The 57,170-nt window shown below is 59.8% G+C and carries 50 protein-coding genes (1 of these 50 running past the window's edge); 29 read left to right on the top strand and 21 right to left on the bottom strand.

Translation table 11 applies throughout. The features are described 5' to 3' along the window. The first annotated feature begins 374 nt into the window (after nt 1-374). Nucleotides 375-677 carry a hypothetical protein gene (locus tag AB5Y94_RS23200; protein WP_368206694.1) on the top strand — a complete coding sequence of 101 codons (303 nt, stop codon included), beginning with the start codon at nt 375-377 and terminating at the stop codon, nt 675-677. 359 nt (nt 678-1,036) lie between these two features. On the opposite strand, the gene pfkA is transcribed toward AB5Y94_RS23200, so the two are convergent. The 3 genes from pfkA to elyC form a co-directional block, all read right to left on the bottom strand. Beyond that, nucleotides 1,037-2,008, bottom strand: coding sequence for a 6-phosphofructokinase (pfkA, locus tag AB5Y94_RS23195; RefSeq protein ID WP_005300508.1), 972 nt, complete (start codon nt 2,006-2,008; stop codon nt 1,037-1,039). A 147-nt stretch (nt 2,009-2,155) separates the two neighbouring features. Beyond that, entirely contained in the window at nt 2,156-2,911 is a 756-nt protein-coding gene (gene tpiA / locus AB5Y94_RS23190) for a triose-phosphate isomerase (protein ID WP_011706224.1), read from the bottom strand. Between the two features lie 135 nt (nt 2,912-3,046). Beyond that, the gene (gene elyC, locus AB5Y94_RS23185) at nt 3,047-3,817 is read right to left on the bottom strand and encodes an envelope biogenesis factor ElyC (protein WP_139397571.1); all 771 of its coding nucleotides are present in this window, start codon (nt 3,815-3,817) and stop codon (nt 3,047-3,049) included. A 101-nt stretch (nt 3,818-3,918) separates the two neighbouring features. Here elyC and cmoM point away from each other — a divergent pair, with 101 nt between their 5' ends. From cmoM to AB5Y94_RS23120, 13 genes are all read left to right on the top strand, one after another. Beyond that, nucleotides 3,919-4,695: a tRNA uridine 5-oxyacetic acid(34) methyltransferase CmoM gene (gene cmoM / locus AB5Y94_RS23180; RefSeq protein ID WP_010634083.1), complete on the top strand. Its 777-nt coding sequence runs from the start codon at nt 3,919-3,921 to the stop codon at nt 4,693-4,695. A 76-nt stretch (nt 4,696-4,771) separates the two neighbouring features. Continuing rightward, nucleotides 4,772-6,091: a chromosome partition protein MukF gene (mukF, locus tag AB5Y94_RS23175; RefSeq protein ID WP_005300519.1), complete on the top strand. Its 1,320-nt coding sequence runs from the start codon at nt 4,772-4,774 to the stop codon at nt 6,089-6,091. Further along, a complete protein-coding gene (mukE, locus tag AB5Y94_RS23170) occupies nt 6,072-6,791 on the top strand; it encodes a chromosome partition protein MukE (RefSeq protein ID WP_005300522.1) in 720 nt (239 codons plus the stop codon). Before mukF ends, mukE begins: the two co-directional genes overlap by 20 nt. 2 nt (nt 6,792-6,793) lie before the next feature. Next, nucleotides 6,794-11,221 carry a chromosome partition protein MukB gene (mukB, locus tag AB5Y94_RS23165; protein WP_368206693.1) on the top strand — a complete coding sequence of 1,476 codons (4,428 nt, stop codon included), beginning with the start codon at nt 6,794-6,796 and terminating at the stop codon, nt 11,219-11,221. A 169-nt stretch (nt 11,222-11,390) separates the two neighbouring features. Continuing rightward, the gene (locus AB5Y94_RS23160; RefSeq protein ID WP_368206692.1) at nt 11,391-11,789 is read left to right on the top strand and encodes a septal ring lytic transglycosylase RlpA family protein; all 399 of its coding nucleotides are present in this window, start codon (nt 11,391-11,393) and stop codon (nt 11,787-11,789) included. A gap of 419 nt (nt 11,790-12,208) precedes the next feature. Further along, nucleotides 12,209-12,682 (top strand): cupin domain-containing protein, encoded by a 474-nt coding sequence (locus tag AB5Y94_RS23155; RefSeq protein WP_017780162.1) that lies wholly within the window; start codon nt 12,209-12,211, stop codon nt 12,680-12,682. A 17-nt stretch (nt 12,683-12,699) separates the two neighbouring features. After that, a complete protein-coding gene (locus AB5Y94_RS23150) occupies nt 12,700-13,185 on the top strand; it encodes a GNAT family N-acetyltransferase (RefSeq protein ID WP_368206691.1) in 486 nt (161 codons plus the stop codon). A gap of 253 nt (nt 13,186-13,438) precedes the next feature. Beyond that, the gene (locus tag AB5Y94_RS23145) at nt 13,439-13,750 is read left to right on the top strand and encodes a putative quinol monooxygenase (RefSeq protein ID WP_368206690.1); all 312 of its coding nucleotides are present in this window, start codon (nt 13,439-13,441) and stop codon (nt 13,748-13,750) included. A 288-nt stretch (nt 13,751-14,038) separates the two neighbouring features. After that, complete coding sequence (locus AB5Y94_RS23140; protein WP_368206689.1) at nt 14,039-14,509, top strand: GNAT family N-acetyltransferase; 471 nt, start codon at nt 14,039-14,041, stop codon at nt 14,507-14,509. Between the two features lie 12 nt (nt 14,510-14,521). Further along, entirely contained in the window at nt 14,522-14,989 is a 468-nt protein-coding gene (gene def / locus AB5Y94_RS23135; RefSeq protein WP_368206688.1) for a peptide deformylase, read from the top strand. 96 nt (nt 14,990-15,085) lie between these two features. Beyond that, nucleotides 15,086-15,697: a DJ-1/PfpI family protein gene (locus AB5Y94_RS23130; RefSeq protein ID WP_123246088.1), complete on the top strand. Its 612-nt coding sequence runs from the start codon at nt 15,086-15,088 to the stop codon at nt 15,695-15,697. A gap of 65 nt (nt 15,698-15,762) precedes the next feature. Then, nucleotides 15,763-16,248, top strand: a complete 486-nt coding sequence (locus tag AB5Y94_RS23125; protein ID WP_368206687.1) for a GNAT family N-acetyltransferase — start codon at nt 15,763-15,765, stop codon at nt 16,246-16,248. A 97-nt stretch (nt 16,249-16,345) separates the two neighbouring features. Further along, on the top strand, nt 16,346-17,164 hold the full coding sequence (locus AB5Y94_RS23120; RefSeq protein ID WP_368206686.1) for a hypothetical protein: 819 nt from the start codon (nt 16,346-16,348) through the stop codon (nt 17,162-17,164). Nucleotides 17,165-17,228: 64 nt separating this feature from the next. Here the strand turns inward: AB5Y94_RS23120 and AB5Y94_RS23115 are convergent, their stop codons facing one another. Further along, on the bottom strand, nt 17,229-17,432 hold the full coding sequence (locus AB5Y94_RS23115) for a hypothetical protein (RefSeq protein ID WP_005300545.1): 204 nt from the start codon (nt 17,430-17,432) through the stop codon (nt 17,229-17,231). 199 nt (nt 17,433-17,631) lie between these two features. Between AB5Y94_RS23115 and AB5Y94_RS23110 the strand changes: the two genes are divergently transcribed. Next, on the top strand, nt 17,632-18,519 hold the full coding sequence (locus AB5Y94_RS23110; RefSeq protein WP_368206685.1) for a PhzF family phenazine biosynthesis protein: 888 nt from the start codon (nt 17,632-17,634) through the stop codon (nt 18,517-18,519). A gap of 69 nt (nt 18,520-18,588) precedes the next feature. On the opposite strand, the gene AB5Y94_RS23105 is transcribed toward AB5Y94_RS23110, so the two are convergent. Beyond that, complete coding sequence (locus tag AB5Y94_RS23105; protein WP_368206684.1) at nt 18,589-19,866, bottom strand: lipase family alpha/beta hydrolase; 1,278 nt, start codon at nt 19,864-19,866, stop codon at nt 18,589-18,591. A gap of 664 nt (nt 19,867-20,530) precedes the next feature. Continuing rightward, nucleotides 20,531-21,109 (bottom strand): PhnA domain-containing protein, encoded by a 579-nt coding sequence (locus tag AB5Y94_RS23100; RefSeq protein ID WP_368206683.1) that lies wholly within the window; start codon nt 21,107-21,109, stop codon nt 20,531-20,533. A gap of 237 nt (nt 21,110-21,346) precedes the next feature. On the opposite strand from AB5Y94_RS23100, the gene AB5Y94_RS23095 reads away from it, so the two are divergent. The 5 genes from AB5Y94_RS23095 to AB5Y94_RS23075 all read left to right on the top strand — a co-directional run bounded on the left by AB5Y94_RS23095 (nt 21,347) and on the right by AB5Y94_RS23075 (nt 26,133). Further along, the gene (locus tag AB5Y94_RS23095) at nt 21,347-22,576 is read left to right on the top strand and encodes a methyltransferase (RefSeq protein ID WP_368206682.1); all 1,230 of its coding nucleotides are present in this window, start codon (nt 21,347-21,349) and stop codon (nt 22,574-22,576) included. Between the two features lie 316 nt (nt 22,577-22,892). After that, the gene (locus AB5Y94_RS23090; RefSeq protein WP_042006862.1) at nt 22,893-24,341 is read left to right on the top strand and encodes a chitinase; all 1,449 of its coding nucleotides are present in this window, start codon (nt 22,893-22,895) and stop codon (nt 24,339-24,341) included. 383 nt (nt 24,342-24,724) lie between these two features. Then, nucleotides 24,725-24,919: a glyoxalase gene (locus tag AB5Y94_RS23085; protein WP_368206681.1), complete on the top strand. Its 195-nt coding sequence runs from the start codon at nt 24,725-24,727 to the stop codon at nt 24,917-24,919. Nucleotides 24,920-25,055: 136 nt separating this feature from the next. Further along, nucleotides 25,056-25,454, top strand: a complete 399-nt coding sequence (locus AB5Y94_RS23080; RefSeq protein ID WP_054544956.1) for a GFA family protein — start codon at nt 25,056-25,058, stop codon at nt 25,452-25,454. A gap of 49 nt (nt 25,455-25,503) precedes the next feature. After that, nucleotides 25,504-26,133 (top strand): histidine phosphatase family protein, encoded by a 630-nt coding sequence (locus AB5Y94_RS23075; protein WP_368206680.1) that lies wholly within the window; start codon nt 25,504-25,506, stop codon nt 26,131-26,133. Between the two features lie 47 nt (nt 26,134-26,180). Here the strand turns inward: AB5Y94_RS23075 and AB5Y94_RS23070 are convergent, their stop codons facing one another. Further along, nucleotides 26,181-27,476: a diguanylate cyclase gene (locus tag AB5Y94_RS23070; protein WP_005300576.1), complete on the bottom strand. Its 1,296-nt coding sequence runs from the start codon at nt 27,474-27,476 to the stop codon at nt 26,181-26,183. Between the two features lie 211 nt (nt 27,477-27,687). Here AB5Y94_RS23070 and AB5Y94_RS23065 point away from each other — a divergent pair, with 211 nt between their 5' ends. Then, on the top strand, nt 27,688-28,098 hold the full coding sequence (locus tag AB5Y94_RS23065) for an SRPBCC family protein (protein WP_368206679.1): 411 nt from the start codon (nt 27,688-27,690) through the stop codon (nt 28,096-28,098). Nucleotides 28,099-28,210: 112 nt separating this feature from the next. Here the strand turns inward: AB5Y94_RS23065 and smrB are convergent, their stop codons facing one another. Further along, nucleotides 28,211-28,735, bottom strand: a complete 525-nt coding sequence (smrB, locus tag AB5Y94_RS23060; protein WP_005300583.1) for an endonuclease SmrB — start codon at nt 28,733-28,735, stop codon at nt 28,211-28,213. Nucleotides 28,736-28,800: 65 nt separating this feature from the next. On the opposite strand from smrB, the gene prmB reads away from it, so the two are divergent. Beyond that, the gene (prmB, locus tag AB5Y94_RS23055; RefSeq protein ID WP_005300587.1) at nt 28,801-29,736 is read left to right on the top strand and encodes a 50S ribosomal protein L3 N(5)-glutamine methyltransferase; all 936 of its coding nucleotides are present in this window, start codon (nt 28,801-28,803) and stop codon (nt 29,734-29,736) included. 12 nt (nt 29,737-29,748) lie between these two features. Continuing rightward, complete coding sequence (gene aroC / locus AB5Y94_RS23050) at nt 29,749-30,837, top strand: chorismate synthase (RefSeq protein WP_010634057.1); 1,089 nt, start codon at nt 29,749-29,751, stop codon at nt 30,835-30,837. Nucleotides 30,838-30,923: 86 nt separating this feature from the next. On the opposite strand, the gene AB5Y94_RS23045 is transcribed toward aroC, so the two are convergent. Beyond that, nucleotides 30,924-31,745 (bottom strand): substrate-binding periplasmic protein, encoded by an 822-nt coding sequence (locus AB5Y94_RS23045; RefSeq protein WP_368206678.1) that lies wholly within the window; start codon nt 31,743-31,745, stop codon nt 30,924-30,926. Between the two features lie 324 nt (nt 31,746-32,069). On the opposite strand from AB5Y94_RS23045, the gene AB5Y94_RS23040 reads away from it, so the two are divergent. Then, nucleotides 32,070-33,476: a DEAD/DEAH box helicase gene (locus tag AB5Y94_RS23040; protein ID WP_368206677.1), complete on the top strand. Its 1,407-nt coding sequence runs from the start codon at nt 32,070-32,072 to the stop codon at nt 33,474-33,476. 220 nt (nt 33,477-33,696) lie between these two features. Here AB5Y94_RS23040 and AB5Y94_RS23035 read toward each other — a convergent pair whose 3' ends face one another. From AB5Y94_RS23035 to cra, 6 genes are all read right to left on the bottom strand, one after another. Continuing rightward, nucleotides 33,697-33,981 (bottom strand): MAPEG family protein, encoded by a 285-nt coding sequence (locus tag AB5Y94_RS23035; protein ID WP_368206676.1) that lies wholly within the window; start codon nt 33,979-33,981, stop codon nt 33,697-33,699. 193 nt (nt 33,982-34,174) lie between these two features. Continuing rightward, nucleotides 34,175-34,732 (bottom strand): hypothetical protein, encoded by a 558-nt coding sequence (locus AB5Y94_RS23030; protein ID WP_368206675.1) that lies wholly within the window; start codon nt 34,730-34,732, stop codon nt 34,175-34,177. 230 nt (nt 34,733-34,962) lie between these two features. Beyond that, nucleotides 34,963-37,491 (bottom strand): antiviral RADAR system adenosine deaminase RdrB, encoded by a 2,529-nt coding sequence (gene rdrB, locus AB5Y94_RS23025; RefSeq protein ID WP_368206674.1) that lies wholly within the window; start codon nt 37,489-37,491, stop codon nt 34,963-34,965. Then, the gene (locus tag AB5Y94_RS23020) at nt 37,484-39,991 is read right to left on the bottom strand and encodes a hypothetical protein (protein ID WP_368206673.1); all 2,508 of its coding nucleotides are present in this window, start codon (nt 39,989-39,991) and stop codon (nt 37,484-37,486) included. The genes rdrB and AB5Y94_RS23020 overlap by 8 nt, the downstream gene beginning before the upstream one ends. Nucleotides 39,992-40,221: 230 nt before the next feature. After that, complete coding sequence (locus AB5Y94_RS23015; RefSeq protein WP_368206672.1) at nt 40,222-41,415, bottom strand: aromatic amino acid transport family protein; 1,194 nt, start codon at nt 41,413-41,415, stop codon at nt 40,222-40,224. A 305-nt stretch (nt 41,416-41,720) separates the two neighbouring features. Further along, entirely contained in the window at nt 41,721-42,707 is a 987-nt protein-coding gene (cra, locus tag AB5Y94_RS23010; protein WP_368206671.1) for a catabolite repressor/activator, read from the bottom strand. Between the two features lie 305 nt (nt 42,708-43,012). On the opposite strand from cra, the gene fruB reads away from it, so the two are divergent. Genes fruB through fruA form a run of 3 tightly spaced genes read left to right on the top strand, consistent with a single transcriptional unit; the run spans nt 43,013 to nt 46,823 of the window. Next, nucleotides 43,013-44,113 (top strand): fused PTS fructose transporter subunit IIA/HPr protein, encoded by a 1,101-nt coding sequence (fruB, locus tag AB5Y94_RS23005; protein WP_368206670.1) that lies wholly within the window; start codon nt 43,013-43,015, stop codon nt 44,111-44,113. Then, nucleotides 44,113-45,102 carry a 1-phosphofructokinase gene (gene pfkB, locus AB5Y94_RS23000; RefSeq protein WP_368206669.1) on the top strand — a complete coding sequence of 330 codons (990 nt, stop codon included), beginning with the start codon at nt 44,113-44,115 and terminating at the stop codon, nt 45,100-45,102. Before fruB ends, pfkB begins: the two co-directional genes overlap by 1 nt. Continuing rightward, the gene (gene fruA / locus AB5Y94_RS22995) at nt 45,099-46,823 is read left to right on the top strand and encodes a PTS fructose transporter subunit IIBC (protein WP_368206668.1); all 1,725 of its coding nucleotides are present in this window, start codon (nt 45,099-45,101) and stop codon (nt 46,821-46,823) included. The genes pfkB and fruA overlap by 4 nt, the downstream gene beginning before the upstream one ends. A 95-nt stretch (nt 46,824-46,918) precedes the next feature. Here fruA and AB5Y94_RS22990 read toward each other — a convergent pair whose 3' ends face one another. After that, the gene (locus tag AB5Y94_RS22990; protein ID WP_017785307.1) at nt 46,919-47,170 is read right to left on the bottom strand and encodes a DUF1289 domain-containing protein; all 252 of its coding nucleotides are present in this window, start codon (nt 47,168-47,170) and stop codon (nt 46,919-46,921) included. Nucleotides 47,171-47,320: 150 nt separating this feature from the next. Here AB5Y94_RS22990 and mltA point away from each other — a divergent pair, with 150 nt between their 5' ends. After that, a complete protein-coding gene (mltA, locus tag AB5Y94_RS22985; RefSeq protein WP_005300625.1) occupies nt 47,321-48,472 on the top strand; it encodes a murein transglycosylase A in 1,152 nt (383 codons plus the stop codon). Nucleotides 48,473-48,605: 133 nt separating this feature from the next. On the opposite strand, the gene yfaE is transcribed toward mltA, so the two are convergent. The 5 genes from yfaE to ubiG form a co-directional block, all read right to left on the bottom strand. After that, entirely contained in the window at nt 48,606-48,926 is a 321-nt protein-coding gene (yfaE, locus tag AB5Y94_RS22980; RefSeq protein ID WP_206220006.1) for a class I ribonucleotide reductase maintenance protein YfaE, read from the bottom strand. Next, entirely contained in the window at nt 48,923-50,056 is a 1,134-nt protein-coding gene (gene nrdB, locus AB5Y94_RS22975) for a class Ia ribonucleoside-diphosphate reductase subunit beta (RefSeq protein ID WP_005300631.1), read from the bottom strand. The genes yfaE and nrdB overlap by 4 nt, the downstream gene beginning before the upstream one ends. 65 nt (nt 50,057-50,121) lie before the next feature. After that, a complete protein-coding gene (gene nrdA / locus AB5Y94_RS22970) occupies nt 50,122-52,389 on the bottom strand; it encodes a class 1a ribonucleoside-diphosphate reductase subunit alpha (RefSeq protein ID WP_026139081.1) in 2,268 nt (755 codons plus the stop codon). Nucleotides 52,390-53,036: 647 nt separating this feature from the next. Continuing rightward, nucleotides 53,037-53,723, bottom strand: a complete 687-nt coding sequence (locus AB5Y94_RS22965) for an HAD family hydrolase (protein ID WP_139430826.1) — start codon at nt 53,721-53,723, stop codon at nt 53,037-53,039. Beyond that, nucleotides 53,723-54,439 (bottom strand): bifunctional 2-polyprenyl-6-hydroxyphenol methylase/3-demethylubiquinol 3-O-methyltransferase UbiG, encoded by a 717-nt coding sequence (ubiG, locus tag AB5Y94_RS22960; protein ID WP_005300640.1) that lies wholly within the window; start codon nt 54,437-54,439, stop codon nt 53,723-53,725. The genes AB5Y94_RS22965 and ubiG overlap by 1 nt, the downstream gene beginning before the upstream one ends. A 201-nt stretch (nt 54,440-54,640) precedes the next feature. On the opposite strand from ubiG, the gene gyrA reads away from it, so the two are divergent. Then, on the top strand, nt 54,641-57,170 hold the 5' portion of the coding sequence (gene gyrA, locus AB5Y94_RS22955; protein WP_368206667.1) for a DNA topoisomerase (ATP-hydrolyzing) subunit A. The gene runs 218 nt beyond the window's last position; only the first 2,530 of its 2,748 coding nucleotides appear in the window; its start codon is at nt 54,641-54,643; its stop codon lies off the right edge, out of view.

The raw sequence follows: 57,170 nt of genomic DNA, 5'->3' as shown, positions 1-57,170 counted from the left end.
ATACACCGACTGGTGCTAACCACCTTGTCTGCACTCATTTTCGATGAAACGACCAAAAATGACTGAATGCGGTGAATTAACCAGCGCACTGGTGCCTGTCGTTGCCCATGCGGATCACGAAGTGGGCAACCAACCGGCTCAAAGCTGTGACAGCGACGGCAGAGAGACGGCAACCAGAGTGAAAAACACGGTGAAAACGGCAGTAACCACAAACTCTTTCATATTATTGTCTCCCTTGGCTGACTGATGATGGAACCAAGATACCACAATTGCGCAGTAAAACAATAGTAAAATGTATTTATATGGCCATAGTTGTCGCGTAGCGCTCGAAAGCGTCATTTTTATAAATCTAAGGCTGTTTTATCAGCTTCAAGATGGGTGTTGGGCATCCACTAGGATTTAATGGCGTTTTTATTCAATTAAATCAATTCGTTACCTTTATTTTTGTTGTGTTTCACACAGGGTCTTATATGAGGCTTTTTTGGTTTTTTAAAATTTTGTCGGCAAAAGCAGACAGTTTTGCTGGCGATGGAGTGAGTCTGGCATGGTTTGGACTGCTGTCAGCCCCATTTTCTCTACCCCCAGCATTTCTTGTCGTGCTCCGGGGATTTTTCCCTGTCGTGACGCCACCTTCTGGCGGCAGCGCTCTCGCAAATTTGCAGAAATCCTGCGGTTGATGACAGTCGCGCAACCATTGAACCGACCCTGTTCGACTCTTTTCACGGCATGTTGGCGGCTCGATGGGGGCTGCTGATGGCAGGTACATGGCCACTTGATGGCATGGAGGGTGAGCTGACTGCACAGCGCGATGGCCCTGGTTTCGCTGTGAGTCAATGGCAGGTTGGGAGGTTTGCTGGCTGCATCGCCCTGAACGTGCTGCCCGAAGAGGCAAGGGGAAGGCAGGGAGCCATGGGCGGGGATAACGGCAGACATGCCAGAGGGTGGAATGGGAGCGGGTTTGCCGGTAGGTAGCCCGCGCCAATAAAAAACCCTCCAGCGGAGGGTTTTTTGTCACAACAGCCTGAACAAGCGGGGCTTAGAACAGGGTGGTGGAGAGATCGTAGAGCTCCTGGTTGAACGGACGCTTCAGGTTCTCGATGCAGTCGATGATGTCGTGGTGCACCATCTCGTTGCCCTGAATACCGACGCAGCGACCACCCTGACCGGCCAGCAGCTGTTCGACGGCGAAGGCACCCATGCGGCTGGACATGATGCGATCGCGGGCGGTCGGGGAGCCACCGCGCTGGATGTGGCCCAGGATGGTGGCGCGGGTTTCGCGACCTGTCATGGCCTCGATGTCCTTGGCCAGGGCGTTCACGTCGGTGACATGCTCACAGATGGTGATGATGGCGTGGCGCTTGCCTTTGGCTTCCCCTTCCTTGATCTGTTGCAGCAGCTTCTCTTTGTCGAAGGCCACTTCCGGCACGATCACGTACTCGGCACCGCCGGCGACGGCGGCAGACATGGCCAGGTCGCCGCAGTGGCGGCCCATGATCTCGACCACGGAGATGCGGTGGTGGGAGCTGCAGGTGTCGCGCAGACGGTCGATGGCATCCACCACCACGTTGAGGGCGGTGTCAAAGCCGATGGTGAAGTCGGTACCGGCGATGTCGTTGTCGATGGTGCCCGGCAGGCCGATGCAGGGGAAACCCTCTTCGGTCAGCTTCTTGGCACCCATGTAGGAGCCGTCACCGCCGATCACCACCAGGGCGTCGATACCGTGCTTTTTCAGGTTCTCGATCGCTTCGGCGCGCACTTTCGGATCTTTGAAGGCCGGGAAACGGGCGGAGCCGAGGAAGGTACCGCCACGGTTGACCACGTCGGAGACACTGTGGCGCTCCAGCTTGACGATACGGTCCTGGTGCAGACCGAGGTAGCCATCATAGATGCCGTAGACTTCCAGGCCATGATGCAGGCCGGCGCGCACCACGGCGCGAATGGCTGCGTTCATACCCGGTGCGTCGCCACCACTGGTCAAAACACCAATACGTTTGATTTGTTTGGTCATGAGTGCCTCTGGATCTGAGTTGTCGAATACGAAAGGGTTAAATGAGACAAGCCACTTTTACTATATCGGCTTTCATATGGGATGCGCTGGCTGCCATAGGAAAAGCGATACGCAGGAGGGGGCAAGCGCCCCCTCCATGGCAGCCGATTACTTGGCCGCGCCAGCGATGATCTGGGAGAAGTCGTCCACTTTCAGGGACGCACCGCCCACCAGGCCGCCGTCGATGTCCGGCTGACCGAACAGGTCGGCAGCGGTGGCACCGGTCACGGAGCCGCCGTACAGGATCTGTACCTTGGCAGCCACGGCGGCATCAAACCCGGCCAGGTACTGGCGGATGTGAGCGTGCACGGCCTGTGCGATTTCCGGGGTAGCGGTCTTGCCGGTGCCGATGGCCCATACCGGCTCGTAAGCCACGACGGCGTTCTCGAAGGAGGCGATACCGCAACGGTCGATCACGGCTTTGAGCTGGGTTTCGACCACGGAGTTGGTGGTGCCGGCTTCGAATTGGGCCAGAGTCTCACCGATGCACAGCACGGGGATCAGGCCGCCTTTCTGGATGGCTTCGTACTTGGCAGCAACCACGTCGTCGGTCTCTGCGTGCAGGGTACGACGCTCGCTGTGGCCGACCAGGGAGTAGGTGCAACCGAAGGCTTTGAGCATGGACGGAGCGTTTTCGCCGGTGAAGGCGCCAGACTCATGAACGTCGGCGTTCTGGGCACCGTAGGCAATCTTGCTGCCGGCGGTCAGCTGCTCAACCAGACCCAAAAAGATAACCGGCGGGCAGACGGCGACTTGTACAGAAGGATGAGCGGCAGCAGCCGGGGTCAGTCCTTTGATCAGTGCTTCGACGGAAGCCTTGGTGCCGTTCAGTTTCCAGTTACCCATTACCAGGTGCTGTCTCATCTTCTATATCTCCTAGGCATTTGATTGCGCGACATTATATGAATTGAACCGAGCCCAAGATAGCTGACCCGGCGGCAAATGACGTAATTTTTTTTCGCTTTCCTGATCCAAATCAGGAATGAAAGGCTCGATCGCTCAATCGGTGACCTGACCCCGCAGACGGGCCCACCATACCCCAATCCATTCGTGAATGGCAGCCTCGGAATACATCAGATAGCGCCCCTTGGGCAGGTAGCTGTAGAGGGGTTGCACCACCTGACTCTGCTTGGCGGTGTAGTCGGTGGGAGCCGGCACGGCATTGAGCCCCTGACCCTGATAGAGCGCCATGGCCCGCGGCAGGTGGGTGGCCGAACTCACCAGCGCCACCCGCTTGCCCTGCAGGTGGCGGCTGATGCTGACCGCCTCGTCGTGGGTGTCTTTGTTGTTTTCAAACAACGTCATCCGTGAGCGAGGGATGCCGAGGCTTGCCGCCATGCGGGCGTTGACCTCGGCGTTCGAGAGGGGATCCCCCGACACATAGCCCGAGAAGATGAGCTCCGCTTGGGGATAAGCCTGGGCCAGCCGTACCCCCTCCAGGGTGCGGGCCAGGGCGATGTTGTTCTGCCAGCTGCGCTCAGGGACGGTCGGGTCGCTCACATGGCCGTTGCCGAGCACGACGATGGCCTGGATGTCCGGATGCTGGCTCACCTCGAAGGGGGGGAAGGTCTGCTCCAGCGGGCGGGCCAGCTGGTAGCTCACCGGCCGCATCCCCATCAGGGCGACGATGAGCAGGGCCAGGGTCGCCAGCAGCTTGCCGGTTTTCTGAAAACGGGTGAACCAGAGCAGCAGCAGCGCCAGCAACAGCAGGGTGACGGAGAAGGGGAGCGGCATCAGCAGCTGACCCAGCCACTTTTTAAGCACAAACACGGCAGAGAGTTCCTTGAGTTTTCAGCAAATTCGGGATGTGACAGAATACCTCTCTTTTTTGGGATGGCCACAACCCTGTGGCGCAATAGTTGAGTTTCTCCTTGAAGCACGATCAGAGTTTCGACGGGCGGGCCGACAAGTTCGCCCGCAACATTTATGACTCCACCAAGGGGCGCATCCGCACCACAGTGGTGTGGAGCGACATCGAAGCCTGCCTGGCCCGCCTTGGCAACCGGCCCCTGCGCATCCTGGATGCGGGCGGCGGGTTTGGCTACTTTGCCCAGAAGCTGGCGGCCATGGGCCATCAGGTGGAGCTGTGCGATCTCTCCGCCGAGATGCTGGCGCTGGCCCGCAGCCAGATCGCCGAGAAGGGGCTGGAAGACAGAATTCGTCTCATCCATTGTCCCATTCAGGATCTTAAAGCACACGTGACCGGCACCTTCGATCTGGTGCTCTGTCACGCGGTGCTGGAGTGGCTCGCCGAGCCGCGCCAGACCTTGCTCGGTCTGTTCCCTTTCGTCAATGCCGGGGGCATACTGTCGCTGCTTTTCTACAACCGCCACGGCCTGCTGTTCCAGAGCCTGGTGGTGGGCAATTTCGATTATGTGCGCCTGGGTCTTCGCAAGAAGCGGCAGACGGCGCTGACCCCCACCAATCCCCAGCTGCCGGAGCAGGTGTATGACTGGATTGGCCGGGGCGGGCTCAAGATAATCGGCAAGACCGGGGTGCGGGTGATCCACGATTACATGCGCCACAAGCAGGATCAGCTGGAGAAGTTCGACGATCTGCTGGCCATGGAGCAGCAATATTGCCGGCAGGAGCCGTTTATCTCCCTGGGGCGCTATATCCACGTGATGGCGCAGAAACCCGCTGGCTGAGCCCCTTTTTTCGATGCTACCGGATGTAGCCGCGCGCAAGGCTTTGCGCCCAATACAACAACGAGATGACAACGTCATGATGAGTACATCCCGTACCCTGCCAGAGATGGTGGGATGGGTCAGGCAGGAGGGGCTGGCGTTGAGCCTGCCCACCGACCGGCTGGCCTTTCTGATTGCAATCAAGACCCTGTCCGAAGATGAGTCGGACCTGTCGGAAGCGGCCCTGCACGATGCCTTCGGCTACGTCAGCAACGCCTTCGGCCAGATGGACGAGACCCTCACCGGTCGCGCCAACAACGCCATCAACGATCTTATTCGCCAGCAGCTGCTGTCGCGTTTCAACACCGACATGGTGGCGGGGGAGAGCCTCTATCGCCTGTCGCGTCTTGGCATGAGCATCGTCGACTTCTTTATGGATCAGCGCCAGGTCGACTCCATCAAGCTCTCCATCCTGCTCGAGCACCTGGCGGCCGAGCTCGACACCGCCCGCAAGGCGGCGCTCGAGACCAACACCCGCGAGCAGTGGGATGCGGAGGTGCTGCCACGGCTCACCTTCTCCCTGGAAGAGACGCTGGGGCGCATCGATCTTACCCAGCGGGCCATGGATGAGCAGCAAAATCAGGTCAAAAGCGAGATCGCGGCCCTGCTGACCCAGAACTGGGTCGATGCCATCCACAGCTGCGAAAAGCTGCTGCACGAGACCGGCCAGACCCTGCGCGAGCTGCAGGATACCCTGGACGCCGCCGGCCACCGCCTGCAGGCGGGCCTGCTCAACATTCAGGAAGCCGCCCAGGGGCGCGAGGATCTGTTCCATGTCGAGGAGCTGACTCACGCCCTGCAGGGGCGGCTGGACGTCATCACCAGCTGGGGCCAGCAGTGTATCGAGCTGTGGGCCCGCTACGATAGGCACGTCCACAAGTTCATCCGCAACGCCATCGACATGGACAAGAACCGTGCCTTCAGCCAGCGGCTGCGCGAATCCATCCGCAACTTCGATCAGCACAACTGGCAGCTGCGGGTGGCCGAAGAGCCCCGCCTGCTGGAGCTGCGCGACGAGACCATCGCCATCCACGACGAGGAGGTGACCGGCGAGGTGCCCCTCGAGATGGAGTACATGGAGATGGTGGACATCAACCAGGAGCTGGCCGAGCGCATCGAGCGCTACCTGGCCCGCTACCCCGAGCAGGGTCAGCAGCTGGATCTCGCCGACGTGCTGCGGGAATACCTGCTGGACTACCCGGCCCATGCCCACTTCGACGTGGCGCGTCTTCTGATCGACCAGGCCGTGCGCCTGGGCCATGCCAGCGGCGAGCACCAGCTGCATCGTCAGCCCGCATGGAAACCCATTAACCAAGCTGGATCCAAGGTTCAGGCCTATGTCATTGATCAATACTGAATTTCCCTTGCCGCTGCGGCTCGCAGAGGCCATTGCCAATCCCTTGTTTCCGCGTATCGACACCGCCCTGCGCTCCGGTCGCCACATCAGTGCCGACGAGTTCGAGCAGCACTCGGCGCTGGTGGAGTATCACCAGGAGCTGGAGATCTTCTACGGCCGCTATCAGGTGGAACTCATCAAGGCGCCGGAAGGCTTCTTCTACCTGCGCCCGCGCCCGAGCGCCGACATCGGCACCACAGTCCTCTCTGAGCTCGATATGCTGGTGGGCAAGGTACTCTGCTACCTCTACCTGAGCCCGGATCGGCTCGCCTCGGAAGGGGTGTTCGCCATGGGCGAGCTGCAGGAGGAGGTGCTGAGCCTGGCCGACGAGAAGCAGCTGCTGCGGATGGTCAACAGCCGCTCCGGTGGCACCGATCTGGACAAGAAGAAACTGCTGGAGAAGATCCGTACCTCCATGCGCCGCCTGCGTCGCCTTGGCATGATCACCGCCCTTGGCAACAGCGACAAATTCCGGGTCAACGAGTCAGTGTTCCGCTTCGCCGCGGACGTGCGCTCCGATGAGGATCCGCGCGCCGTGCAGCTGCGGATGATCCAGGAGGGGGAGGCCATCTTCCACGACGACGAAATGCCGAGCAGCGACTCGCTCTTTGATGACATCGAGGCGGACCTCGATGAAGAACAACTGGATCTGGAGGTATAAAGGTGCGAGGCAAGTTCAAATCCCTGACCATGGTCAACTGGAACGGCTTCTTCGCCCGGACCTTCGATCTCGACCAGCTGGTCACCACCCTCTCCGGCGGCAACGGTGCGGGCAAGTCCACCACCATGGCGGCCTTTATCGCGGCCCTCATCCCCGACCAGTCCCTGCTTCACTTCCGCAACACCACGGAAGCAGGCTCATCCAGCGCCTCTCGTGACAAGGGGCTCTACGGCAAGCTGCAGCGCGGCCACTGCTATTCGCTGCTGGAGGTGATGAACAGCCGTGAGCAGCGGATCTGGGTCGGCGTGCACCTGGAGCAGGTGGCCAACCGTGACAACAAGGTCAACATCACCCCGTTTGCACTGGTGGATGTGCCGGACAATCTGGCGCCCACCGATCTGCTGCTGGAGAAGCTCGACGACGGCAAGGGTCGGGTACGTGCCTTCGCCGATCTGAAAGGGGCGGCGGCCGAGCTTGGCGCCATCAAGGTCGCCAAGTTCAATACGGTGACCGACTATCACAACTTCATGTTCGAGTTCGGCATCACCCCGAAGAAGCTGCGTGATCAGAAGGATCGCGGCAAGTTCTACCGCCTGATCGAGGCCTCCCTCTACGGCGGCATCTCCTCGTCCATCAGCCGCTCCTTGCGCGAATACCTGCTGCCGGAAAACTCCGGCGTGCGCAAGGCGTTCCAGGACATGGAGGCGGCCATCTATGAAAACCGCCGCACCCTGGAAGCGATCAAGGAGACTCAGGGCCAGCGGGATCTGTTCAAGAACCTCATTACCGAGACCACCCACTATGTAGCGGCGGATTACGTGCGCAACGCCGCCGAGAAGAACCGCCTCTCCGAGCTGGCCCTTAAGGCCCGCCAGGAGCTTGCCGGCAAGCGCCGCCTGCTGGCCGAAGAGAAGCAGCGTGCCATCTATCTGGCCGACGAGGTGGAGCAGCTCACCAACCGCGAGAAGCTGCTGACCGACGAGCTGGAGTCCGCCGCCGAGCACCTGGCCAAGGTGCTGGCCGCCGTGGCACTGCAAAAAAAGATCGAGATGTATCGCGCCGATCTGGCGGATCTCTCTGACAAACTCGAACAGCAGCAGGCGGTGGTGGAAGAGATCCACGGCCAGTTGCTGGAGGTGGAAGAGCGCAAGGAGCTGGCCCAGGCAGAAGTAGACAGCCTCAAGACCCAGCTGGCCGACTATCAGCAGGCGCTGGATATCCAGCAGACCCGCGCCATCCAGTACCGTCAGGCGGTGCAGGCCCTGGAAAACGCCCGCGAGCAGTGCGAGCTGCCGGGGCTGACCGCCGAACAGGCGAGCGACACCCTGTACCAGTTCCGCGCCGCCGAGCAGAGCCTCACCAGCCGGGTGCTGGGGGCCGAGCAGCAGCTGGCGCTGGCCAAGGCGGCGGTGGCCGAGCACGAAGCTGCGCTGGCGCTGCTTTTGAGCATCGCCCCCGAGACTGCGCGCGAGGCAGCCTGGCCCACCGCACAGGCGCTGCTCAAGCGTCACATCGAAGACAAGGCTCGCATCGCCCAGGGGCAGGGGCTGCGCGCCGCGCTGGCTCGCCTCGAGAAAGAGAGCGAAAGCCAGAAGAGTCTCTTCAAGCTGCGTGACGAGCTGCAGCAGGCCTCTGGCCAGCTGATTGCCAGCAGCGATGAGCTGGAGATCTTCCTCGAAGCCCAGCGCACCCGTCAGGAGGAGCTGGCCGAGCAACAGGCCGAGGTCAATCAGCGCCGTGCCAGCCTCGAGCATCAGGGCACTCAGCTTGGCCGCGATATCGCGGAGCTCACCAAGCTGGCCCCGCGCTGGCTGAAATCCTTCGAAAAACTTGAGCAGCTGCGCGAGCAGAGTGGGCTGGCGCTCACCACCGCCGAAGAACTTTCTTCCGGCATGCAGAGCGTGCTCGACAAGGAGCGCGAGTTCGAGCAGGAGAGCAACCGCATCGCGGCGCAGAAACAGGCGCTGGAGCTGCAAATTCGCAACCTGCAGCTGGGGGCCGGTGAGGCGGATCCCCGTCTTGCCCGCATCGCCGAACAGGTGGGGGGCGTGCTGCTCTCCGATGTCTATGACGACATCTCCATCGACGATGCCCCTTACTACTCCGCCCTCTACGGCCCGGCTCGCAGCGCCCTGGTGGTGCTCGACCTGGAAGGCGCCATCGAGCGGCTGAAAAAGCTGGAAGATTGCCCGGAGGATATCTACCTCATTCAGGGCAACCCCGACTCCTTTGACGAGGATCTGGTGGAAGCGGACGAGCTGGGTGACGCCGTGTTGGTGCGCACCAGCAAGCGTCAGGTGCGCTTCTCCCGCTACCCCGAGCTGCCGCTGTTTGGCCGCGCCGCCCGGGAAAAACGGATCGAACAGCTCGACCTTGAGCGCGAAGAGCTTATCGAGGGTTACGCCAAGGCCGCCTTCGAGCAGCAGAAGTACCACCGCCTCTACGGTCACTTCCGCGACTTTATCGGCCAGCATCTGGATATCGCCTTCCGCCCCGACCCGGAAGCGGAAGTGCAGGCCAAACAGGCCGAGCAGCGCAAGCTGCAAGAGACCATCGCCGAGTGCAACAAGCAGCTGACCGAGGCCAAAGCGGCCGCCGCCCAGCTGACCCGCCATATCCAGCTGGTGCAGGGGATGCTGCCCTTTGCCCACCTGTTTGCCGAGACAGAGCTGGCTGCCCGCCTTGAGGCGGCTCACGCCGATGTGGAAGCGTTGAAACAGGCCGAAGCCTTTATCGCCAAGCACGGCAAGTCGCTCGAGAAGCTGGAAACCATGGTGCAGGTGCTGCGTCAGGATCCGCAGGATCTCTCTGCCCTACAGACGGCGTTTGACGAAGCCAACGAATTGCTGGCCGAGCAGAAGCGCCGTTGCTACGCCCTCGATCAGCTGGTGGCCCGCCTGCCGCACTTTGCCTATCAGGATGCGCAAGACCTGCTGGGCAAGGCCTCCGAAATGAGCGAGCGACTCAAAGAGAAGCTCAAGGCGGCCGAGCTGGCGGCCCGCACCGCTGGCGAGCAGCACAAGCAGATTGCCCAGCGCCACACCGAGGCGTTGCAGCTGCGCACCGCCCTCAACTCCAGCGTCGAGGCCAAGCGCCAGACCCTGACCGAGTTCGAGCAGGAGCTGGCGGCCATGGGGCTGACCCTCTCTGACGACATGGAAGAGAAGGCGCGCGCTCACAAGAAAGAGATCGAAGAGCTGCTGATCCGCACCCGTTCCCGTCGCACCAGCGCCGAGGCCCAGTTGCAGGTGACCAAGCGCGAGATCGAATCTCTCGGCGGTCGTCTCAAGCTGGAAGGCAAGGATTACTACGGCGCCCGTAAATCCCTGGTGGGTCACAAGGCGAGCTGGTCGCGGGTGGTGCGGCTGGCGCGGGAGACCGACGTCGAGAAGCGTTTAAATAAGCGCGAGCTGGCTTACTTAGACAGCGACGAGCTGCGCTCCATGTCGGACAAGGCCCTCGGCGCCCTGCGGGTGGCGGTGGCCCACGACGAGGCCCTGCGCGATGCGCTGCGACTGTCGGAGGGCAACCGCAGCACCGAGCAGAAGGTGGCCTTCTACGTGCAGGTCTACCGTTACCTGAAAGATCGCATCCGCAACGACATCATCCGCTCCGATGATCCGGTGGAGGCCATCGAGGAGATGGAGATCGAGCTGGCCCGTCTGGCCGACGAGCTCAAGCAGCGGGAAACCCATCTGTCGCTCTCCTCTCACGAGGTAGCGGCCAAGATCACCAACATCATCCGCCGCGAGCAGAACCGTATCCGGGTGCTCAACCAGGGCTTGCAGAACATTGCCTTCGGTCTGGTGCGCGGGGTGCGCCTCAACGTCAATATTCGCGAGGCTCACACCCGTCTGCTGACGGCGCTGGCTGACCAAACCGCCATGCACAACGATCTGTTCGCCGACAAGGAGCTCAGCTTCTCCGAGGCGATGGCCAAGCTGTTCCAGCGCCTCAACCCGCAGGTGGAGCAGGGGGATCGCAGCTATCAGGTGATGGGCGACGTGCTGCTCGATTATCGCAACTACCTGGAGCTGGAGATAGAGGTGCAGCGCGGTGCCGATGGCTGGCTGCGGGCCGAGAGCGGCGCGCTCTCCACCGGCGAGGCGATCGGTACCGGTCAGGCCATCCTCTTGATGGTGCTGATCAGCTGGGAGGAGGAGTCCCGCCGTCTGCGCGGCAAGGACATCGCCCCCTGCCGCCTGTTGTTCCTCGACGAAGCGGCGCGTCTGGATGGCAAATCCATCGCCACCCTGTTCGAGCTGTGCGAGCGGCAGGACATGCAACTGCTTATCGCCGCGCCCGAGAACATCAGCCCCGAGAAGGGCACCACTTACAAGCTCATCCGCAAGGTGCAGGGCAAGCACGAACACGTGCATGTGGTGGGGTTGCGTGGCTTTGGCTTCGCCGACGACAAGCTCATCGCCTGACAGAGGCTGACGGATGAGGTATGAAAACGGGAGGCTTGGCCTCCCGTTTTGTTTGGAAATTGTGGCAAAGTAGCGGCGCGGCCTTGGCAGGCCGGCACCATGCCGGTTTGCTTACAGCCGGCGCCGCTTTATTGGCATCGAACCCCGCAGGGGAGCAAGGACAAGGCACATGGTTGAAAAGGGGCAATTTTTTCGAAAGGGGCTGCTGCTGTCGCTCACCGTGCTGCTGGCCGCCTGCAGCAGTCGCTATGACGAGAGCCATGGCGGCAGCTGGCGAGGCTATAGCGAGACGGGGCTCGCCTCCTACTATGCCGACCGCTACCACAACAAGCGCACCGCCAGCGGTGAGCCTTACCAGCGCCACGCCAACACTGCCGCCCACATGGAGTTGCCCTTCGGCGCCATGGTGCGGGTCACCAACCTCGCCAACGGCAAGAGCGTGGTGGTCAGGGTCAACGACAGGGGCAATTTCCCGCGCGGGCGCATCATCGACCTCTCCAAGGCGGCCTTCAGCGCCATCGGCAATCCCCGATCCGGGCTTATCAAGGTCAGGATTGAGGTGCTCTAGTCACCGGGTCTGCATGTACTGGTACCACTCCATACCCGGGCCGCTGGAAGAGGGCGCTTCCCAGTGATCGCGGGCCATCTTCTTCATTCCATTGGTGATGTTGCCAACACGACTTCCCATTTTCCGGTGTGCCATTAAGATAGCCAAACGAAAATCAGGGAGTTTTTGCCATCTGGCGGCAATCGGTCAGGCGGGTATCGGGCAGGAGCAGGGGAGGTTGAATGCATATGGAACACCCCTTGCCGTGGGTGGAGGCGATCATGTCTCCCTTCAAAGGGGTGACAGGGGAGGATTTCACCGGCGTTTGCTGCAACCGGGCATGGCATGGTGTGTGAGACCCCCCTTCAACCCCCTGCCCATGTTTCTCCGCTAAGGAGCAGGCTATAAAGAGAGACGTCATTCACAGGGAGGATCAGAACATGACTGACAAGCGCGCCATTCAGGCAGCGGCCATCCCCGAGCACAAGGCAAAGTCCCTTTATCCGGAGCCCTTTGCCTCCTTGGTCAAGCACCGCACCCGGCGCAGGCTGGGGGATCATTTCGGCCTCGCCAATTTCGGGGTCAATCTGACGACCCTGGCACCGGGGGCCATCTCGGCGCTCAAGCACCATCACGGCCTGCAGGACGAGTTCGTCTATGTGCTTTCGGGCAATCCCACCCTGCGCCACGGGGAGGAGGAGTACCGGATGTCGCCGGGGGAGTGCATCGGCTTCAAGGGCGGCAGCGGCCTGGCCCACCAGTTGCTCAACCACGGTGAAGTGGACGCCGTCTATCTCGAGGTGGGGGACAGGCTGCCAGGGGACACAGTCGACTATCCCGATGACGATCTGGCCCTGGTACAGGGTGCCGATGGCGCTTGGTCAGCCAGACACAAGGATGGCCGCCCCTACTAGGGGCGCCTATTCGCGCAATGAGAGAGACTTCCATGGTGTTCAGCCCCTTTTCTGCTGTCAGGGCAGAGGATTTTCTGCCGCTGCTCAACGACGAGACGCTGCGAAAGCACCTGATCCCTCACCCGCTTTTCGATGTGGCCGGGGTGTGCGACTGGATGGCGTACAAGCTGGGAGTCGACGCCCGGCCAGGCTGCCGCGTGCGTGCCATCTTCCTCGACGGCACCCTGGTGGGGTGGTGCGGCATCCAGCCCGATGACGAGGGGGTGGAGCTTGCCATTGTGCTCGCCAGGGCCGGCTGGGGAAGCGGCGTGGCGATTTTCAACGAGATGATGGGGTGGGCGAGGGAGCTTGGCCATCGGTCTATCCTCTTTCACCTGCTGGATACCCGCCCGCCTTACCGCTCCCTCGCCAGACGGGCCATCTGGGTGAGGAAAACACGCCAGGGCGAACACCCTTTCACCACCTATTGCCTTGATGTTGAATCCTGGTCTGCAGACCCTTAGCCCTTAGCCAGGGGGTTGCAAGCCGTGCCGCCTCCTGGCGGGTAACGTTGACACCCTTTGCGCAATGATCCCTCCCGCTCGTTTGTTCCTCTGTGCACTGCGTGGTGAACACTGTGTTCATTCTGCCCCCCTATATGGCCCCCACCGTCCTGCCTACACTGGGCAACTTCTGATGGGGGTGCATCCGGCACTATAAATAGCTGTCCAGGCTGCACTCTCTAGTGTGTTGACGATGTAAAACGGAGAAGGATGGATGAAAAAAGAGACAGACAAACTGGTGTCTATCGCCGTGCTGAAGGCTCGCACCGGCATGAGAGAGCAACTGCGCCGCGAGCTGCTCAAGCTCATTGCGCCGACGCGGCGCGAGCCGGGCAACCTGGATTACGTGTTGTTTGAATTGCAGGAGGAGCCGGGCACCTTCTACATGCGCGAGGCGTTCGTCAATCAGGCCGCGCTGGACAGCCACTGCCAGACGGACTATTTCCAGGCCTTTGCCGCCCAGGCCGAGGCGCTGCTGGCAGAGCCGCTGCGGCTGATTTTTATGGAGGAGGTAAGCCTCCCTTAAACCCATCGGGCCCACGGTTGGCCCGATTTCTTCCCATGTCAGGTGCCGCACCGGACGCTATCCCCCATCATCTCCCCCTTGACTTGATTTCCTGCATCCTCCGACGAGGGACGTCTCATCACACTTATGCCACCTGTTTGTACCTGCAACCTTTTCATCTCCAGATTGTTTAGTAAGATACCCAAATGAAAATCAATTTTGGGGCCACCCCCCGCAACATCGTTACCATCGCGGGGGCTGTGATGAGGACATTGGTCGTCATGGCGCCGAACAGAGCAGAGGAATGAAATGGAGATAACACTGGCAGGGATCCCGCCAAGTGAGTGTGAACAGCGCTTTGCGGCCGTCAAAGAGGGGATCTTTCCCTATGTCGAGGCAGTGTTTGGCTGGGATGACGAGATGCAACGCGCGCGGTTGACCAGCGAATATGAGCCGCACTGGTTCTCGTGGATCCTGGTAGAGGGGGAGCGAGTCGGTCTGCTCTGCTGCAAGCCATACGAGGATGCGCTGCACGTCCATCTGCTGATCATCTTCCCTCGCCATCAGGGCCAGCAGCTTGGTTCGGCCGTCATGGCGCGGCTGCAACGGGAAGCGGCATCTGAGGGGAGACTCCGGGTGACCCTGTCGAGTTTTACCGCCAATCAGGGGGCGCTGCGGTTTTATCGGCGCCTCGGTTATCAGGTGGTGGCGGAGGAGCCGGCGTTCGTCTCCTTGTCCCGGCCGGTGACGAGAGAAGAGTCATGGGGTGCCCATGGTTGAGGGAGCGTATTGATGGCAAGGCTGGATATTTTAACGGTTCCCGACCCCAGGTTGAGAGTCAAGGCCGAGCGGGTTGAGGATATTGCGGCCGTGCAAGGCCTGATCGATGACATGCTGGAGACCCTCTATGCCACCGACAATGGTATTGGTCTCGCCGCCACGCAAGTGGGGCGCAAGGAGGCCATCGTCATCATCGACCTGTCGGAAAAACGGGATCAGCCGCTGGTATTGATCAATCCGCAAGTGATAAGCGGTACTGAACCGGCGTTTGGACAAGAGGGGTGTCTGTCCGTTCCCGATTATTACGCCGACGTCGAACGTTACAGCACAGTGGTGGTGTCGGCAGTGGATCGTCATGGCGCTCCGATCACGGTAAAGAGCAGCGATTTCCTGGCCGTCGTGTTGCAGCATGAGATCGATCACCTGCAGGGAAATCTGTTTATCGATTATCTCTCGCCGCTCAAGCGCACTATGGCGTGAAGAAGGTAAAAAAGCACCTCAAGGCGACATGACGCGATATTTCATGCGGCACGTTACATAACCATTTGATTATCTGCACAGGATGACGGGGTAACCATGTACAAGGTTGGTATTGTTTTATTTGATGATTTCACCGATGTGGATTTTTTCTTGATGTATGACCTGCTTGGGAGAAGCAAAGATAGCTGGTCGGTGAAAATACTGGGAACCAAACCGGAGCATGGCTCTGCACTGGGTATCAATGTAAAGACGGATGGACATGTGACGGAAGCCCGTGATCAGGATGTGGTGCTGATCACCAGCGGGCAGCGTGGCATCCCTGCCGCGCTGCAGGACCATGAGTTCATGTCCGCGTTGCAACTGGAGCCGCAGCGGCAGCTGATTGGCTCAATATGCGCAGGTTCATTCATATTGCATGAACTGGGTTTGCTGAAGGGAAAGAAATTGACAACCAACCCTGCAGCCAAAGCCCGGTTGCTGGAGATGGGGGGAGATGTTCAAGACTCTCCCCTGGTCGTGCAAGGAAATATTGCAACGGCAGGCGGCTGCCTCTCCTTGGTTTATTTGATTGGCTGGGTGGCCGAACGGTGTTTTGGTCCGGAGAAGCGCAGGTTGATCCAGTCTCAACTTATTCCTGCCGGACAAATGGAAATCTTCGAAGAACTGATATCTTCCACCATCAGGGATGCAGAGAATGCATTTGACTGATGTCATCCAATGCTCCTGAGCTCGGTTCAGACCATGACAAGCAAGCGCTATGACAAGGATGGTGAATGAACCTTGTGTTCAACAGGATCAATCTGGCCCGAGACTACGATTTTTGTGTGGCAGCGCGCCGGGACGCCTATGTGTGCAGCTTCCATCGCGACGACGGATTTGACGCGTTCCTGGCGGGCTATCGGGAACGGATGACGACGAGGCTGACCAGCCGGGAGTGGCATTATCTACATGTATGGCGCGGTGGCGAAATAGTAGGGCAGCTGGAATTTCGGACCTCTTCATCCGAGCCGGATAGCGGCTATGTTCACCTGATCTATTTGACGCCGCAGGCGCGCGGACAGGGCCTGGCCGCATTGCTGCTCCAGCACGTTGCCCACACAATGCAGCAGGCCGGTTGCCGGCGGGCAGTGCTGTCAGTCAGTCGCCTCAACTTGCGTGCGCTGCGTTTCTATCGACGCTGTGGGTGGCACTATCTTGGGCCAAACCCCAAGCATGCCGAGACAGATTTTTATGAATACCGGTTGCCGGACCCGGCTTGAAACTGGGCAAGCGACCTGAGCCGAAGACGGTGGGAGCGCATCCGCGCCCTGCAGGACGATATGACAGGGCAGGCTGCAAGCCACTGAAGGAGATGAGATGAACAAGGTGCAGTGGGCTGTTGGTGGGAAAGGGAAAGCGCCGGGAAAGATGGCGCTTCGCTGGGGGAGTCTGGTGCTGGTGTCGCTGCTGGCTATGATGCCGGCCCACGCCGAGGAGCCGCTGCTCGGCGCCGAGTATCAGCCCCTGGTACAGCGGGTGATCGATGCCGCCAAGGCGCGGGATCAGCAGGCGCTGGCCCGTCAGATCAAGTACCCCTTCAAGCGGGAGTACCCCATCCCAGCCATCAAGAGCCCGGCCGAGATGCTGGCCCGTTTCGACGAGGTGTTTGATGAGGTCATTTTAAAGCGCATCGCCAGCTCCCGGGCTGGGCAGGATTGGCAGGCCATGGGCTGGCGCGGCATCATGCTCGGCAGTGGCGAGGTGTGGCTGGATTTCGATGGCAAGGTGATCGGCATCAATCATCAGACGGCGCAGGCAGCAAAACGCAAAGCCGAGCTTGTCGTCAAACAGAAAAGCGACCTGCATCCCAGTGTGCGGGAGTACAAGCGCCCCGAGCTGATGTGGCAGACCGAGAAATTTACCATTCGCATCGACGAGTTGGGGGATGGCCGCTATCGCTACGCCTCCTGGGCCAAGGGCAAGGCGCTCAGCGACAAGCCGGACCTGGTGCTCAGTAATGGCATCGTCAGGGTGGAAGGAACGGGGGGCAACCACACCTTTCAATTCACCAGCGGCCCTTACCGCTACGAGTGCGCCGTGACCGTTTTGGGTGAGCAGGGCATGCCGCCTGGCGAGCTGGTGGTCTATCAGAACGAGGTCGCCATCATGCACCAGCCGGTGATCAAGGTGCTCTGAGACTCCGAGCGTTCAACGCGCAGCCAGGCGCTGTGCGGTGGTCATCTGCAACGGGCTGACGGTATTAGCCCTGCGGCATCCTGACCCCCTTGTCGAGGTAGAGGCTGCTGTAGTGAGCGCGATGGGTGACGAACATCACCTGATGGCGGCTGCCATCGGAGAGGATGATGAAATCACCGGCCTGGGCGGGGCTGTGCAGGCTGATCTCATGTTCGGGGGCGGTCAGCTTGTCGACCTCCTCCTTGAAGGTGAGGGTGTAAGAATACATAGGGTGCTCCACTGCAGGACCTTATACAGACACGCCTCAAAGGTAGTTGCTGTCGCCCGGCTCTGCGGCGCCCAAGCGGCACCCGTGTACCATTTAATTTACCGGCCACGGCGGGCTCGCTATCTTATGGAAAGCGGCCTGCGGCATGTACAAGCACAGTCGGCAGACCAGGGTTATCAGCCATCGTCAGGAGCAAGTCATGACAGAGCCAGCAGCACAGTGGAAACCCGAGTTGGTGCGTATTGCCGCCTTCTCTTCTGGGGAGACGGGAGGCAATCCGGCCGGGGTCTGGTTTGGTGCTCAGCTGCCCGCTGCCGAGGAGATGCAGCGCATCGCCGCCGAGGTGGGTTTTTCAGAGACGGCCTTTGCCGCGCCGCTCGCCATTGCCGATGGGACGGCCGGGACGACGGCGCCGCAGTGGCGGGTGCGTTACTTCTCTCCACTGGCCGAAGTGCCTTTTTGTGGCCATGCGACCATTGCCCTTGGGGTGGCGCTGGGTCGCCGGGTTGGCCCAGGTGAGTATGGGTTGCAGCTCAATCAGGCCACCATTTCGGTATCGAGCTGGCTGGATGGGGAAGGGGAGTGGCAGGCGGCGCTGCAATCGCCCCCCACCAGCAGCAAGCCAGCTCCTGCCGAACTGGTGAGCGCAGCGCTGGCGCTGTTTGGTTATACCCGGGCAGATCTGGATCCCCGCATTCCGCCGGCCCTTATCCATGGCGGCGCCGATCACCTGGTGCTGGCCCTCAACAGCCGCACGGCTCTGGCGGCCATGCACTACGAGATGGCCGCGGGGCGCACCCTGATGCAACAAGAGGGGCTGGTCACCATCTTGCTGGTTCACGCCGCCCGCGAGCAGCTGTTTCATACCCGCAACCCCTTTGCCTATGGTGGCGTCTATGAAGATCCCGCCACCGGCGCGGCCACCGCAGCCTTTGCCGGTTACCTGCGGGACCTGCACTGGCCCCACGGTGGCATCATCGATCTCTTGCAGGGGGAGGAGATGGGGATGGCATCGCACCTGCACGCCGAGATCCCCCCCGAGCCCGGCAGTTCAATCCGGGTATTTGGCCGCGCCCGTCTGATGTGACCCAGCCAATAAAAAAACCGCCTACTGGCGGTTTCTTACTTTATGTCGGGGCAAACCGGCCGCTTTGGCCTATTGCGGCTCGTGCTCCTCAGATGGGATCTGCTCCTGGTGAGCGCTCTGTAGCCAGTGCAGCAACTGGCGAGCCACCTGCGGGCTGCCAAGCAGCGCCATGTGACTGGTGCGATAGGCAATCATGGTATGGGCGGGGAGGAAGGCCAGCTGGTGGCGTGCCTCGTCATGCAGGCCAAGGGCACTGCGCAGGGGCACCAGACCATCACCAATCAACCGGTCTGCCAGCAGACTGCGTTTGGCCGCCGTGGTGGCCGCAATGGCAAAACAGCGGACTCCGCCCGGCAGGGGCAAGGGCGTACGAGGATCGATCAAGGGGGAAGGATGGGGGATCAGGGCAGGGTACGGCTCCATCACCTTGCCGTGGCGCAGATCCTTGATGCCGATACTGCGCAGCTGTGCCAGCCTGACGAATGGCTCGCTGTAGGCCGTCACGGGCAGCAATCGTTCCAGCCAGTGGCCCACTGATTCGAGCGGCGCGCCATGATGGGGCGTGCCGAGAAACAGCAGATTTTTAAGGTGAGCCGGCCATGCCAGGGCGGCCATGTCGGCGTTGTGACAGGCGCTGCGGATCACTAGCCCGCCCATGCTGTAGGCCAGCACGCTGATCTCGCCAAGGCCGCCGGGCCAGTGGGTTGCCAGTTGTTCCAGCTGACGGGCCAGTGCTTGACCGTTCTGCACGATGGAGAGGCCCGAGTTGTAGCGCACATAGATGGGTACGTAACCCAGCGCCTTGGCCAGCATCTCACCGTGATTGACCGGCGCATCCTGATGCCGGGTCTGCCACTGCAGATCGTTCATGCACAGCCCGTGAACCATCAGCAGCACCCGCCCGCGAGGGGGCAGTTGCGCCGGCAGGCTCTGCCAGTTCAGGGGCTTGCCGAGATAGCGCAAGGTCATGGGGGTGGCCAGGGCATTGTGACTCTCGACCAGCTTGTCCCCCATCACGCCATTGAGGGTGGCGAGCAGGGTGGCGCGGCCGGGCGTGTCGGGAATGTGCTGCAGGGGCGGGGCTGGCGGCAGACGGGCAAGCAGGGCATGGAGGCCGCTGCCCAGTACGCTAGTCGCGCCATATACCCCCTTGTAAACCAGCCCGGTGATCCCCGCCGTCTTTCCTTCTTCCCGCCCTTTGAATCCCATGCCGCTCAATACCGCCTGATGGACGGCTTCGGTGAGCTGTATGGTCGCAGGCAGGGCCTGAATGAACAGTCGTGTCAGTTCGCGAATGTCCGCAAGATGCCAAGAAGAGGCGGGTGGTGGTGCGGTTGGTTGCGTCATGAGAGCCCCCTGTGAAGATATTGCCGGCCTGCTCCCGCCCGGCAGCGGGGCGGCATGCATGACAACCAGCTTGCGCCGTTTGCCCCGGGTTTGCCAGTGCGCATCGGCGGTTATTGGCGAGAAGGCTAGTGGGTAGCCTCGGTACCCGGCGGGCATGGCAATCCGCTGGCAGAGACGCTTATGCATCTGATCAGGCAGGGTTGGTGGCTGGAGCAGGAGGTATTGGTACTGGCGAGGGGCTGGTAAGCATGGCCATTGAACGTGGCTTGCGACTGATGTCGCCATAAAAAAACCGCCATCAGGCGGTTTTTTTGTTCTGCCGGCCCTTATTTCAGGGCTTTCTTCAGCTTCTTGATCTTGCTCTCGTGCTTGGCAATTTTCTCGAGGCGGGTGGCGATCTTCTTCTTGATCTCTTTCTTGCTGACTTTGGCCATCTGGCGTGCTCCTTTTGCAATGATGACACTCGCGGTGTCGGGGTAGGTCAGTCCATGAACCCCCAGAGTGCCACAGGGTAGCTGATGACACCAACCTTTCGCTCAAAATAACGGCAGACAGCATGTCGGCGTTACGACGCTACGAAGCCAGAACAGGGTCGCTGCAGGGCAATCGACAGCCATAAAAAAAGCGCCCCTCGGGGCGCTCTTGTATCGGTGCCTGGGGGCGATCAGGCCTTTTTCAGGTAGGCGGCGACCAGAACGATCTGCACGCCGTTGACCTTGCCTTCGATGTGCAGCGGGTTGTTGGTGAGGCGGATGCCCTTCACCAGGGTGCCGCGCTTGGCGGTGAAACCCGCCCCCTTGACGTCCAGATCCTTGATCAGGGTCACCGAGTCACCTTCGACCAATACGGCGCCGTTGGAGTCGACGGTGGGCACGCTGTCGTCATCGTCGCTGGCCATGCCCGCTTCGGCCCAGGCTTTGGTCTCTTCTTCCATGTACATCATGTCCAGCATGTCCTGGGCCCAGACCTCGCCTTGAGCGGAGAGGTTCTTCAGCTGGCGCCACGCCATGACCTGTACCGCAGGGACCTGGCTCCACATGCTGTCGCCCAGGCAGCGCCAGTGGTTGACCACTGTGGTTTCTGGCTGCTCCAGCTGGCCACGGCAGGTGTCGCACAGGGCAACGCTGTGATCATCATCGCTGGCCGGAGAGTGGGGGACCGCGAAGGCAGTCAGCGCCTGCTCGGCACCGCACAGTTCACACTTGGCGCCCGCGCGCGCTTGCAGGATGGCATTGATGGTCATGTTTTGGTTCCATTCACGTTGGTAAAATGGCCCGCGCTGGGCAGGCCAAGATAATGAAGGGGCGGAATATACCACAAAACCCCGCTCTTTGTCAGGCTAAGCCCCGCTGCAGGGCTATGGCGGGCCGGAGGAATGGACCGAAGGGACTCTCTTTGCCCGTGCTGAAGCCCGGTGATGGTGGCACAACCATGCCGGCGCAGCATGGATGAGAGTGCTTTTTGGCGCGGGATCGCTAGAATGAGCCTCCATTTTGACGGCAGAACAGGGGCACGCGTGCTGGCTCAACGTTTTCAACAACTGGATCGACTGCTGAGCGAAGCCCGGCACTGGTGGCAATACCAACCCTATCATCACCTTGACCTCGCCTTTGCCAAGGCGGCGCCGGCACTGGCTGAGCGGCTCAATGCCCTGTCGCTGGCCGAGATTGAGCAGCTCGATGGCGACATGCCCGCCCTGTGCGAACTGCTGGCCCCCTGGATCCCGCAGGGCTCGGCGCTGCATGCCCTGAGTGCGTTGCCGACCCTGACGGGCGAGCCCATCCCGTGCGAGCGGACCATGGCGATGTACATGCCGGGGCGCAAGCAGGCCCAGATTGAAGCCTTCACCGCCTGCCTACCCGCCCATCGCGGCCCCTATCTGGAGTGGTGTGCGGGCAAGGGCCACCTGGGGCGGCTGGTCTCCCTGCACCGTCAGGCCGAGGTGCTGAGCCTGGAGCTGCAGGCGCCCCTGTGCGAAGAGGGGCGCCAGCTGGCCGCCCGTGACGGCGCCCGGATGGCATTTGTCTGTGCCGATGCCTTCGCCGATGAGACCGCCCAGCTGATTGCACCGGCCCATCACGCCATGGCGCTGCACGCCTGCGGCGAGCTGCACACCCATCTGATTGAACAGGTGGCGGCGCGCGGTGCAGAGGGGGTGACCCTCTCCCCCTGCTGTTATCACCTGATCCGTACCAGCCACTACCGCCCGCTCTCCGGCCCGGCCAAGGCCAGTGCGCTGCAGCTTGCCAAGAGCGATCTGAAGCTGCCGCTGCAGGAGACGGTCACCGGCGGCGCTCGCATCGCCCGCCTGCGGGAGCAGGAGGTGGCCTGGCGGCTGGCCTTTGACTGCCTGCAGCGCCAGGTGCGCGGGGTGGATGAATATCTGCCGGTGCCCAACATGCAAAAGAGCCTGCTGACCGGTACCTTCGAGGATTTCTGTGGCTGGGCCGCCGAGCGAAAGGGGCTGGTGTTGCCGGCCAGCCTCGACTACGCCGGGTTTCTGGCAAAAGGGGAGGCGCGTTATGGCGATGTCGCCCGCATGGAGCTGGTGCGTCACCTGTTTCGCCGTCCGCTGGAGCTCTGGCTGGTACTGGATCGCGCCCTCTTCCTGCAAGAGCAGGGCTACCGGGTGGAGGTGGGGGAGTTTTGCGACAAGCCCATGACCCCCCGCAATATCCTGATCCGCGCGGTGCGCACGCCAGAAAGATAAGCGGCGGGCCCCGTCGTTGCGGGGTCTGTTGCAGCGGCTTGCTGTTTACCCTTCAAGGTCGCCGATTGGGGTATTTTTTTCGTTGAAAGAGCGGCTTTTTCGCTCTTTTTTCATTTTTCTTCGGTTTATGTACATATGTCCGGCCGCCGCGTCAAAACATCGGTTCACAATGCATTTTATGGCGGCCTGCCGGCAGGGTGAATTGGCTCACAGTTCCGATAATATTCTTAATTTTCATCGTGAATTTAGTGGCTGATAATATTACTCTCGAGGCGACTCTTATCCCGACGTTATTTTGACATAAGGACTGTCTGTTATGTTCAAGCCTACACATTGTGCCTGGCTGGTTGCGGCTGCCTGCGCATTGCCAAGTCATGCCATGAATATTCAACCCGACCCACAAAATGCCGGTGGATATGTGATTGCCGCGCCGGATCTGGCGGCGGTTGAAAAATCCAAGACGGCCAATCCCATGTACGGGATTTGGGCAAAGGCGTTGGCGACACGTTCCAATACCATTGTCGATGCCATCAAACCGAGGGCAGCGAGCAACCCGGATAACGTCAAACGGGTCGAGCGGGTATTCACCGAATCGGACTGGGATTATTTAACCCAGATGGCGGCGCCGGAATATACCTACGAGCGTTTCTTGCGGGCGGTCGGTAAATTCCCCGCTTTTTGCGGTGAATATACCGATGGTCGCGATGCCGATGCCATCTGCAAAAAATCCATCATCACCGCCTTTGCCCATTTTGCCCAGGAGACCGGTGGCCACATTGCCAAGGAGAATATCTCCGACAACCCGCTGGCCCTGGAGGAGTGGCAACAGGCGCTGGTGCACGTGCGCGAGATGGGCTGGTCGGAGGGGCAGACCGGCTACACCACCGGCTGTGGCCAGAACGACTGGCAGAACAAGAAGTGGCCCTGCAGCACAGGGCAGGGTTATTTCGGTCGCGGCGCCAAGCAGCTCTCTTACCATTTCAACTACGGCGCCTTCTCCGAGGCGATGTTTGACGGCGATGCGTCCGTGCTGCTGAACAACCCCGGGCTGGTGGCGGACTCCTGGCTCAACCTTGCCTCCGCCATCTGGTTCTTCCTGACCCCGCAGGCTCCCAAGCCCGCCATGCTGCACGTGATTGACCGCACCTGGGTGCCCTCCCAGCGCGAGATCGCCGCCGGCATCGGCTACGGCTTTGGCACCACCATCAACGTCATCAACGGCGGCATCGAGTGCGGCGAGCAGAACAAGGATAAGGGTCAGCCGGTCAACCGCATCCGCTACTGGGAAGGGCTGGCCAAGCATTACGAGATCCCGCTCAAGGCCGACGAGAAGAACACCTGCTGGCAGCAGACTCCCTATGGCAGCCTCAACCTCAACGGCGCCACCGACGTGCTCTACACCAACTGGGACGGCAACTGGAAATACTACCCGGATCGGCCAGGTGGCTACTCGTTCGAGTGTGAGCTGGTGGGGTTCCAGACCGCCTACTCGGCGCTGGTGCCAGGAGATTACGAGAAGTGCGTGACCAACTTCTACGGCTCCCACGCCAACTGGCCCAAGGTGAGAGTGGTGGCCAAGCTGGATCCTGCGCCGGTTGACCCGACCGATCCCCCGGTGGGCGATGTACCTGCCTGGAGTGCCAGCAAGGTCTATACCGCAGGCAATCAGGTGAGCTACAAGGGGGCCATCTATCAGGCCAAGTGGTGGACCCAGGGCAATGAACCGGGCAAGGGGGATCCCTGGGTGCTGGTGCCGGCGAAATAAAGCAAAGCGGCCTGTATCAATTCGCGAGACGATTGATACATCTATTCAGCCAAGTAGGGGGACAGATTGTCCCCCTTTTTCAATATCCGACATGGAAAAGTTGAGCTTGCATTTATTTGGCAAAAAAGGGCGAGACTCCGCCTCTTATCACTTATATGAGGGCCCGATGGGGGGGATAATAACCGGCAGCCACAGATGCTGATGCTGGAAGTCAGTCATCTATATCGGACTGACTCAGTTTTTTATCTTGGGGTGAAGCCAGCTGAATTTTATTCAGCTGAACATTGATGATGTGTTGCCTTATTGAACTGGCCCTTGTTTTATCTATCAGGCATGCCTCACCCAGCCGATATTTTATCGGGCAATGACATGCAAGAGTTAAAATGATTGGCCGCCATCTCGCCATGGGATATCACTGTGCAAATGAGTCAACATCAGGGAGCAACCCCACGTTCAATATTGCCGTGCATGTCGAAATCCCGCTGACAGAGGTCGGGGAGGGCATCAAGGCGGCCAAATTTCAGGACCCCGAAGGCAACCGGATTGCATTGCAGGCGCGCTGGCCGCCGGCTTTGTGAGTCATCTCGCAGCCGGTTTTGTGATGGGGATGGTGGTCGACGAGGGCGCAACATGGTACTCATCTGATCCGGCAGTGGCTGCAATGACGCGATCAGGTCAACGACGACAAGCGACAACAAGATGCAAGGAGCAGTGATGAAGGGACATTGTCTGTGTGGCGGGATTGAGGTCTCGGCCGGCGATCACCAGGAGGTGGGGTTGTGCCACTGCAGCACCTGTCGGCGCTGGTCGGGCGGCCCGCTGTTTGCGGTGCACTGCGGCAAGGAGGTGCACTTTAGCGGGCTCACCCCGGTGGCCTATCGCTCCTCGGAGTGGGCGGAGCGGGGCTTTTGTCCCACCTGCGGCACCCACCTTTTCTATCACCTGTTGCCAACGGATGAGTACATAGTGCCGGCCGGCCTGTTTCAAAACGAATCTTTCCAATTGGCGAGCCAGATCTTCATCGACGAGAAGCCCGATTTTTACGAGCTGAAAAACGAGACACCAACCCTGACCGGTCAGCAGGTGTTCGAGCAGTTTGCGCCCAAGCCGTGAGCATGGGGCGAGGTAGCGTGAGCATCGGCCGCAATCAAAGGAACAGACCATGCAATTGGTAGTGATGCGCCACGGGCAAACCCCGGCCAATGCCGAGGAGCGCTATCAGGGGGCGCTGGATATCGGTCTGAGCGACACCGGCGTGGCCCAGATCAGCGCGCAGGCAAAGATGCTGGTCTTGGCGCAGGCCCCGTTTCAGCGGCTGCTGAGCTCCCCCTTGCTGCGGGCACGGCAGAGCGCGGCCCTGGTGGCGAGTGAATTGGCGTTGCCGGTGACGTTCGCCCCCGCGTTTCGCGAGCGCCATGTCGGGGTGTTCGAGGGGCTGACCCAGCAAGAGGCGCGGGCGCGTTATCCTGCGCTGTGGGCCCGCAACATCACCCGGTGCTGGGCCGAGGCACCGCCCGGCGGCGAATCGCTGGACGAAGTCATTGCCCGGGTCGGGCAGGGACTGGCGGAACTGGCGCAGAGTTGCCATCAGGAGCGGGTGTTGCTGGTGGCGCACGGCGTGGTGGCCAAGGTGATCCGGGCGCTGACCGTGGCGGGATTTGACGACTTCTTCGAGTGGCAGCTGGCCAACGGAGCCCTGCTGGAGGTGTCGCTGGCATGTGACGACGCTGGCGGGCCGCTGCGTCTCTTTGCCCGGCCGGGCAGTGAACATGGTCTCGCTACCTTGAATTGAGGAAGGCGCCAGGCCTGATGATTGTCTATCAGGCGTGGCATCGCCTATCAGGGGGAATCTGGCAGCGCCTTCCTTGAGCAGTTGCGCCCCTGTTTCTTGGCCAGATAGAGGGCGGTATCGGCCCGGCGCACCATGCGTTCCACCGTATCCTGCGGGCCCAGACTGGCACTGATGCCGATGCTGATGGTGAGCGGCACCTCGGTGCCTGCGCCCAGCTGATGCAGCTGCGACTCGACGGCGAGGCGGATCCGCTCCGCACTGGCCCAAGCCAGCTCCAGCGAGGTTTCCGGCAGCAGCACGATGAACTCCTCGCCGCCCCAGCGGCCCAGCATGTCCACCTCCCGCAGCTGTTTGGCGACCCGCTTGACCAGGCTGAGGATGGCCTGATCGCCCTGTTGATGGCCATAGGTGTCGTTGATCTGCTTGAAGTGATCGATGTCGATCAGCAGCAGGCTCATGGTGTGACTGAAGCGCTGGCAGCGCTGCATCTCCAGCTTGACCAGCTCGTCGAAGCGGCGCCGGTTGGCGATCCCGGTGAGGGGATCCGTGGTGGCCGCCACCTTGAGCTCCTCCACCAGCTTGGCCCGCTCCGAGATGTCCCGCAGGATGGCGGTCATCTCGGTGGTCTGGCCCAGGTTGATCTTGGCGATGGTCACCTCCAGCGGAAATTCGCTGCCGTCGCGGCGCAGCCCCATCACGGAGGCGCGGGCGTGCATGGGGCGCGAGTTGATGGGGGAGTTGCTGAACGCCTTGAAATAGCCGTCGTGGTTGGCCCGAAAGCGCTGGGGCAGCAGGGTTTCCAGCCGCTTGCCGAGGTAGCTTTCGTCCACCCCGAACATCTCGCAGGCGGCGGTGTTGATAAGTTCGATGCGCGACTCGCTGCTGACGCTGATGATGCCGTCATAGGCGGAGTTGACCACCGCCTCGAAGCGCTTGCGGCTCATCTTGAGCGCCTCTTCCAGCTGCTTTTTGGCGGTGATGTCGATAGCGGTGACCATGATGCGGGTGATGCGGGACTGCTCGGGAATGATGGGGGAGATGACAAAGCGCCACCAGCTGGTGCGCGACAGGGTATCGATGGGCAGCTCGCTCTCGAGCCCGGTCTGCTGGCTCACACACTCGTGCATCGGCTGCTCTATGCTGCCGGTGATGTAGCGGGGAAACATCTCGCCCAGGCGCTTGCCGATGCAGCCCAGCACATCCAGCTCGAAAGCCTGGGCAAAGGTGTCGTTGGCGGAGATGAGGGTAAAGCGATCGTCCTTGTCGAGGGAAAACACCGCGACGGCGGCACCGATGGCATCGAGAGAGGACTTGATGTCGGCGTGGGAACCCTGTGTGAACATGCAACCTCCATGGCGAATAACATATTGATATTCAGTATAGTGCGGCCGCTTTGATACCCGGTTGGCGGGAGCCGGGCAGGGGCCGGCCACAGAGCGCCCGCTCTGGCAAACTGGCCGGTCGGCCCGGATTGGGCTTTACTTGCGGGCATCTACAAACGGCACCGGATCCGGCGCAGCGGTCTGGTCAGCGCAACGAAGCAGGGAGGGCGAGATGAAGATCAGCATCGAGGCTCATATCGAGCAAGAGATAGAGGCGGTCTGGTGGGCCTGGAACGATCCAGACTGCATCGCCAGGTGGAACGCGGCCTCCAGCGACTGGCACACCACCAGCAGCCGGGTCGATCTGGTGGTGGGTGGGCGTTTTTGTCATCACATGGCCGCCAAGGATGGCAGCGCCGGTTTTGATTTTACCGGTACCTTTACCCGGGTGGAGGCGCCGACCCGCCTCTCGTTCTTGATGGATGACGGGCGCGAGGTGGATGTGCAGTTTGCGAGTGAGGGGAGCGGCACCCGGGTACAGGAGACCTTCGATGCCGAGACGAGCCGCACCCCGGCCCAGCAGCAGGCGGGCTGGCAGGGGATCCTCGACAACTTCAAGCGCTACGTGGAGGCGGCAGGCTAGGGGAGAGGTGCCAGTACCAATAAAAAACCACCACCAGACGTCGGTGGTTTTTTATTGCGCCTTGATTGCGGGGCTCATACCGCTGGCGTTGCCGGCAGGTGGTAAGAAGGCGTTACTCCTCGATATCCAGCAGCACCAGGATGGCGCTGTCACCGCCCCACTCGCGGGGGGCCTGATGGAACGCCTGCACATTGGGATGCTGGGCCAGCCAGCTCGGGATGCGCTGCTTGAGGATGTGTTTGCCGATGCCGTGCATCACCGAGGCGACGTGAATGTTCTCGCGTCGGCAGAGGGTGAGCAGGGCCGCCAGCTCCTGTTTGGCCTGCTGCTGGTTCATGCCGTGCAGGTCCAGGTAGATCTCCGGCGGATAGCTGCCGCGCTTGAGCTTTTTCAGCTCGAATTTCGACACATCGTCGCGCACGTAACGGGTCGGTCCATCCTCTTCCAGATGGGGCTGGTATTCATCGCTGAAATAGTGGTCAACCCCAAGGGATTCGCGGCTCTCACGCATTTCGCGTTTCTGCTTGACCGGGCGTAACTCGGCCCTTATGGTATCTTGCTTGATTTTCCGGGTACCTTTTATCGCATCGCGGAACAGCAGGGTTTCCTCGTCTGTCGGTGAGGGCGTTTTTTTCATCAGGTACTCGTCTTGCTCGCTGTATAGAATTCTCGGGCCGGATATTACTCGACTTGGAGGTGGATTTGGACAAGATATTTATCGATGAGGTGGTTGCCGAGATGCACACCATCCAGGACATGTTGCGCTGGGCCATGAGTCGTTTCAACGACGCCGGGATCTTCTACGGACATGGTACCGACAACGCCTGGGATGAGGCCGTGCAACTGGTACTGCCCGCGCTACATCTGCCGCCGGACGTGGATCCGGCCATGCGCCACTCCCGCCTGACCACCAGCGAACGGCACCGCATCGCCGAGCTCATCATCCGCCGCGTGCAGGAGCGCATTCCCGCCCCCTACCTGACCAACAAGGCCTGGTATGCCGGTTGGGAGTTCTACGTGGACGAGCGGGTACTCATTCCCCGCTCCCCCATCGCCGAGATGGTGGCCAATCGCTTCGCCCCCTTCCTGAAAGACGAACCGACCCGGATCATGGACTTGTGCACCGGCTCCGGCTGCATCGCCATCATCATGGCCCACGAGTTCCCGGAAGCGGAAGTGGATGCCATCGACATCAGCGTCGATGCCCTCAACGTGGCCGAGCGCAACATCAACGATCACGGCTTGGAGCAGCAGGTCATTCCGATCCGCTCCGATCTGTTCCGCGATCTGCCGGTCGGCGACAAGTACGATCTCATCGTCTCCAACCCGCCCTACGTGGACTCCGAAGACATGTCGGATCTGCCGGACGAGTTTCGCCACGAACCCGAGCTGGCGCTGGCCTCCGGCTCCGATGGCCTCAAGCTCACCAAGCGCCTGCTGGCCAATGCCGCCGATTTCCTGAAAGACGATGGCGTGCTGGTGGTCGAGGTGGGCAACAGCATGATCCATCTGGAAGCCCAGTTCCCTGACGTGCCCTTCACCTGGGTGGAGTTCGAGAACGGTGGTCACGGCGTGTTCGTGATGACCCGTGCCGAGCTGGTGCAGTACCAGGACCATTTCGCGATTTACAAGAGCTAAGCAGGAGCAAGCATGGCAGGGAACAGTTTCGGCCAACTCTTTCGGGTTACCACCTTCGGCGAGAGCCACGGCCTGGCGTTGGGCGCCGTGGTCGACGGCTGCCCGCCGGGGCTTGAGATCAGCGAAGCGGATCTGCAGGGGGATCTGGACCGGCGCAAGCCCGGCACTTCCCGCTACACCACGCCGCGCCGCGAGCCGGACGAGGTGAAGATCCTCTCCGGGGTGTTCGAGGGCAAGACCACAGGCACCTCCATCGGGCTCTTGATCGAGAACACCGATCAGCGCTCCAAGGACTACTCCGACATCAAGGACTTGTTCCGTCCGGGCCACGCCGATTACACCTATCACCAGAAGTACGGCCAGCGCGACTATCGTGGCGGTGGCCGCTCCTCTGCCCGTGAAACCGCCATGCGGGTGGCGGCGGGGGCCATTGCCAAGAAGTACCTGAAACAGGTGCATGGCATCGAGATCACCGGTTTTCTCTCCCAGCTCGGCCCCATCAAGGCCGAAGCCTTCGACGCCGCGCAGATCGAGCAGAATCCCTTCTTCTTCCCCGATGCGGGCAAGCTGGAAGCGCTCGATCAATACATGCGCGACCTGAAGAAAGAGGGCAACAGTATCGGTGCCAAGGTGCAGGTCATCGCCAGCAATGTGCCGGTGGGCTTGGGTGAGCCGGTGTTCGATCGCCTCGACGCCGACATTGCCCACGCCATGATGGGCATCAATGCGGTGAAAGGGGTGGAGATCGGTGACGGGTTCGCGGTGGTGGAGCAAAAAGGCTCCGAGCATCGCGACGAGATGACCCCGGCCGGCTTTGCCAGCAACCATGCGGGCGGCATTCTGGGCGGCATCTCGTCGGGTCAGGATATCGTGGTGAGCATGGCGCTCAAACCCACCTCCAGCATCACGGTGCCGGGCAAAACGATCAATACCGAAGGCGAGGCCATCGAGATGATCACCAAGGGGCGCCACGATCCTTGCGTCGGCATTCGCGCCGTGCCCATCGCCGAGGCGATGCTGGCCCTGGTGTTGATGGATCACCTGCTGCGCCACCGTGCCCAGAACCAGGGTGTGCTGACGCATACTCCGCAGCTGCGCTGATCGGCTGTTCACCACTCGGCTGATCGGGTGGCGCTATCGCAGACACAATGAAAAGGCGACCTCAGGGTCGCCTTTTTGATGGCTATTCACCCCCTCTTGGCGAGTGGGCCGGGGGACGTGTCGGCCGCCGGGTTGTCGAGCCGGCAGGTGGGCGGGGTGGGGTTGCCGCTTGTCGGCGGCAGGTTGGCGATCGCCGCATCGACCCGGGCCAGGGTGTCGTCATCGATGGCGCTGTTGGCAAACATCAGGCTGACCGGCTGGTGGTGGAGCAGCAGCTGGCAGTGGATAAAACCGTCGGCCCCCAGCTGTTGCAGCCGGTAACGAGCGTATTGCCACTCGACGATGATGCCATCGAGGCGGCGGGCCAGCAGCAGATCGATCAGTCGGTCATCGCTGTTGTATTCACTCGCCTGTTTCAGGGCAGGGCAGGATGCCATCAGCTGGGTCGGCCGGGTGCCGCGCAGCTTGCCAAGGCGCAGCTGGCTTTGCTGGCAGAGCCCCTGCAGGCTCTGCACATCCTGCCAGGGCTCGCGCTGGCCCGGAATGGGATCGCTGCTCAGCAGCACGAAGGTGCTGCGCCGATAGGGGGCCGAGAAGCGGGCGAAGGCGCGCCGCTCCGGCGTATCGAGTGCCCCCATGGCGAGATCGAGTTGCTGCTGCTCTATAAGATGCAGGGCCCGGGCCCAGGGCAGATTGCGAAAGCGGGGCGAAAGCCCCGCCTGGGCCAGGATCTGGCGGGTCAGGCTCACGTCCAGCCCATCCAGCGTCCCCTGGGCATTGATGTAGCTGAACGGAGGCCAGTGACCCCAGGCGACGGACAACCTGGTGTTGGCCTGCAGCGGCAGAGTGAGGGCAAGCATCAGCAGCAACAGCCAGTACCGGCCGGCAGGCAGAAAATGAACACGCATGAACCTGAACCTCCTTGTTGCAGGATCGCCGCGGCGGCGTCGCCATGGTCTGGCATCAAGCATAGCCTGATTCGAATGAGTTCTTGAACGGCTTTTCTCGGCGGGACGGTGACCGGCTTTTGGCAAACATGCTGGGAGGAACATCACATTTTTCTCGTTTCTCCTCAATAACTCCGTTAGACTGCGCCCCTATTCTTTCCCCTTTGCTCTGCTCCCCGGGGAAATCGTTGTGTTCTCAACAGGCCCGGATCTGGCGAGATGGCATCGGCTCAGCAGAGGAGCCCCATCACGGATCCCCGGCGCCCCTATCCCTAGCAGGTAACTATGAGTTTTACTTCCCTCGGTCTGGCCGAACCCTTGTTGCGTGCCGTTGCCGAGCAAGGCTACGACACCCCGTCTCCCATTCAGCAACAAGCGATCCCGGCGGTACTGGCTGGCCGTGATCTGATGGCGGCAGCCCAGACCGGGACCGGCAAGACCGCAGGTTTTACCCTGCCGATGCTGCAACGCTTGACCGAGAGCAAGCGCAAGGTCTCCCCGAATCGCATCCGTGCCCTGGTGCTGACCCCGACCCGCGAACTGGCCGCCCAGGTGGGCGAGAGCGTGCGCAACTACGGCAAGCACCTGCCGATCCGCAGCCACGTGGTATTTGGCGGCGTGAGCATCAACCCGCAGATGATGGCGACTCGCCGTGGTCTGGACGTGCTGGTGGCCTGCCCGGGCCGTCTGATGGACCTTTACAACCAGAACGCCGTCAAGTTCGACGAAGTCGAGATCCTGGTGCTGGACGAAGCGGACCGCATGCTCGACATGGGCTTTATCCGCGATATCCGCCGCATCCTGGCTCTGTTGCCGAAAAAGCGTCAGAACCTGCTCTTCTCCGCCACCTTCGCCGACGAAATTCGCGAGCTGGCCACTGGCCTCCTGGACAACCCGGCGGTGATCGAAGTGACCCCGCGCAACAGCACCGCCGAGCGCATCGAGCAGCTGGTGCACCCGTGCGACAAGGCCAACAAGATTGCCCTGCTGAGCCACCTCATCTCCAGCAACAACTGGCAGCAGGTGCTGGTGTTTACCCGCACCAAGCACATCGCCAACCGGGTTGCCGAGAAGCTTGAGAAGGACGGCATCAGCGCCGCCGCCATCCACGGCAACAAGAGCCAGGGGGCCCGTACTCGCGCCCTGTCCGGCTTCAAGGATGGCAGCGTGCGCGTCATGGTGGCGACCGACATCGCCGCCCGCGGCCTCGACATCGACAAGCTGCCCCAGGTAGTGAACTTCGAGCTGCCAAACGTGGCGGAAGATTACGTGCACCGTATCGGCCGTACCGGCCGTGCCGGCGCCGCCGGTCACGCCATCTCCCTGGTCGCGGCCGATGAAGGCAAGCTCATCAAGGCCATCGAGCGGCTGACCAAGCAGAGCATCCCCTGTGAGCAGGTGGCCGGCTTCGAAGCCTCCCGCGAGACGCTCGATAACATAAGCCGTGGCATCGGTGCGCCGCTGCGCAAAGAGCCGCGCGATCCGAGCGAGCAGCGCCGTGCGCCACGTCCGCAAGGTCAAGGCCAGCGTCAAGGTGCCGGTCGCTCCGGCAATGGCGCCGGTGGTAACGGTGGTGGCAATCGCACTGGCAACGGCGGCAAGCCCAAGCCCCAGGGCGGTCAGCGTCCGGCCGATGGTGCTGGCAAACCGGCCCAGGCTCGTCGTCCCCGTCGCGCCAGCCACAACCAGTAAGGGCAAGGAGAGCCACTCTCCCACCCTGATCGGTTAAACGAAAAGCCCTGCCATATTGGCAGGGCTTTTCTATTTCTGTTTCTGCGGATCCGCGTTTAGCTGACCGGCTCTGGTCAGGAGAGCAGGGCGGTGATCAGGAGGTAGGCCGCACTCAGCAAAATGACGGTGAAAGTCAGCCCCATTCCCACCACCCGATAGCGGAAATTCTCCGGTGTGCGACTCATGCCGAAGGCGTGACAGAGGCGACCAAGCAGCAGGGCACTCCCCAGCAGATGAACCAGCCAGGGGAGGGGGCATGGCTGCCGGTTTCGACGAAATAGATGAGCAGCAGGGCGAGGGGAACATACTCGGCAAAGTTGGCGTGCACCCGCATGGCCCGCAGCATGGCGGGATCATCGCCATGGCCGAGCGCTACTTTCTGGCGGTGACGGGTGCGAATGGTGCGCACGCTGAGCAGGACAAAGAGCAGGGCAAGGAGGGCTGCATAGATGGGCAGTATGGTCATGGTGTAGGGCTCCCGAAGTGATGGATGAGCATGGATCTGTTGTGCGCTCAATGGCTTGCCCTTGAGGGTAGCAGTAAAGAGGGCTCGGCCATGGCGTCCTGATCGCCCTTGCCGGATAAAAAAAGCCCCGCCGGTCTGGCAGGGCTTGTTGTCTGGTTTTAGGTGGCGAGCTCTGTCAGCTGCACTTCGCCAGTCAGGCGCCGTAGGGGAGAGAGGAGTGGTGCAGCACGATGCGCACCTTGCCATCATCCCCCTTCTTGAAACCCCAGCTCTTGTCGACCGTGGTCTCCTTGTTGTCGCGATCCACCAGATGCACCTTGCCCATGGTCAGCGCCATGTTGCCGTTGATATAGACGGCGGCATTGTCATAGCGGTAGCTCTGCCAGTTTTTCAGAGCAAAGCCGCTGTCTGCCGGATAGGCGCTGTTGTTGCCGACAAAATAGGCCAGCGCCCCCTCGCGGGTGGTGCGAAAGGTCTGCTCGCCACCGGCTAGGGTGGGTTTGAACAGCACCGGCCCCTGCTGGTAGCCATAAGCGCTGTCGAGTACCGCCTCGGCGGTGGCTTTGGCGCGCTCGATGCCGCCGGCCCGATAGTCATCGCTGATCTTGATGAGCGCCGCGCCCCAGGCATCCTGCGCCGCCTTGATGTCGGCCTCGGTGATATTGTTGTTGGTGATTTCAGCCGCGCTGAGGGCGCCGCTAGCTGCCAGCAGAACAAGGGCAAGGGAACTCTTCGTGAGATACAACATCATTGTTTTCAAACTCCTGAAAGCGATAAACGAGGGGGCAGTGTAGCGAGCGGGCATGAACGGGTTTTGAACTGACTATTCAGGGTTGGGTAGTAAAAAGGTCGGTATATAGCTGAAGGTTTGGGTGTTTGTTTGGTAAGGGGCGCTGTCTTAATTAATGGCGGATGCCTGTATCCAATTTGATTCGTTTACCAACAAAAAGCCCCGCCAAGTTAATTGGCGGGGCATATCTATCAAGTACTTTGCTGAGCCCAGTCAAGGTGATTGGATTTGAAAAGATCGACGCCGGTTTGTCGTATCGAGTCTATCCACGTTGTAGCACCTTGATCGCTTACCTTGTAGTGAGTAATGGCGATCTCCTTGATGATCCTGTGTTCGTTTTCAAGGGTTGTGGGCATGAGCCCTGCATCATCGGTATTGATACAGACCCTGACCGGCCCACGGCGCAGACCGAATCGATTTGCGCTGTTACCGGCTTGCAAAGCCTCCGTTGTTGGCGGGCTCCAGCGGAATATGGGGTGCTCTTCATAGCTCTCCAATCGGCCGATATAGAGGTTGGAAGTCGGGCAGGCCTCAAGCACCCACTGGTTTTGGCTGAACTTTTCCAGCATCAGATCTTGCAGTGCCTCATAAAACTCCAGATCTTCATCCGTCAAATAATCTTTGCGAGAGTCAGCAAGGGTTGGCATATCGGCAAGGCCTTTGGTAACCGGCAATGTTGGATGATATTGGATGTGAACCCACTCCTCCTTTTTACTGGCGGGTTTTTCATCAAGATAAAGCCGCCAAATTTTTTGCCCTTGTGCACCGATCTGTTTGCTCAAATCAAGGTCTGCGCATTTCTGCAGCTTGGCCCAATCGGGTAACCAGAGCGGCTTTTCCAGCCCAAGGACACCATGCTCTTTATTTATCATGTCCGGGCAGTTACGTCGTAATAGCCATGCTTGATGCAGTTGGATTGGGGAGTACTCCTCGTTATAAACAAGCTGTGAGTAGATCCGGATTTTTTCCTGAATGCGCAGCAAGGTAGCTTGGAATTTCGGCACCTGATGGCCCAGTTCAAGACCACGCTGATAGCTCCAGACGAGGTTATCCAGATACTCTCTGATGGGGAGGTAGCAGCTATGTTGGCGCTTGGCCCACTCGTAGGGATTAATGCCAATGGCCAATCCATGGCCAATGCGATCACCCGGACGATAATCACAGAAGGTGACGGCTTCATCGATGGTTCTCATGCCGCTTAAAATATGAGCAAAGTCTTCTCCCGCATGTAGAGTCACAAAGGGTTGGCGTAAGCGCTTTTCAATCGGATAGTGCTGGGGGAAAAGAGCACTTCTCAGCACTCTGATCGCCGGTGCAAACACCTCGATAGGAAGGTGGTTTTCATTTCCCGCAACATCGATTCCGCGCAGCAGTGCCCGAAGATCGACCCGGGTGCTGTCGGGAAAGGGGGTTATCGGAATGCGCGCTGAATCCAGAGTAACGGAGTGAAAAAAGCGCTGCAAATCACGGGTCTTTTGAAAAAAAGATTCGCGTGATGATAAATATCTGCGGTCTTTGATTTTTTTAGGGTTGCCGCGGGTGAAATGTGCAACAAAATGAACTCGATTATGAACCTTGTGATGTAATAGCTGTTGAGACCATAAAACTGAGTGTTTAATGATGTCTTCAGGGCTGACTCTAAACTCTCTGAAGTGATTATCAGGAAGGTCGGATAATAGGCTGAATGATTTGTAATTTATGGTGTTTGAAGTGGGCTTTCTATATGAGAACCCAAAAAAACTGACAAAATCCCCCAGTCCGACACCGGAGACCACCATATAGTTTCTTAATATGTTGGCACAGAGAATAAAGCTGGAGAGTAGCCCATTTTGATTAAGTTTTTTTTGGGCCAGAAGCAGCGCAGTGATTAATAACAGCCAACGACCCGTACTCTTCTCATCCAGCGCAGCTTGCAGCAGGCGCTGGGAAAGAGAATCAGCAATGTCATAGCGGATAATTGGTGCTTGCTCTTTGGCAAGATAAAGGTCCAAATGATCCCAGTCCACCGGCAATGGTGGATTTTTATTCTGCTTATCACTCCACAGCTCTGTGACAAGCTGCGCATAGATAGCATGAAATAGCACGGGTAGATGATTTTTATTTCTATGGCCACTGTTAAAGAGCGAGTGTTCTTGGCGGTTCGGCCATTTTTGAGTATCCAGTTCTTTTCTAGATGGGTATTTATAATGCAGCGCAAAATCGGCAAGTGAGAGGCTATGGTGGCCGTGGCCACCAAGATGCACATGATTATCGGCAATAGGCCTGCCATCAAAACGCTTGGGTAAGGCGCTGATACACTGGGTGCGAGCGAGCTCAATCATCTGCTCGGCAGAGAGGATGCCGTGATGGAGTAAATGGGCATAACCGGCACCTATTATCCAGGCCGAGTCAACCTGTGTTAATAGAGAGAGCCAGCTATCGAGCTCACCATGTTTCACTTCAAACCGGTCTCCGCACCAGTCGAGATAGTGATCGCTCAGCTTGCTGAGCAGTTGAGTCAGATCCGCTTTTTGCTCCGTCGACTCCAACCATTGCAATAGCGCCGGCTTTATATCCTCCTCACGGAGGTTACCCGGTAGATAGGATTGAAAGTCTTGTAGGGCGAGCCGGTATTGTGTTGACCATTTGACGTCAAGCTCAGATCTTAGATAAACATCCAGTAGTCTATCTGATGCCAAGGGGGCACAGGCACTTATAATATGTGTTGATAGACTAAGCATTTAAACTGCCTTGTTTAAATTTGGAATCCAACGCAGCATACAATCTTACAATGTCCGTTCCTTTATGTAAGTTGTTAACATCACCAAATATACTTACAAGCTTTTCATAGAGGGAGTAAATAACTACCTTGCTATATTTATCAGAGTTCAAATTGTTTTCTATATATGAGATGGCATCTTTTAATTTCATTTCGCCAAAGAAGTTTTTAACAGCAGTTTTAGCATCACTTTGTTGTCTTTCACTAGCTCTTCTCTTTGCTTGCCCATTTTTTTTGGTGGTCGACCTTGGTGATGGTGAAATCCAGTTTGACTGGTTAGTTATTCTCGAGGAAGTTTTTTTATCGTCAAATTTAACAAAAATGGGGTGTTCTTCTATGGCATGAATAAACTCTTTATACTTTTCATTACCTTCTTCATTAATCCATTCTACATTACCTTTATATGTTGGGGTCTTTTTGAATTCAGTGTCATCTCTAAGGGTCTTTTGCGCTGAATCTATAGCGGTATTTGCGGCTATACGAGCTCCACTCTCTTTAAGGAAAAAACCGAAAGCATTGAGAACGATATACTTGAAACGAATGGATAAGTCTACAAGTTCGTCACCTTTTTCAACATCAAATACTTTTCTTAGATATGATATTTGAGTAAATACCTTATTAAAGACAGCACTGAGTAGTGAAATTATCTGCGTAGGGTTGGTAAATAAATTGGATATGCTTTCTCTATGATTTACATTCCATTTTTCAAGTTCTGCTATAAATGCATCACAATTCTCTGAGCCAATAGTGTCAACAGAGTATTCATCTTTTTCATCTTCTTCATCAACCTGTTTGGTTGGGCTTAGATTGTAAACAGAGTAAAAAGGCGCGTCATTTAATATTTCTGAGAAACATTGCTTATCTATTTCTTTGCGGCAAAGATTTGCATTTAGTATGGATGTCGCTAAAATTTCAAAAGCTTTGCTGAAATATACTTTGCGCTGTTTGTTTCCTTGAGTTCCATAATATGCATTATATGTATAGATAGCGAGCAGGAAGGAATACTGCTCTTTTTCGGCATATTTTCCGGTGATACTCATTTTATCGAGATGGAGCTCAATAGGGGGCATGCTACGTAAAATATTGGAGAGTAATGAATGCTCAATTAAAAGTCGGTTTGCTTTAAGTACTGCTTGGCTGTTTTTATAGCTGTTGATTACGTCTATTTGATCTTTGGTAAAGTTATATCTCGCCCATGGAATGTCTAGCTTGGCCTGCTTATGTAAATTGAACGTCATTAACTGACTCGCTCTGCAAGGGTTTTTAAACTCTAATGCAGAAAGCGCAAGTGTATAGCTGGCACCATGCTGGCAGGCAGAAGACCATGTTTTAAGGTTTTCCAGAAGACTCCTATATTTATCGGTTTCTTTTTCTGATTGAAGATCATCTGGCCTCAGTAGTCGAATCATTTGTCCCAGTTCTCGAGAAGATTTTGGCCAGGGAAAATCACGACCCTTTTCATCATCGTGTTTTGGTCCAAAGAAGCAAGAAAGCAACCTGTCTTGATAGGTATCTTCGGGACTTTCACGAAGATATGGACGGATATATAAGACTCCGTCATTGCTGTACCATTTAATCTTTAACTTGGAGGTAATAGTATCAATCGACTGCAGGGTAATGCGATAATGATGGGGAAGTACTTTAGTCAGATATGCATTGGGTAGGCTATCAAGCAGCCTACTTTTTGTGCTTTCAATCTCTTGAATATCTTTACTTACAATACTTTTGCCAAAATTTATTTTAACTAAATGTTCATAGAGATCGGGGTCACCACTGACCAGGGGAATTATAAAGGGGCAGCACAGACGGCGACGGATCTCTTCCAGCACGTCATAGGCCTTCCCCAGGGCCATATCGACATCATCGATGGGCAGGACGAGGGCATCACAGCAGAGCAGCGTAATTGCCTCTTTGACAAAGCGATAAAAATTATTCTGAACTCTGACCCCCGAGCTGTAGTGCATCAGCTTATCGAGTCCACCTAATTGTTGTTTATCCACATCCTCGATAGATTCAGCCAACTTCCTCAAGCGGTCATAAAACTTCTTCGTCTCTGCCTGTGGTTTGCCCTTGATGTGCTTGTGAACGCTGTTAAAAATATTGGCAATAATAACGTTGCTGAAGCTGTCGTTATCTTGCAGCAGAGTTGGGTCAACCGGGTCAAGAAAATGGAGGTCGGGCTTGTTCTTATCATTTTGTTCGTCCCATAACGTTTTTGCGTTATACAGGAAAATACTCTTGCCCGATCCTCTGTCACCGCTTATAAAAATGGCGTCGTGAACATGGCGCGTTGTATCCTCCTCCATATTAGATGAGCGATCTTTAATCTCTTTTGCGGCACGACCCAATGTGGTCAGATGCTTTATCAGTTGGTGAGCCGCATCCTGCTGCCACATATCGTCTTTGCCAAGATTGAATTCATCGAATTCAGATTTGTCGAGATCCAGTATTATATCAGTCATAAAAATCAATAAGATAAGTGAGTAGGCGGCGCCATTTTAGTCTGATCTTAATGTTGTAAAAGAGCAGATGTGGGGAAATTTGATCTCCATCAATGTTCAACTCGATAATTGAGACGCTCACATCCCTTTGATGATCTTGTCTGCCTTCCAAAACGGTTACTCCAACAAAAAGCCCCGCCAATCTGATTGGCGGGGCTTTGTTATTTTAGGCATTCCGTATCGACGAGGGCTTAGAGGGCGGGCAGCAGTCCCATGCTGACGCTGATCTGGACGCCGACGATCAGCACCCCCATGGCGCCGGCAAGGCCGAGGGCCAGCACGCCACCCGGGGCGCGGTAGTGGTGCGTCTCGGCCTGCTTGCGGCTCTGCCACACCAGGGCCACCGGCAGCAGTACCGCCAGTATCGCCAGCGCAATGGCAGCGTAGCCGAGCGCCATGATGAAGCCCTGCGGGAAGTAGAGGGCAAACAGCAGGGGTGGCACGAAGGTGATGAGGCCGGTCTGGGTGCGGCCCTGCCAGTTGTCTTTGCGACGGGTCACCTTGGCCATGAAGTCAAACAGCCCCAGGGTCACCCCGAGGAAGGAGGTGGCCAGCGCCAGATCGGCAAACAGGTGCATGGCCTGGTTGAAAGCGGGCCAGCTCACCAGCTTGCCGACGTTGGCCAGCAGGGTGTCCAGCGCGCCACCGCTCTGCAGCAGGGCCTGTTGACCCAGCAGACCCAGGATGGCGACCTGCCACAGCACGTAGAGGATGAGCGGCAGAGCGGAGCCCCACACGAAGACCCGGCGCAGCTGCTTGGGGCAGTCCCCCAGGTAGAGCATCACGCTCGGGATGGAGCCGTGAAAGCCGAACGAGGTGAAGATGACCGGCAGACCTGCCAGCAGCAGCCCCTGGCCCAGCGGCAGGGAAAGCAGGTGCTGCCCTTCGGTGCGCGGCAACAGCAGCGCCAGCACCGCCACCATGATCACCAGCTTGACGGTGAACATCAGCCGGTTGAGGTAATCCACCTGCTTGGTGCCGACACAGACCATGCCGCCAAACAGCAGGGTAAAGGCCCAGGCCGCCTGCTCCTGACTGAGGGGGAGGCCGGCATCGGCCAGCGCCTGGGCCAGCAGGCTGCTGCCGCCGCTGATGTAGGCGGAGGCCAGCGAGTAGAACAGCATCAGGATGCAGAAGGAGGCGATGCGCTTGCCCCAGGGGCCGAGCAGGTGATCCGCCAGCTGGTGCAGGTACCACTTGCCGGTGTTGAGGCTGGCTTCCACCTGCAGCATGGCGGTAAAGGCCATCAGGGCCCAGAGGCCGATCATCAGCAGCAGGGTGGCGGGGCCGCCGAGCGACGAAGAGGCCAGCGGCAGGGCCAGCATGCCGGCGCCTATGGTGGTGCCGGCAATCAACAGGGTACATCCCAGGGTTTTGGTGTTCATGGTGTCCATCCGAATCGAGAAACTGCGCGGTGCACAGCAGGCATATGAGGTGTTGGCAAGGCGCCTCCGGGGTCGAGACCGGAGGCTAGCAATATCGGAGTGAACCCATCGTTACGAAAAACCTGTGGTTGTAAAAGTTGGTTGCCAAGTTAACGGATCAAAATGGTGGAAACAAGCCTGAAAAAGCGGATTTTGTACTGGGTTGGCAGAATATGTGGAAATAAATGATGACAGATATGGTTTTGGGGTGGTGAAAAAACGCGCCGCTGCGAGGGAGGCCGCAGCGGCGCGCCATGGAGAGGGGGTCAGCGGCGGCGTTTGAGGGTGCGGCTCACATAGTGGAGGCCGCACTGGTATTCGCCGCCAATCGCCTTGAGGGCCAGCTCCAGCGCCTGGCTGGCGAGGGCATCGTGCTGCTGGGGCAGGGAGTTGATGCCGAAGGGGAGGAAATCGAGCAGGCGATCATCGCCGAAGGTGGCCATGGCGAGCCGGCTCATGTCGGTCTCCTGCTCAAGCAGATAGTCGAGCACCCCCTCCATCAGGATGTAGGAGGTGGCGACCAGTGCCTGGGGCAGCTGGCCGAGCTGCTGATGCAGCGTCTTGATCAGGCGATAGCCTTCGGCGCGGGAGAAATGGGCCCCTTCACACAGATGGCAAGCCGTGCTGTGGCTGGCAACAGCCTGCTCGAAGCCGGCTTTGCGTTCACGGCTGATCGTGAGCGCCGGCAGTGCGGTGATCAGGGCGATGTGCTTGATTGCCGGCGAGAGCAGGGAGGCGGTGAGATCAAAGCTCGCCTTCTGGTTTTCACTGGCCACGGTGACGAACTTGTCGGCCGCCATGGCCCGGTCGATGGCGAGCACCTGGATGCCGCGCGTCTGCAGGCCGAGGTAGAAGGGATCTTCGGGTGGCAGGCAACTGGCCACCAGCAGCGCATCCACGTGGCGGCTGGCCAGCATCTCGGCCAGCTCCTTCTCGGTGGCGGGGTCATCTTCCGAGCAGACGATCAGCAGCTGATAACCCTGTACCCGCGCCCCTTGCTCCAGCCGTTTGGCGAGCTTGGCGTAACTGGCGTTCTCGAGGTCAGGCAGGATGAAGCCCAGGGTCCTGGTCTGGCCGCCACGCAGGGAGGCGGCGCGGCTGTCCGGCTGGTAGTTGTGGGTGGTGACCACCGCCATCACCTTGTCGCGGGTGGCCTGGCTGATGCGGTATTGATCGGCCTTGCCATTGATCACATAGCTGGCCGTGGTGCGCGAGACACCGGCGAGGGCGGCGATTTCATCCAGTTTCATCATATTGGCTCTGTTTGAGTTGCAAGGCCCACGGGCACTGCCTGGTGAGGGCACCGAAAAGTGTGCGCGGGATCATATCATTGAAAAGCACTCTTTGTGGGTACTTGATCAATTCGCTGAAACGATTCAGTCTGAGTTTAAGTGAAACGATTCAGCTTGTCAGCAGACAATCGATGGCCGGGCATAAAAACCCGGTATGGCTCCCGCAGGGATGCAATCCGGTCTATTGTCAGCTGGCGAGTGGCACGAATGGTTATGTTTGATGCGCCGGTACGGTCAGACCGCCCGGCACCTGATGGAGAATCTCTATGTTGAAGTTGGCGCGACAGCAGATCCTGCTGGGGCAGTCGGTGGCGACCAAGGCCGAAGCCATCGCCCTGTTGGCAGGCAAACTGGCCGAAGCCGGTCTGGTGGAGGCGGGATATGTAGATGGCATGCTAGCCCGCGAAGCGCAGCACGCCACCTATCTTGGCAGCGGCATCGCCATTCCCCACGGTACCACTGACACCCGGCATCTGGTGAAGAGCACTGGCGTCATGGTGGCCCAGTTCCCCAATGGCATCGAATGGGATGAGGGGCAGATCGCCTACGTCGCCATCGGCATCGCCGCCAAATCAGACGAACATCTGGGCATTTTGCGCCAGCTCACCCACGTGTTGGGTGACGAGCAGGCGGCGGCGCAATTGAAAGAGGCCACCGATGCCGACACCATCCTCAATATCCTGACCGGTGCCACTGCGCCCAAAGAGGTGCAGTTTCTGGCTTTGGCCGACTTCCCGGCGGACGATCGCGACCAGCTGCTGCTGGGAGCGGCTGCCCGCGCCAAATCCGCCGGCTGGGGCGATGCCGCCATGGTAAGCGCCCTGCTGGCAAGCGAACCCGCCTACCTGGGCGAGGGCGTCTGGCTGGCCCGGGCACAAGCCGCCCAGACCGGCTGGGTGCTTGCCACGCCTAGCACTGCACTGAACGCCGGGGAGCTGCCGGTCAGCGCCCTGCTGTTGCTGTGCGCCGCAGATAGCGGCCATCTGGCGCAGCTCGACAACCTGGCCAAACTGGCGGCTGCCGGTCAGCTCGCCACCTTGGCAGGTAGCGAGGGGCTAGCCATGCTGCAAGCTGGCCCGGCGAGCGGTCTTAGTGAAACCTTCACCATCATCAACCCCCACGGTCTGCACGCCCGTCCGGGCGCCATGCTGGTCAAGGTGGCCAAGGAGTATGAATCCGACATTCGGGTGGCGAACCTGGATGGCAGCGGCGAGGCGGTCTCCGCCAAGAGCCTGATGAAGGTGATCGGCCTTGGCGTCAAATGCGGGCACCGCCTGGCGTTTCGCGCCGAAGGGGCTGACGCCGAAGCGGCCCTCAAGGGCATAGGCGCCGCCATTGCTGCCGGGCTGGGCGAGGGGGCGCACTGATGGACATAGTGACCATCACCCTCAACCCTGCGCTCGATCTCACCGCCCGTCTCGAGACGATGAGCCTGGGCGAGGTGAACCTGGTGAACGAGGCCAACCTGCGCGCAGCGGGCAAGGGGATCAACGTGGCCATGGTGCTCAAGGACTTGGGCCGCGAGGTGGGCGTCACCGGCTGGCTTGGCGCCGATAACCAGCAGAGCTTCGTCTCCCTGTTCGAGGAGCGTGCCCTGGCCGATCACTTCGTGCGCGTGGCGGGCAGCACCCGCATCAACGTCAAGATCTCCGAGCAATCCGGCCGGGTCACCGATCTCAATCTGCCGGGGCTCACCATCCATGAGGGTGAAGTGGGCGCGTTGGAGCAGGCCATCGACGAATTGGCCCCTCACGCCGACTGGTTTGTGCTGGCGGGCAGCCTGCCCAAAGGGGTGGCCCCCGATTACTGTGCCCGCCTCATCCGCCTGCTCAAGGCCAAAGGCAAGCAGGTGATCTTCGATTGCAGCGGCGCGGCGTTAAGCGAAGGGATCAAGGCGGCACCGACCCTGGTCAAACCCAATCTGGAGGAGCTCGGCCAGTGGGCCGGCCGCCCCATCAAGACCCTGAGCGAGCAGGCTGAGTGTGCCCGCGCGCTGCAGGCCAGCGGGATCCCCAACGTGGTGATCTCCAATGGCGCCGACGGCCTCATCTGGTTTGCACCCGATGCCGTCTGGCAGGCCATTCCGCCGCGCATGCAGGTGGTCAGCACGGTCGGTGCCGGCGATTCCCTGGTCGCCGGTCTCGCCCATGGTCTCAGCCTCGGCTGGACGCCGGAGCAGACCCTGCGCCTCGCCACCGCCGTCTCGGCGCTGGCGGTCAGCCAGGTGGCGGTCGGCTTTGACGATATCAAGGTCCTCGACCCCTTGCTCGAACAGGTGCGCGTACAGCGTCTGGATGCGCTGGCACCGGTTCAATGCCATACCCCCTCAATGGAAAACTCAGGAGATGCCCAATGAAAGCAATCTTGGTTACGGCTTGCCCGGCGGGCATTGCCACCAGCTTTCTCGCTGCAAAACGGATAGAACAGCAGGCCAAACTGGCAGGCTGGGAGCTCACCCTCGACGTCGGCTCCAGCGTGCAGCCCCGCCAGGTACCAAGCAAGGAGCAGATTGCCGCCGCCGAGCTGGTACTGGTTGTCGCCAGCGCCCCGGTGGATCTCGCTGCCTATGACGGCAAGCGGGTCTATCAGGGCAGCATGGATCTCGCCCTGCAGGATCCGGCCGCACTGCTGGAGGCCGCCACCAGCGGCGCCAGCGTCTATCGCCATCAAGCCGCGCCCGCAGCCACCAAACCCGCCACCGCTGGCAAGCGCATCGTGGCGGTGACCGCCTGCCCGACCGGGGTGGCCCACACCTTTATGTCGGCAGAAGCGCTGGAGACCATGGCCAAACAGCTGGGTCATCAGATCCGCGTCGAGACCCAAGGCTCGGTCGGTGCCCAGAATGCCCTGACTGCCGAGGAGATTGCATCCGCCGATCTGGTGTTCCTCGCCACCGACATCGAAGTGGACATGGCTCGCTTCGACGGCAAGCCGGTCTATCGTACCAGCACGGGCGCGGCGCTCAAGAAAACCCGTGCCGAGCTCGACAAGGCGTGGAACGAGGCGAAAACCTATCGCCACAGCGGCGCCAGCCAGCCCAAGAAAGAGGAAAAAGCTGGCCCCTACAAGCATCTGTTGACCGGGGTCTCCTTTATGCTGCCCATGGTGGTGGCGGGCGGCCTGATCATCGCGCTCTCGTTCGTGTTCGGTATCGAGGCATTCAAGGTGGAAGGCACCCTGGCCGCGGCTCTGATGAAGATCGGTGGCGGCTCTGCCTTTGCCCTGATGATCCCGGTGCTGGCCGGTTACATTGCCTACTCCATCGCTGACCGCCCGGGTCTCGCCCCCGGCATGATCGGGGGCATGCTGGCAAGCTCGCTGGGTGCCGGTTTCCTTGGCGGCATCGTCGCCGGTTTCCTGGCCGGTTACAGCGCCAAGTACCTGAGCGACAAGGTGCGCCTGCCGGTGACCCTGGAAGCGCTCAAGCCCATTCTGATCATTCCGCTGTTTGCCAGCCTGTTTACCGGCCTGGTGATGATCTACGTGGTGGGCGGCCCGGTGGCCGGTATCATGAATGCCATGACCGAGTTCCTCAACAACATGGGTTCTGCCAACGCCGTGCTGCTGGGTGTCATCATCGGCGCCATGATGTGCTTTGACATGGGTGGCCCGGTCAACAAGGCGGCCTACGCCTTCGGGGTCGGCCTGCTGGCCTCCAAGACCTACGCCCCCATGGCAGCAGTGATGGCCGCCGGCATGGTGCCGGCACTGGGGATGGGGATTGCCACCTTCCTGGCCCGCACCAAGTTCATCAAGGCGGAGCAGGAAGCAGGCAAGGCCTCCTTCGTACTGGGTCTGTGCTTCATCTCCGAGGGGGCCATCCCGTTTGCCGCCAAGGATCCGATGCGGGTCATCCCGGCCTGCATGGCGGGCGGCGCCCTGACCGGTGCGCTCTCCATGCTGTTCGGCTGCGAGCTGATGGCGCCCCACGGCGGTCTGTTCGTGCTGTTCATCCCGAACGCCATCAGCAACGTCATGATGTATATCGTGGCGATTGCGGCAGGGTCGCTGCTGACCGGGGTGGCTTACGCCATGCTCAAACGCGGCGAGGAGCAGGCCAAGCTGGCCACGGCATAAGCCTTGTCATCCGGCAACATCTCATAGTGTCAAAAAGAAAAGCGGCCTGCAGGCCGCTTTTTTATGTTTGTCGTGAAAGGAGGAGGGGGGAGAAACTAGAAATCCCAACCCGGTTGCTCTTGCGGTTCGTTCTGGGTGGCCTCCAGCGCTTTGCGGCGGGCGGCTTCCACCCGCGCCTTGCGGCCCCGGCACAGACGCATCACCTCCTGCTGCTGGGCCGGGGTCATGGTGAGCCAGTTGAAACGCTCTTCGCGGCTGCGCAGGCACCCCTTGCAGTAGCCCTTGTTGTTCACTTCACAGACCCCGATGCAGGGGCTCTGCAGCGGGAAGATTTCGAGCTGTTCCATCCATAGCCCCTCACACCTTGTTACCTTGTTATAACCCAGAAGATCCCCTTTGGAGAAATCCGTCGTCGCAGGCTTGAAGGCGTTTGCTTTCCCCCTGCAAATTTGGCATCTTCCCCGCCGAACATGACGCTTGGTGTTATATGAGGACATATGAATAAACACGCGTACTGGCTGACCGCCGCTGTGCTGGGGTTGGCCGGTTGTGCGGGCAACTCTGAGCAAGCCCAGGTGCCCAAAAACAAACCCGATGCCAGATGTTTTCTCAACTGCGAGGTGCCGGAAAATCTGGGCAAGCAGTATCTGGACGGCATGCTGCCCGACGATCTGGTGCGGGTTGAGCGCGTCAACAGCCGCGTGCGCGCCGACTACAGCAAGTTCGGCCCCCAGAGCAGGCTGGTGCTGGAGCGCTCCGGCAAGATGACCCGCCGCTATGGCGAACTCTATCACCAGCTCTCCCGCTGGGTGGCGAACGGCGGCAATCCCGCCGACATTACCCGCTACGGCATCAGCCTGGCCCAGCTGGGGGGCTCGGATCGGATGGGCAACGTGCTCTTCACCGGTTACTACTCGCCGGTGCTGGAGGTGCGCCACCGCCCGGATGCGAAATACAAGTACCCCATCTACGCCATGCCCAACTGCGGCAGCCGTTGTCCGACCCGGGCCCAGATCCATCAGGGGGCGCTGGCCAACCGCGGGCTGGAGCTTGGCTACAGCAAGTCTCTCATCGACAACTTCCTGATGGACGTGCAGGGCTCGGGCTTTGTTCACTATGGTGATGACGACAGGCTGCAGTATCTGGGTTACAGCGGCAAGAACGGTCACGGCTATGTGAGCATAGGCCGGGTGCTGATCGACCGCGGCGAGGTGCCCAGGGAGCAGATGTCCATGAAGGCCATCAAGGAGTGGGCGAACCGTCAGCCGGAGGAGAGCGTCAAGGAGCTGGTGGAGCAGAACCCCTCCTATGTCTTCTTCGAGCGTCGCCCCACCAACGATGTGATCGGGGCCGCCGGCATCCCGCTGTTGCCGATGGCTGCGGTGGCCGCCGACAAGACCCTGCTGCCGATGGGCACGCCGATCCTGGCGGAGGTACCTCTGCTGGACAAAGAGGGCAACTGGACCGGCAAGCATCAGCTGCGGCTGTTGATTGCCCTGGATGTGGGCGGGGCGGTGAAGAAGGGCCACCTCGACCTCTACCACGGCATGGGCGAGAAGGCCGGTGTCGCGGCCGGTCACTACAAGCACTTTGGCCGGGTCTGGAAGCTGGGCCTGCACCATGGGCCGACCGCCGCGCCCTGGCTGTAATGCCTTGTGGGGGCGGGTGGCGTATCAGCCAGCAGCCCATGAGGCATAAAGATGGATGTAAAAAAGCCGCCGGAGCAATCCGGCGGCTTTTTGTTTGGCGAGGTGAGCTTGGACATATCAAGAGAGGGAGGTCTCAGCGCTTCTTGATGTCGAGCCGGATGGCGCCCACCGGTTTGCAGCAGCAGGGCAGGCACTCTCCCTGCGAGACAAAGGCGAGCGGCACGGCGGCATAGTGCACCTTGCCTGCCAGCAGCGGCGTACGGCAGGCGCCGCAATAGCCGCTGCGGCACTGGAACTCCACGTGATGACCGTGACGCTCCAGGGTCTCCAGCACGCTCTCGCCGGGGTGGGCGTGCAGCACGCCATCCCGGGTGTGTACCTGCGGTGCGCCCGTCTCGCTCTTGGCGGGGGCGGTGTGCAGGGGCTCGGTCAGCGTGCCGGTGGCGTCACTCACAGCTCGAAATCACCCAGGTCTTCGGCGTTCACTTCGCTGTCGATCTGACCCACCAGGTAGGAGCTCACTTCCACTTCCTGCGGGGCGACCTGCACGTTGTCGGAGGAGAGCCAGGTGTTGATCCAGGGGATCGGGTTTTGCTTGGCGCCGGCAAAGGCCGGTTGCAGGCCAACGGCGGCCATCCGCAGGTTGGTGATGTACTCCACGTACTGGCAGAGGATGTCCTTGTTCAGGCCGATCATGGAGCCATCCTGGAACAGGTACTCGGCCCACTCCTTCTCCTGGATGGCGGCTTCCTTGAACAGATCGAAGCAGGCCTGCTCGCACTCGCGGGCGATCTCGGCCATCTCGGGGTCGTCCTGGCCGCTGCGCATCAGGTTCAGCATGTGCTGGGTGCCGGTCAGGTGCAGTGCTTCGTCGCGGGCGATCATCTTGATGATCTTGGCGTTGCCCTCCATCAGCTCGCGCTCGGCGAAGGCGAAGGAGCAGGCGAAGCTGACATAGAAGCGGATCGCTTCCAGTGCGTTGACGCTCATCAGGCACAGATAGAGCTTCTTCTTGAGCTCGCGCAAGGTGATGGACACCTCGCGGCCGGCCACCTGATGGGTGCCTTCACCGTGCAGGTGGTAGAGCGCGGTCGCTTCAATCAGATCGTCGTAGAAGTGGCTGATGGAGCCGGCGCGCTTCAGGATCTGCTCGTTGGTGACGATGTCGTCAAACACCTGGGCGGGGGTGTTGACGATGTTGCGGATGATGTGGGTGTAGGAGCGAGAGTGGATGGTCTCGGAGAAGGCCCAGGTCTCGATCCAGGTTTCCAGCTCCGGAATGGAGACCAGCGGCAGCAGCGCCACGTTGGGGCTGCGACCTTGGATGGAGTCCAGCAGGGTCTGGTACTTCAGGTTGGAGATGAAGATGTGCTGCTCGTGGGGCGGCAAGGCCTGGAAGTCGATGCGGTCGTGGGAGACGTCCACCTCTTCCGGGCGCCAGAAGAAGGAGAGCTGTTTCTCGATCAGGCGCTCGAACACTTCGTGTTTTTGCTGGTCATAACGGGCCACGTTGACCGACTGGCCGAAGAACATCGGCTCCTTGAGCTGGTCGTTTTGGGTCTGGCAGAAAGTTGAATAGGCCATGGTTGTCGAATATCGCGAAGTAGGGGAAACAGGAGGGCGGGAGCTTGTCGCTCCCGCCCGGTTCATCAGATCTTGCAGGCGCCGCCGGCACAACCGTCATCTTGCAGATCGGTCTGGGCATCGTCCGCACCATCACGGGTGTTGTGATAGTACAGGGTCTTGAGGCCGTATTTGTAGGCGGTCAGCAAGTCCTTGAGCAGCTGCTTCATCGGTACCTTGTTGCCTTCGAAACGGGCGGGATCATAGTTGGTGTTGGCGGAGATCGCCTGATCCACGAACTTCTGCATGATACCGACCAGCTGCAGGTAACCATCGACGCTCGGTTGCTTCCAGAGCAGTTCGTATTGATCCTTCAGGCGGTCATACTCGGGCACCACCTGCTTGAGGATGCCATCCTTGGAGGCCTTGACAGAGACCAGGCCGCGCGGCGGCTCGATGCCGTTGGTGGCGTTGGAGATCTGGCTGGAGGTCTCGCTCGGCATCAGGGCGGTCAGGGTGGAGTTGCGCAGGCCCACGGTGCGGATCTCTTCGCGCAGCGCTTCCCAGTCCAGATGCAGCGGCTCGTTGCACAGGTTGTCCAGATCCTTTTTATAGGTATCGATGGGCAGGATCCCCTGGGCATAGGTGGTTTCGTTGAAGGCCGGGCAGGGGCCGAACTCGCGGGCCAGCTGCACGGAGGCCTTCAACAGGTAGTACTGGATCGCCTCGAAGGTGCGGTGAGTCAGCGCCAGACCAGAACCGTCGGAGTAGCGGGCACCGTTCTTCGCCAGGTAGTAGGCGTAGTTGATGACGCCGATCCCCAGGGTGCGACGGTTCATGCTGCCCTTCTTGGCGGCCTTGAGCGGGTAGTCCTGATAGTCGAGTAGGGCATCCAGGGCGCGCACGGCCAGCTCGGCCATCTCTTCCAGATCTTCCAGCTTCTCGATGGCGCCCAGGTTGAAGGCCGAGAGGGTGCACAGGGCGATCTCGCCATCCTCGTCATCCACGTTGTTGAGCGGCTTGGTAGGCAGTGCAATCTCGAGGCAGAGGTTGGACTGGCGCACCGGCGCCACGCTCGGATCGAACGGGCTGTGGGTGTTGCAGTGGTCCACGTTCTGGATGTAGATGCGACCGGTGCCGGCGCGCTCCTGCATCATCAGGGAGAAGAGATCCACCGCCTTGAGGGTCTTCTTGCGAATGCTCGGATCCTGCTCGTACTTGACGTAGAGCTCTTCGAACTTGTCCTGATCTGCGAAGAAGGCATCGTACAGACCCGGCGCATCGGACGGGGAGAACAGAGTAATGTCGCCGCCCTTGATCAGGCGCTGGTACATCAGCTTGTTGATCTGCACGCCGTAGTCCATGTGACGGACCCGGTTCTCTTCCACGCCGCGGTTGTTCTTCAGTACCAACAGGCTCTCCACCTCGGTGTGCCACAGCGGGTAGAACAGGGTGGCCGCCCCGCCGCGCACGCCGCCCTGGGAGCAGCACTTCACCGCAGTCTGGAAGTACTTGTAGAAGGGGATGCAGCCAGTGTGGAAGGCTTCACCGCCACGGATGGGGCTGCCAAGACCACGAATGCGACCGGCGTTGATGCCGATGCCGGCGCGCTGGGACACGTAACGCACGATGGCGCTGGCGGTGGCATTGATGGAATCCAGGCTGTCATCGCACTCGATCAGCACGCAGGAGCTGAACTGACGGGTCGGGGTGCGCACGCCGCTCATGATCGGGGTCGGCAGCGAGATCTTGAAGGTCGAGACCGCATCATAGAAACGCTTGATATAGTCCAGACGGGTATCTTTCGGATACTTGGAGAAGAGGCAGGCCGCTACCAGGATGTAGAGGAACTGCGGGCTCTCGTAAATTTCGCCGGTGACGCGGTTCTGGACCAGGTACTTGCCTTCCAGCTGCTTGACCGCGGCGTAGGAGAAGTCCATGTCGCGCCAGTGGTCGAGGTGGGCGTTCAGCTCCTCGAACTCGGCCTGACTGTAGTCTTCCAGCAGGTGCTTGTCGTACTTGCCCATGTCCACCAGCTTGGCGACATGCTGGTAGAGGTGGGGCGGCTCGAACTGGCCGTAGGCCTTCTTGCGCAGGTGGAAGATGGCCAGGCGGGCGGCCATGTACTGGTAGTCCGGGCTTTGCTCGGAGATCAGGTCAGCAGCGGCCTTGATGACGGTTTCGTGGATATCGGCGGTACGGATGCCGTCATAGAACTGGATGTGGGACTTGAGTTCCACCTGGGAGACCGACACGTTGTCGAGACCCTCGGCGGCCCAGTCCAGCACGCGGTGAATTTTATCCAGATCGATGGGTTCTTTGTGGCCGTTACGCTTCGTCACAAACAAGTTCATTGGCTGATGACCTTTAGTTGATTCCCGAAAAACCATCGCACGGCGTTGGCCTCCGGCCCGGGAAGGGCGATGGAGGTGGGTACCTATTGTGCGATGAATCACAAGATATAGTGTTATTTTGAATTCGAGCTACAAGATAGTGAGGTCTGCCCGGCTTTGCAATCTGTGGATAAGGCAATTGCTGTGGATAAATTGTGGGTGTTGTCGATGGAGTTAGTGGACGCTCACAGCGAACGGGTTTTCATCCGTCCGATCCGGTAAATGCAAGTCTGATGATCGAACATGGAAAATTTAAATAACTTTTTTTGCTTGCGAAAACGGGGTGTTTTTACTAGCAAATTCAGCCTGATTATCCCTTGTGCAGCAAGGGTCAAAAGGTGTCCGATCCCGCTGCCGCACTGCTTGTCAAACCGGCAAAACGGGGGATCAATTGCCGATCCTTCGTTTTGCCGCGAGAGTGACCAGATGGGCGTCATTTTCACCGCTCAGCTCAAGGGATGGTCGCAAAGCTGCGTCTGATATCCATCTCTTGGGTTATCCACCTGCTGCGTTATCCAGGAGAACCCAGGCGTGGAGCTCCCCCTGATCATCCACTTCTATATGTATCCACGGCAGCCTTGCCCGACTGCTTAGGCAGGCGGCGGCCGCTAATCCAGCTCGTAGCGCAGCCAGTGATGCAGAGCCTGCACGGTATCAAAGTGAAGATCGGCGCCCCACTGGGCGGGATCCTCGTCGTCATTGAGGTAACCCCAACCGGCGACGGCGGTACGCATACCGGCGTTGCGGCCGGCCTCGATATCGCGCACATGATCCCCCACATAGAGGCAGTGGCTGGCCGCGACGCCAAGTTGCTCGCAGGCAAAGAACATGGGGGCGGGGTCGGGCTTGCGCACCGGCAGAGTGTCGGCGCTGACGGTGACGCCGCAACTGGCAAGCGCCGGCAGCGCAGCCAGCAGCGGCTCGGTGAGAAAGCCCGGCTTGTTGGTGACGATGCCCCAGGGCAGCTTTTTCTCGTCGAGCCACTCGATGAGATCCACCATGCCCTCATAGGGGCGGGTGCCGACACAGAGGTTGGCCGCGTAGTAGTCGAGCAGGGCGGTGCGAAGGCGGGTGGCGCCCAGCTCTTCCAGCAGCTCGTCACCAAGACCGGCCCTGAGCAGCCCGAGCGCCCCGTGGGAGGTGGTCTGACGAATGATGTCGTCAGAAAGCGGCGCAAAGCCTTCGCTTATCAGCACATGGTTGACGGCTGCGCCGAGATCCGGCGCGGTGTCGAGCAGGGTGCCGTCCAGATCGAACAGCACGCAACCAAGGGGGGCAGCAGGGGGAGTTGTCATCAGCCTTGCTCCGGGCGCTCGAACGCCACCATGTAGTTGACGTCGACGTTGCGACCAAGCTTGAAGCTGTTGGAGAGCGGCGCGTAGTGGACGCCGCTCATGTCCCGTACCAGCAGGCCTGCCGCCTCACCCATGCGACACAGTTCGGCCGGGGTGATGAATTTCTTGTGATCGTGGGTGCCCTTGGGGACCATCTTCATCAGGTACTCGGCGCCGAGGATCATCATCAGATAGGCTTTCGGGTTGCGGTTGATGGTGGAGACGAACACCTTGCCGCCCGGGCGTACCAGGGTGGCGATGGCGCGCAGCACGGAGGCGGGGTCCGGCACGTGCTCCAGCATCTCCATGCAGGTGACCACGTCGTACTGGCCCGGGGCTTCATCGGCGTGGGCCTCGGCGGTGATCTGGCGATACTCGAGCTCTACTCCCGCTTCCAGCGCATGCAGACGAGCAACGCCCAGGGGCTCCTTGCCCATGTCGATGCCGGTGACCTGGGCGCCGCGACGAGCCATGCTCTCGGCGAGGATGCCGCCGCCGCAGCCGATGTCGAGGATGCGCTTGCCAAACAGGCCGCCGCTCTTGTCGGTGATCCAGTCAAGGCGCACCGGGTTGATTTGATGCAGCGGCTTGAACTCTCCCTCCATGTCCCACCAGCGGGAGGCGATGGCTTCGAATTTGGCGATTTCTGTCAGATCGACATTGGCATCACTGTGCATTTTTTGATGATCCTGTGGCAAGGGCGCGCAGGCAGGGGAGTGCGCGCACAATCTATTGTCCTGGCGGGCATTATAGCGGACGGACTTTGTCACACCAGCCCGAGTTGTTACCGGATTTGTGGCTTAAGATATTTGGCTCAGTGTGTTACCATGTCGCGCTGTTTAAGCCAAAGAACAACTAATTAGGGATTAAGGCTTTCTATGAGCGATCTGGCCAGAGAGATCACGCCGGTCAACATCGAAGAAGAGCTCAAGAGTTCCTATCTTGATTACGCCATGAGCGTGATCGTAGGACGAGCTCTGCCGGATGTGCGTGATGGCTTGAAACCGGTTCACCGCCGCGTTCTGTATGCAATGAACGAGCTGGGGAACGACTGGAACAAGCCCTATAAAAAATCGGCCCGTGTGGTCGGTGACGTAATCGGTAAATATCACCCGCACGGCGACAGTGCCGTGTATGACACCATCGTCCGCATGGCGCAGGATTTCTCCATGCGTTACATGCTGGTCGACGGTCAGGGCAACTTCGGTTCGGTCGATGGCGATAGCGCCGCGGCCATGCGTTATACCGAAGTGCGGATGGCCCGCATCTCCCACGAGCTGCTGGCCGATCTGGACAAAGAGACCGTGGACTGGGTGCCGAACTATGACGGCACCGAGATGATCCCGGCTGTCATGCCCACCAAGGTTCCCAACCTGCTGGTCAACGGCTCCTCCGGTATTGCGGTGGGCATGGCGACCAACATTCCGCCTCACAACCTCACCGAGATAGTCAACGGCTGTCTGGCGTTGATCGAGAACGGCGACCTCACCATCGACGAGCTGATGACCTACATCACCGGCCCGGATTTCCCCACCGGTGGCATCATCAACGGTCGTTCCGGCATCGTGCAGGCATACCGTACCGGTCGTGGCTCCATCTACGTGCGCGCCAAGGCCGAGGTGGAAGTAGACGAGAAGACCAGTCGCGAGACCATCATCGTCCACGAGATCCCCTATCAGGTGAACAAGGCTCGCCTGATCGAGAAGATCGCCGAGCTGGTCAAAGAGAAGAAGATCGAGGGCATCAGTGCCCTGCGCGATGAGTCCGACAAGGACGGCATGCGCATCGTCATCGAGATCAAGCGCGGCGAGTCCGGCGAGATTGTGCTGAACAATCTCTACAAGCACACCCAGATGCAGACCACCTTCGGCATCAACATGGTGGCGCTGGACAACAACCAGCCCAAGGTGATGAACCTCAAAGAGATCCTGGATGCGTTCCTGCTGCACCGCCGCGAAGTGGTGACCCGCCGGACCGTGTTCGAACTGCGCAAGGCGCGGGATCGGGCCCACATCCTGGAAGGTCTGGCGGTAGCCCTGGCCAACATCGACCCGGTGATCGAGCTCATTCGCCACAGCGCGACCCCGGCGGATGCGAAAGCGGGCCTGGTTGCCAAGGGCTGGGAGCTCGGCAACGTGGCTGCCATGCTGGAGAAAGCCGGCGACGACGCGGCCCGCCCCGAGTGGCTGGAGCCCGAGTTCGGCATCCGCGAGGGTCACTACTACCTGACCGAGCAGCAGGCCCAGGCCATCCTTGACCTGCGTTTGCACAAGCTGACCGGCCTCGAGCACGAGAAGATCCTGGAAGAGTACCAATCTCTGCTGGATCTCATCGCCGAGCTGCTGTTCATCCTGGCAAGCCCGGTGCGGTTGATGGAAGTGATCCGTGACGAACTGCTGGCCGTGCGCGAACAGTATGGTGACGAGCGTCGTACCGAGATCAGCATGTCCAGCGCCGAGATCAACATCGAAGATCTGATCACCCCGGAAGACGTGGTCGTTACCTTGTCTCATCAGGGTTACGTGAAGTATCAGCCGCTCTCCGACTACGAGGCCCAGCGCCGCGGCGGTCGTGGCAAGTCGGCCACCCGGATCAAGGAAGAGGACTTTGTGGAGCGTCTGCTGGTGGCCAACACCCACGACACCATTCTGTGCTTCTCCACCCGTGGCAAGGTCTACTGGCTCAAGGTGTATCAACTGCCGGAGGCGTCCCGTGGCGCCCGCGGTCGTCCGATCATCAACCTGCTGCCGCTGGATGAGGGTGAGCGCATCACCGCCATCCTGCCGGTTAAAGAGTATGACGCCGACAAGTATGTCTTCTTCGCCACCGCCAACGGTACTGTGAAGAAGACCAGCCTGTCCGATTTCAGCCGTCCGCTCTCCTCCGGTATCCGCGCCATCAACCTCAAAGAGGGTGATGAGCTGATCGGGGTGGATATCACCGATGGCAGCAACGAGATCATGCTGTTCTCCGATGCGGGCAAGGTTGTTCGCTTCGCGGAAGGCAGCGGTCGCGCCGATGCCGATGCCACTGACGAAGTTGAAACCGACGACGACGCCGGCAACGACGATGATGGCAGCGACAACGGCGAAGGCACCGAAAGCAAGGGCTCCTTCAAGGGCGTGCGTCCCATGGGTCGTACCGCTGCCGGTGTGCGCGGCATCAAGCTCGGCGCCGGTGACAAGGTGGTCTCCCTCATCGTGCCCCGTGGCGACGGTGCCATCCTCACCGCCACCGAGAATGGTTACGGCAAGCGTACCGCGCTGGACGAATACCCGACCAAGAGCCGTGGTACCCAGGGCGTTATCTCCATCAAGGTGGACGAGCGCAACGGCAAGGTGATCGATGCGATCCAGGTCGAGGATACCGACCAGATCATGCTGATCACCAACGGCGGTACCCTGGTAC

Origin of the sequence: Aeromonas sp. s5, assembly GCF_040907865.1 — a bacterium.
Classification (GTDB): Bacteria; Pseudomonadota; Gammaproteobacteria; order Enterobacterales; family Aeromonadaceae; genus Aeromonas; species Aeromonas dhakensis.
This window is presented reverse-complemented; position numbering and strand designations above follow the sequence as displayed.

Excerpts from the sequence above, each read along its gene's own strand:
- AB5Y94_RS23145 (WP_368206690.1), top strand. The coding sequence starts at position 13,439 with ATGAAAAAAGAGACAGACAAACTGGTGTCTATCGCCGTGCTGAAGGCT.
- nrdB (WP_005300631.1), bottom strand. The coding sequence starts at position 50,056 with ATGGCCTATTCAACTTTCTGCCAGACCCAAAACGACCAGCTCAAGGAG.
- AB5Y94_RS23160 (WP_368206692.1), top strand. The coding sequence starts at position 11,391 with ATGGTTGAAAAGGGGCAATTTTTTCGAAAGGGGCTGCTGCTGTCGCTC.
- AB5Y94_RS23110 (WP_368206685.1), top strand. The coding sequence starts at position 17,632 with ATGACAGAGCCAGCAGCACAGTGGAAACCCGAGTTGGTGCGTATTGCC.
- tpiA (WP_011706224.1), bottom strand. The coding sequence starts at position 2,911 with ATGAGACAGCACCTGGTAATGGGTAACTGGAAACTGAACGGCACCAAG.
- AB5Y94_RS23075 (WP_368206680.1), top strand. The coding sequence starts at position 25,504 with ATGCAATTGGTAGTGATGCGCCACGGGCAAACCCCGGCCAATGCCGAG.
- AB5Y94_RS23140 (WP_368206689.1), top strand. The coding sequence starts at position 14,039 with ATGGAGATAACACTGGCAGGGATCCCGCCAAGTGAGTGTGAACAGCGC.
- fruB (WP_368206670.1), top strand. The coding sequence starts at position 43,013 with ATGTTGAAGTTGGCGCGACAGCAGATCCTGCTGGGGCAGTCGGTGGCG.
- AB5Y94_RS23115 (WP_005300545.1), bottom strand. The coding sequence starts at position 17,432 with ATGTATTCTTACACCCTCACCTTCAAGGAGGAGGTCGACAAGCTGACC.
- AB5Y94_RS23100 (WP_368206683.1), bottom strand. The coding sequence starts at position 21,109 with ATGACCATCAATGCCATCCTGCAAGCGCGCGCGGGCGCCAAGTGTGAA.
- AB5Y94_RS23130 (WP_123246088.1), top strand. The coding sequence starts at position 15,086 with ATGTACAAGGTTGGTATTGTTTTATTTGATGATTTCACCGATGTGGAT.
- AB5Y94_RS23020 (WP_368206673.1), bottom strand. The coding sequence starts at position 39,991 with ATGACTGATATAATACTGGATCTCGACAAATCTGAATTCGATGAATTC.
- AB5Y94_RS23065 (WP_368206679.1), top strand. The coding sequence starts at position 27,688 with ATGAAGATCAGCATCGAGGCTCATATCGAGCAAGAGATAGAGGCGGTC.
- AB5Y94_RS23085 (WP_368206681.1), top strand. The coding sequence starts at position 24,725 with ATGATTGGCCGCCATCTCGCCATGGGATATCACTGTGCAAATGAGTCA.
- mukF (WP_005300519.1), top strand. The coding sequence starts at position 4,772 with ATGATGAGTACATCCCGTACCCTGCCAGAGATGGTGGGATGGGTCAGG.
- pfkB (WP_368206669.1), top strand. The coding sequence starts at position 44,113 with ATGGACATAGTGACCATCACCCTCAACCCTGCGCTCGATCTCACCGCC.
- AB5Y94_RS23035 (WP_368206676.1), bottom strand. The coding sequence starts at position 33,981 with ATGACCATACTGCCCATCTATGCAGCCCTCCTTGCCCTGCTCTTTGTC.
- AB5Y94_RS23030 (WP_368206675.1), bottom strand. The coding sequence starts at position 34,732 with ATGATGTTGTATCTCACGAAGAGTTCCCTTGCCCTTGTTCTGCTGGCA.
- AB5Y94_RS23200 (WP_368206694.1), top strand. The coding sequence starts at position 375 with ATGGGTGTTGGGCATCCACTAGGATTTAATGGCGTTTTTATTCAATTA.
- AB5Y94_RS23150 (WP_368206691.1), top strand. The coding sequence starts at position 12,700 with ATGAGAGAGACTTCCATGGTGTTCAGCCCCTTTTCTGCTGTCAGGGCA.
- rdrB (WP_368206674.1), bottom strand. The coding sequence starts at position 37,491 with ATGCTTAGTCTATCAACACATATTATAAGTGCCTGTGCCCCCTTGGCA.
- AB5Y94_RS22990 (WP_017785307.1), bottom strand. The coding sequence starts at position 47,170 with ATGGAACAGCTCGAAATCTTCCCGCTGCAGAGCCCCTGCATCGGGGTC.
- ubiG (WP_005300640.1), bottom strand. The coding sequence starts at position 54,439 with ATGCACAGTGATGCCAATGTCGATCTGACAGAAATCGCCAAATTCGAA.
- cra (WP_368206671.1), bottom strand. The coding sequence starts at position 42,707 with ATGATGAAACTGGATGAAATCGCCGCCCTCGCCGGTGTCTCGCGCACC.
- AB5Y94_RS23045 (WP_368206678.1), bottom strand. The coding sequence starts at position 31,745 with ATGCGTGTTCATTTTCTGCCTGCCGGCCGGTACTGGCTGTTGCTGCTG.
- def (WP_368206688.1), top strand. The coding sequence starts at position 14,522 with ATGGCAAGGCTGGATATTTTAACGGTTCCCGACCCCAGGTTGAGAGTC.
- nrdA (WP_026139081.1), bottom strand. The coding sequence starts at position 52,389 with ATGAACTTGTTTGTGACGAAGCGTAACGGCCACAAAGAACCCATCGAT.
- mltA (WP_005300625.1), top strand. The coding sequence starts at position 47,321 with ATGAATAAACACGCGTACTGGCTGACCGCCGCTGTGCTGGGGTTGGCC.
- AB5Y94_RS23080 (WP_054544956.1), top strand. The coding sequence starts at position 25,056 with ATGAAGGGACATTGTCTGTGTGGCGGGATTGAGGTCTCGGCCGGCGAT.
- AB5Y94_RS23125 (WP_368206687.1), top strand. The coding sequence starts at position 15,763 with ATGAACCTTGTGTTCAACAGGATCAATCTGGCCCGAGACTACGATTTT.
- AB5Y94_RS23070 (WP_005300576.1), bottom strand. The coding sequence starts at position 27,476 with ATGTTCACACAGGGTTCCCACGCCGACATCAAGTCCTCTCTCGATGCC.
- AB5Y94_RS23095 (WP_368206682.1), top strand. The coding sequence starts at position 21,347 with ATGAGCCTCCATTTTGACGGCAGAACAGGGGCACGCGTGCTGGCTCAA.
- AB5Y94_RS23155 (WP_017780162.1), top strand. The coding sequence starts at position 12,209 with ATGACTGACAAGCGCGCCATTCAGGCAGCGGCCATCCCCGAGCACAAG.
- AB5Y94_RS23040 (WP_368206677.1), top strand. The coding sequence starts at position 32,070 with ATGAGTTTTACTTCCCTCGGTCTGGCCGAACCCTTGTTGCGTGCCGTT.
- AB5Y94_RS23120 (WP_368206686.1), top strand. The coding sequence starts at position 16,346 with ATGAACAAGGTGCAGTGGGCTGTTGGTGGGAAAGGGAAAGCGCCGGGA.
- smrB (WP_005300583.1), bottom strand. The coding sequence starts at position 28,735 with ATGAAAAAAACGCCCTCACCGACAGACGAGGAAACCCTGCTGTTCCGC.
- fruA (WP_368206668.1), top strand. The coding sequence starts at position 45,099 with ATGAAAGCAATCTTGGTTACGGCTTGCCCGGCGGGCATTGCCACCAGC.
- AB5Y94_RS23015 (WP_368206672.1), bottom strand. The coding sequence starts at position 41,415 with ATGAACACCAAAACCCTGGGATGTACCCTGTTGATTGCCGGCACCACC.
- pfkA (WP_005300508.1), bottom strand. The coding sequence starts at position 2,008 with ATGACCAAACAAATCAAACGTATTGGTGTTTTGACCAGTGGTGGCGAC.
- AB5Y94_RS23090 (WP_042006862.1), top strand. The coding sequence starts at position 22,893 with ATGTTCAAGCCTACACATTGTGCCTGGCTGGTTGCGGCTGCCTGCGCA.
- mukE (WP_005300522.1), top strand. The coding sequence starts at position 6,072 with ATGTCATTGATCAATACTGAATTTCCCTTGCCGCTGCGGCTCGCAGAG.
- AB5Y94_RS23105 (WP_368206684.1), bottom strand. The coding sequence starts at position 19,866 with ATGACGCAACCAACCGCACCACCACCCGCCTCTTCTTGGCATCTTGCG.
- AB5Y94_RS22965 (WP_139430826.1), bottom strand. The coding sequence starts at position 53,723 with ATGACAACTCCCCCTGCTGCCCCCCTTGGTTGCGTGCTGTTCGATCTG.
- aroC (WP_010634057.1), top strand. The coding sequence starts at position 29,749 with ATGGCAGGGAACAGTTTCGGCCAACTCTTTCGGGTTACCACCTTCGGC.